This window comes from Variovorax sp. 10L421, from assembly GCF_056395365.1.
Window position 1 is genome coordinate 55,053 of the sequence record NZ_JBFTJJ010000021.1, and the last position, 43,944, is coordinate 98,996.

Consider the following 43,944-nt stretch of genomic DNA (forward strand, 5'->3'; position numbering starts at 1 on the left):
TGTAGACCACGCCGCCCTTGACCACGAAGATGTTCTCGCCCGCGCCTTCGGAGACGAAGCCGCTCGCGTCGAGCAGCAGCGCCTCGTCGTAGCCGTCGTCCAGCGCTTCCATGTTGGCGAGGATCGAGTTGGTGTAGTTGCTCACCGTCTTGGCCTGCGTCATCGTGATGTTGACGTGGTGGCGGGTATAGCTCGAAGTCTTCACGCGGATGCCGCGCTTCATGCCTTCTTCACCGAGGTAGGCGCCCCACGACCAGGCCGCGACCATGGCGTGGACGCGATTGCCCTTGGGGCTCACGCCGAGCTTCTCGGAGCCGATCCAGATCAGCGGGCGCAGGTAGCAGCTTTCGAGCTTGTTCTCGCGCACCACCTGTTTCTGGGCCTCGTTCAGCTGTTCTTGCGTGAACGGGATCTTCATGCGCAGGATCTTGGCGCTGTTGAACAGGCGCTCGGTGTGCTCGGCCAGGCGGAAGATCGCGGTGCCCTCGGGCGTCTTGTAGGCGCGCACGCCCTCGAAGGCGCCGCAGCCGTAGTGCAGCGTGTGGCTCAGCACGTGGATCTTGGCGTCGCGCCAGTCCACGAGTTCGCCGTCCATCCAGATCTTGCCGTCACGGTCGTCCAGCGAGGGGGGGATCGAGCTCATTTCCTGATTCCTTTGGAAGCGGTGTTGGGAGCGAGGTGGGAAGTCGCAAAAGCTTTCGATTTTACGGCGGCGGGATTGGCGGGGTGCCCGACAATGCCCGGTTGTGCAAACCAGTGGAAAAGGGTTTCCGTGTCCGTATTCAAGAACGTCATCGTCTATCGCATCGAACCTGCCTGGTCCCAGACACTGACCGAGGCAGAAGAAGGGCTCGGCAAGCAGCGCTTCGTGCCTTGTGGCCCCTCGCAGGAAAAGTCCGCCGGCTGGGTCGAGCCCCGCGGCGAAGCCAATGGCCCGCTGGTCGAGTCCATCGACGGCCAGTGGTTGGTCGAATACATGATCGAGAGCAAGCAGGTCCCCGGCTCGGTGGTGCGCCGCAAGCTCGACGAACGCTGCGCTCAGATCGAAGCCACCACCGGCCGCAAGCCCGGCAAGAAGGAAAAGAAGGAACTCAAGGAAGACATCACCCTGGAGCTGCTGCCGATGGCCTTCACCCGCAGTGCGCGCGTGACGGTGTGGATCGACAAGGCCGAGAACCGCCTCGTGATCAACAGCGGCAACGCATCGCGCGCCGACGAAGTGGTCACCAGCCTCGTGAAGTCGCTCGACGGTTTCGCGGTGGCCCTCATCAACACGCAGATCGAGCCCGCCGCCGCCATGGCCAACTGGCTGCTGACGCAGGAGCCGCCAGCCGGCTTCACCATCGACCGCGAGTGCGAGCTCAAGGCCTCGGACGACTCCAAGGCCGTGGTGCGCTACGCCAAGCATCCACTGGACATCGAGGAAGTGCAGAAGCACATTACGGACGGCAAGCGCCCGACGCGCCTGGCGCTCACCTGGGACGACCGCGTGTCGTTCGAGCTGACGCATGGCCTGCTGATCCGCAAGATCACCTTCCTCGAAGGCACGGGCGACGGCGCCGCGGGCGGCAAGAAGGAAGACAACTTCGACGCCGATGTGGCCATTGCCACGGGCGAACTGGGCCAGCTGGTGCCGGCGCTGCTCGATGCGCTCGGCGGCGAGGCGGCATTCTCGGCGGCCGTGCCGGACGAAGCGGCGAAGCCCGCCGCCGCAGCAGCAGCCGCTCCCACAATGACGACCCCGGCCGACGCGCCCGAGGAAGAAGACGCGCCGTTCTGACGCGTCTTCCAACAGGCGTGGCTCAGGCCGCCGGCGGGTCTTCTTCCGGGGTTTCGGGCCGCGTCATCGTCCAGCTCTGCAGCTTGCCGCCATTGAACACGGCGTCTACGTACGAGCCGCCGCCGTCGGTCCAGCGGTAGTGCTCGGGCTGCTCGTCCTTGGGCGAGCGCAGCTCGCCGAGGGCGCGCGTCATCGCGATCACGTGCATCAGCGTGACCCCAGGCTTGAGCTTGGCATTGAGCATCACGGCACTTGCCACATAGCCCACCGGCCGCTCGGCGGCTCGCTTGAGCACCTGCATCGCGCGGTTGAAGTGCAACAGCAGGAACATCACGATCGCGCCACCGGCCAGGGCCACGCCGCCCCATCCGCCGCTGCGCCACGCCAGCCCGAGGAGAAGGACGGCACCGACGGGCACCAGAAATTTCTTGAAATTCATGGCGCGCATTGTCGCCGCCCGCAGTAGCGACCATGGCTACCGCCGGGCGCGCCGGACGGTACTCCCCCCGAAAAGCGCACGGCACGCGAGCGCCACGCGGCACATTTCGCCGCACGGGCATCAGCCCGGGCCACTGAAAAGCGTATGACCATTCCGCGTTCCGTCACTTTCGTTCGTCTCACCCTCGTCGCCGCGCTCGCGGGCATCGCCCTCAGCGGCTGCTACGTGGTCCCGCTCGGACAACCCGCTCCCGCAGCACCGCCCTCGCAGGCGTACGCCGTGGCACCGGGCCCGGTCGCACAGACCTTCAACGCGCGGCTGTACCCGTCGAACGCCGAAGCCGCGCGCTACGGCGCCGTCGCCGGCACGGTCACGAACGACATGAACGGCCGCGGCCACTTCAACGCACAGATCGGCGGCGAACAGTTTCAGGGAGAGGCAACCCGGGTCGCAGGCTCGCGAGGCACCGGCGTGGCGAATGCCACCGGCAGCCGCGGCGGCAACCTGAGTTGCCAGTACACGATGAACTCGGCCACGTTGGGCAGCGGCCAATGCGTGCTCAACAGCGGACCGGCGTTCACGATGCACATCGGGGGATAGGGAGGGTGGGCCCGGCGCCACGGTGCGCCGGGCCATTTTTTCCCGGACTTCCCGGTCACTGATCAATCAATCAGTCGAGCCGGCGGACCACGTCCATCGCCTCTTCGATGCGGTCGACGGCGTGGATCGTCAGCCCTTCGATTTCCTTCGCGCCCTTGCGGGGCGCGTTGGCCTTTGGAACCACCGCCACGCTGAAGCCCAGCTTGGCAGCCTCGCGCAGGCGCTCCTGCCCGCGCGGCGCCGGCCGCACCTCGCCGGCCAGGCCCACCTCACCGAACGCGATGAAGCCCTTGGGCAGCGGTTTGCCGCGCAGGCTCGAGGTGATGGCCAGCATCACGGCGAGGTCGGCCGCGGGCTCGCTGATGCGCACGCCGCCCACCGCGTTGACGAACACGTCCTGGTCCATGCAGGCCACGCCCGCATGGCGGTGCAGCACCGCCAGCAGCATCGCGAGGCGGTCGCGGTCCAGGCCCACCGACAGGCGGCGCGGGCTCGGACCGCCGTTGTCGACCAGCGCCTGGATTTCCACCAGCATCGGCCGCGTGCCTTCGAGCGTCACCAGTACCACGCTGCCGGGCACCGGCTCGGCATGCTGGCTCAGGAAGATGGCGCTCGGATTGGTCACGCCCTTGAGGCCGCGCTCGGTCATGGCGAACACGCCGATCTCGTTGACCGCGCCGAAGCGGTTCTTGATGGCGCGCACGAGGCGGAAGCTCGAATGCGTGTCGCCCTCGAAGTACAGCACCGTGTCGACCATGTGTTCGAGCACGCGTGGGCCGGCCAGGGCGCCTTCCTTGGTGACGTGGCCCACCAGCACCACGGCCGTGCCGCTGGTCTTGGCGAAGCGCGTCAAGTGCGCCGCGCATTCGCGCACCTGCGCGACGGAACCGGGGGCTGACGTGAGCTGGTCCGAATAGACAGTCTGGATCGAATCGATCACCGCGATGGCCGGACGCGTGGCGTCGAGCGTGGCGATGATCTTCTCCAGCTGGATCTCGGCCAGCACCTGCACCTGAGAGTGATCGAGCCCGAGCCGTTTGGATCGCAGCGCCACCTGCGCCCCGCTTTCTTCACCGGTGACATACAGCGCGTTCTGCCCCGCGCGCTGCAGCGCATCGACCGCCTGCAGCAGCAGCGTCGACTTGCCGATGCCCGGGTCGCCGCCGATCAGCGTGACGCCGCCCGAGACGATGCCGCCGCCCAGCACGCGGTCGAGCTCGTCAATGCCTGTGGGCGTGCGCGCGACGTCGGTCGCTTCTATTTCCGACAGCGTGGCGAGCTCCGACGCGCCCGCGAGCGATGCGAACTGCGTACCGAAGCGGTTGTTGGCCGGGCCGCTGCCCGCGCCCGCGACTTGCTCGATCAATGTGTTCCAGGCGCCGCAGCTCGGGCATTTGCCGAGCCATTTGGGGCTGGTGCCGCCGCATTCACTGCAGACGAAAAGTGTTTTGTCCTTGGCCATGCGGCGAGTTTAGGTGTCCGCACAAACCCTGATGACTGACAGCTAGGAAAGCTCTGGCGAATCATTTAACATGTTAAGTAATTTCAAAGAGAGACGCGTCTTGAGCACGACATTCACGCACCGCAATTTGCCGCGCCTGCTGCTGCAGGCGCGCGAAGCCGTGATGGCCCACACCCGGCCCAGCCTGCGCGAGCACGCGCTGTCCGACCAGCAATGGCGCGTGCTGCGCGTGCTGGGCGAACACGGTGCGGTCGACACCGGCCGCGTGGCGCGCGAAGCTTTCATCCTCGGGCCCAGCCTCACCGGCGTGCTTGCGCGCATGGAGCGCGACAACCTCATCACCCGCGCGCGCGACCCTGCCGACCAGCGCCGCACCGTGGTCGAGGCCACGCCGCACGGCATGAAGCTGGTGAAGCGGCTGGGCACCAGCATCGAGGCGCATTACGACTGGATGGAAAAGTCGCTCGGCAAGGCCAAGCTCGCGCAGCTCTACGGGCTGCTCGACGAACTCATCGCACTGGAGCAACCTTCATGAGCAGCGCCCCCCATTTCCTGCCCACCGGCACGGTGTACGGCACCCTGCTGAACTTCCGCGCCGAAGTGGTGGCGCTCGCAGCGCAGATGACGCAGCCGCCCTACAAGGCACCGCCGAAGGCGCCCGTGCTCTATGTGAAGACGGCCAACACCTGGAGCCCGCACGGCAGCGCCATTGCAGTGCCGGCGACCGTGCCCGAGGTGGAAATCGGCGCAAGCATCGGCATGGTGATCGGCGCCGAAGGCGACGTCGAGGGCTTCGTGCTGATGAACGACCTGTCGATTCCCCATGCGAGCTTCTTCCGCCCGCCGGTGAAGTTCAAGTGCGTCGACGGCTTCCTCGGCATCGGCCCCGTGCTGCGCGACGCACAGGAGGTGGCCGACCCCGCGAACTTCCTCGTCGAGGTGCGCATCGACGGCGAGCTGAAGCAATCCATCGTCTTCTCGCAGCTCGTGCGCCCGGCGCAGCAACTGCTTGCCGATGTCGGCGAGTTCATGACGCTGGCGCACGGCGACGTCCTGATGCTCGGCTGCGACCTTGGCCGTCCGCTGGCCCGCGCGGGCCAGCGCATCGACATCTCGGCGCCGGGCTTCGAGACCCTGAGCAACACGCTGGTGAAGGAGGCCGCATGAAGCACGCACGCGTCATCTTCGAAGGCCGCGAGCATTCCGGCACGAGCCATGAGTTCAATGGGCAGCAAGACGCCGCCGTGCGCCTGGACGACGGCCGCATCGTGCCGCAGGAGCAGCTCGTCTGGCTGCCACCGCTCGCGCCCACGGCGCGGCCGCGCACCATCCTCGCGCTAGGCCTGAACTACGCCGACCACGCGAAGGAGCTCGAGTTCAAGGCACCCGAGGAACCGCTGGTGTTCGTCAAGGGCCAGAGCACGCTCATCGGCCACCGCCAGCTCACGCACCGTCCGGCCGGCGTGCAGTTCATGCACTATGAATGCGAGCTCGCCATCGTGGTCGGCAAGACCGCGAAGAACGTGAAGCGCGATGACGCGTATGACTTCATCGGCGGCTACACGGTGGCCAACGATTACGCGATCCGCGACTACCTCGAGAACTGGTACCGCCCCAACCTGCGCGTGAAGAACCGCGACACCTGCACGCCGCTGGGTCCGTGGTTCGTCGACGCGGCCGACGTGCCCGACCCCATGGCTCTTGCATTGCGCACCACGGTCAACGGCACGGTCACGCAGCAAGGCAACACGCGCGACATGATCTTCGAYGCACCCTTCCTCATCGCGTACTTCAGCCGCTTCATGACGCTGTCGCCGGGCGACCTGATCCTCACGGGCACGCCCGACGGCGTGGTCGATTGCAAGCCGGGCGATGTGGTCGTGACCGAGATCGAGCACATCGGCGCGCTGGTCAACACCATCGACGCGGCCTGAACCCTTTTTCCTGTCACACATCAACAAGCGGAGACAAACGCAATGAACGCCGGAAAGAAAACGCTCGCCCTCGCCGCCGCCCTCGTGGCCGTGAGCGCCTCGATGTTCGCGCTCGACGCGCCCGCGCAGACTGCGGCCTTCCCCACCAAGCCCGTGCGCTGGGTGGTGGGCTACCCGGCGGGCGGCGGCACCGACTTTCTCGCGCGCACGGTCGGCGCGCAGGTATCGCAGCAGCTAGGCCAGCCGGTGCTCGTCGACAACAAGCCCGGCGCGGGCGCGATCATCGCGTCGGAGAACGTGGCGCGCGCACCGGGCGACGGCTATACCGTGTTCTCGGCCGACAACGGCGTGCTGGTCTACAACCCCGCGCTCTACAAGAAGCTGCCCTACGACGCCGAAAAAGACTTCGCGCTGGTCGGCATGATGGGCCGCTCGCCGCTCATCCTCACGGCCGCGCCCAACGCCGGCATCGCCGATGCCAAGGCATTGCTCACCGCGCTCAAGGCTTCGCCCGGCAAGTACAGCATCGCCACGCCGGGCACCGGCAGCCCGCACCACCTGGCGCTCGAGTTGTTCCAGCGCGAAGCCGGCGTGTCGATGCTGCACGTGCCGTACAAGGGCGGCGCGCCCGCACTGCAGGACCTGATGGGCGGCCAGGTCGCGCTGATGATGCTCGACCTGCCCAGCGGCGTGAGCGCCGTCAAGGCCGGCAAGGTGGTGCCGCTTCTCGCCATGTCGGCCGAGCGCGTGCCGCAGCTGCCGAACATTCCCACCGCGAAGGAACTCGGCTTTGCCAACGTCGAGGCCTACACCTGGCAGGGCCTCGTCGCGCCCGCGGCCACGCCGAAGGAAGTGCAGGCGAAGCTGGGCGCCGAGCTTCAGAAGGCCATGGCCGACGGCGGCGTGCGCCAGAAGCTCTACGACGCGGGCTGGGAAGCACGCCCCGCCGACGCCACCGAAATGACGCGCTACACCGACGCCGAGCGCAAGAAATGGCATGCCCTGATCAAGGCGCGCGACATCAAACTCGATTGAACCGGACCGGACACCTCTTCATGCAACAGATCGACCATCTCATCGGCGGCAAGTCCGTCACGGGCAAGGACTACTTCGAGACCGTCAACCCGGCCACGCAGGAAGTGCTGGCCGAAGTCGCCTCGGGCGGCGAAGCCGAAGTGAACGCCGCCGTGGCCGCCGCCAAGGAAGCCTTTCCCAAATGGGCCGGCCTGCCCGCACCCGAGCGCGCCAAGCTGATCCGCAAGCTCGGCGACCTGATCGCGAAGCACGTGCCCGAGATCGCGCAGACCGAGACCGACGACTGTGGCCAGGTGATCGCGCAGACCGGCAAGCAGCTGATTCCGCGCGCGGCCGACAACTTCTACTACTTCGCCGAGATGTGCACGCGCGTGGACGGCCACACCTACCCGACGCCCACGCACCTGAACTACACGCTGTTCCATCCGGTGGGCGTTTGCGCGCTCATCAGCCCGTGGAACGTGCCCTTCATGACCGCCACCTGGAAGGTCGCGCCCTGCCTGGCCTTCGGCAACACGGCGGTGCTGAAGATGAGCGAGCTGTCGCCGCTGACGGCCGCGCGGCTGGGCGAACTGGCGCTCGAAGCGGGCATTCCGCCCGGCGTGCTGAACCTCGTGCACGGCTACGGCAAGGAGGCCGGCGAGCCGCTGGTGGGGCACCCCGACGTGCGCGCCATTTCGTTCACCGGCTCCACCGCCACGGGCAATCGCATCGTGAAGAGCGCGGGGCTGAAGAAGTTCAGCATGGAACTCGGCGGCAAGAGCCCGTTCGTGATCTTCGAAGACGCCGACCTCGACCGCGCGCTCGACGCGGCCGTGTTCATGATCTTCAGCAACAACGGCGAACGCTGCACGGCCGGCTCGCGCATCCTGGTGCAGCAGTCGATCTACGCCGACTTCGCCGCGAAGTTCGCGGAGCGCGCCAAGCGCATCACGGTCGGCGACCCGCTCGACGAGAAGACCATCGTCGGCCCGATGATCTCGCAAGCCCACCTGGCCAAGGTGCGCAGCTACATCGAGCTGGGCCCGAAGGAAGGCGCGACGATGCTGTGCGGCGGGCTCGATGCGCCGTCGAACCTGCCGGACCGCGTGAAGAAGGGCAACTACGTGATGCCCACCGTGTTCGCCGATGTCGACAACCGCATGAAGATCGCGCAGGAAGAGATCTTCGGCCCCGTGGCCTGCCTGATCCCGTTCAAGGACGAGGCCGATGCCATCCGGCTGGCCAACGACATCCAGTACGGCCTGAGCAGCTACGTATGGACCGAGAACATCGGCAAGGCCCACCGGGTGGCTGCCGCCGTGGAAGCCGGCATGTGCTTCGTCAACAGCCAGAACGTTCGCGACCTGCGCCAGCCCTTCGGCGGCACCAAGGCCTCGGGCACGGGGCGCGAAGGCGGCACCTGGAGCTATGAAGTGTTCTGCGAGCCGAAGAACGTGGCGGTATCGCTGGGTTCGCACCATATTCCACACTGGGGCGTTGCATGAACACGCGGCGCCGCACGCTGCTGCAAGGCGCGGCCGCACTCGCCGCGTTGCCCTCGCTCGCGCGTGCCCAGGCCGCCTGGCCCAACAAGCCGATCCGCGTGATCGTGCCCTTCCCGCCCGGCGGCACCACCGACTTCGTCGCGCGGCTGGTGGGCACCGAGGTGGCGAAGGCGCTGGGCCAGCCGGTGATCGTCGACAACAAGCCCGGTGCAGGCACGGTGATCGGCGTCGATGCCGCCGCCAAGGCCGCGCCCGACGGCTACACCTTCGTCTGCGTGGCCAACAGCTTCGCGGCCAATCAGAAGCTGATACGCAAGCTGCCCTACGACACGCAGAAAGACCTGCGCCCCGTCGCCCTGATGGGCATGTCGGAGCACGTGCTGGCCACGCACCCCGCGAGCGGCCTGAAGACGCTGGCCGACCTGCGCAACGCCGCCAAGGCCAAGCCCGGCACGCTGAGCTTCGCCTCCTTCGGCAACGGCACCTCGGCGCATCTCTCTGGCGAGATGCTCAAGCTGCAGATGGGCCTGGACATCGTGCACGTGCCCTACAAGGGCCAGGGCCCGGCGCTCACCGACCTGCTCGGCGGGCAGGTAACGATGATGTTCGGCAACTGGCCCGAGTTCCGCGGCCACATCCAGAGCGGCAAGCTGGTGGCGCTGGGCATGGCGACCGCGCAGCGCTCGCAGTACGCGCCCGCCATACCCACACTGGCCGAACAGGGCGTGCCCATCGAGTCCAATTCGTGGAACGGCCTGCTGGCGCCGGCCGGCACGCCCGACGCCATCGTGCAGCGCATGAACGCCGAGGTGAACCGCGCGCTCGCGGGCCCCGCGTTGACCGAGGCCTTCCAGAAGGGAGGCATCGCGTCGCTGTCGGGCACGCCGGAGCGCTTCGCGGCCTTCATCCAGAGCGAGATCGCGAAGTACGACGACGTGATCCGCAAGGCCAACATCCAGATCGAGGGCTGAACCATGAGCCTCTATGCGATGCAGAAATTCCTCTTCGCGCTCAACCGCGAGCAGGAGGTGCAGCGGCGCTATGCCGAAGGGGGCGACACGCGCACCGCGCTGCTCGCCGGCTATGACCTCGACGATGAAGAGCGCGAAGCAATCGATTCAGGCGACATCGGCAAGCTCTACGTGCTCGGCTGCAACGGCCAGCTGCTGATGCATTTCGCGCCCCTGCTCGGCATTCCGTGGGCCGATTACCTCGAAGCCATGCGCGAAGGCGTGCGCAAGTACGGACCGGTGCGCGCGGGCATCTATGCGATGACGACGGGCACAGACGAAAAGGTGGCAGGCGTATGAGTCTGGTTTTTGCAGGCGTGTGCAGCCACGCCCCCGGCATCACCGGCCGCGCGCATCTGGCGGACCCGGCCGTAAAGGACGAGTTCCATGCGCAGTTCCACCGCTTCGGCGAGGCCATGCGCGCCACCAAGCCCGACGCGGTGATCGTGATCGCCGCGGAGCACTTCGCGAACTTCTTCATGAACAACATGCCGGCCTATGCCATCGGCATGGCCGACAGCTACGAAGGTCCGATCGAAGACCCGAAGTGGCTGGGCATCGAGAAGCACACCATCCCCGGCGACGCAGCACTGTCGCAGCGCATCATCCGCGAGGTGATGCAGACAGTGGACGTGGCCTATGCGGAGGAATGGAAGTTCGACCACGGCATCATGGTGCCGCTGAACTTCCTCACGCCGAACTTCGACACCAAGGTCATCCCCGTGAACATCAACTGCCAGGGCCCGCCGCTCACGCCGCTGCACCGCGCCTGGGCCTTCGGCGAGGCCTTGCGCCGCGCCTGCGACAAGGTGCCCGAGCGCATCGCGCTGGTGGGCACGGGCGGTATCTCGCACTGGCCGGCCACGCCCGATTCTGGCAAGGTGAACGCGGAGTGGGACGCCGAGTTCATGCGCCGCTGGTGCGCCAACGATCGCGAGGGCATGCTCTCGCTGGACGACTATGGCGACGAAGCCACCTACCGCGAGGCGGGCCAGGGCGGCTTCGAGATCCGCACCTTCCTCAGCGTGGCCGCGGCCGCGCGCGGCAAAGGTGAGATCTTCCATATGAAGGCGATTCCGATCTTCGCGGTAACGTGCACGGCCGCGACCATGTCGGTGGAATGAACGGAGAACAGCAATGCCTCATCTGGTGATCCTCTACACGCCGAATATCGAGGCCGAGACCGACATGTCGGCCCTGTGCCGCACGCTGGCCGACACCATGCTGGAGCAGCGCGACGAAGCCGGCAAGCCGGTGTTCCCCATCGGCGGTACGCGCGTGCTGGCCTACCCTGCGGCGCACCACGCGGTGGCCGATGGCAAGGCCGACTACGCCTTCGTTTACCTCAACCTGCGCATGGCTGCGGGCCGCGCCGAGGCGGTGAAGAAGAAGGCCGGCGACGATCTGCTGGCCGGCGTGCGCGCGCATTTCGCGCCGATCTTCGACCAACGCCCCATCGGCATCACGCTGCAGATCGACGAAAGCCCCGGGCAGGTGTACGACGGCAAGCACAGCAACCTGCATCCCCTGTTCAACAAGAACTGAACGAAACCACATGCTCTCCAAAGCCACCATCGCCCAACTGGCCGCCGAGTTGCACGAAAGCGAGAAGTCGCGCGTGCAGGTCGAGCACTTCTCCAAGCGCTTTCCCGAGATGACCGTGGAAGACGGCTACGCCATCTCGCGCGAATGGGTGAAGGCCAAGATTGCCGAAGGCCGCACCGTGAAGGGCCACAAGATCGGCCTGACCTCGCGCGCCATGCAGCAGTCCAGCCAGATCGACGAGCCCGATTACGGCACGCTGCTGGACGACATGTTCTTCGAGCAGGGCGGCGACATCCCGTTCAAGCGCTTCATCGCGCCGCGCGTCGAGGTGGAGCTGGCCTTCGTCCTCGGCAAGAAGCTGCGGGGCCCGAACGTGACCATCTTCGACGTGCTGGCCGCCACCGACTACGTGGTGCCGGCCATCGAGATCATCGATGCGCGCATCGAGCAGTTCGACCGCCACACCAAGGCGCCGCGCAAGGTGTTCGACACCATCGCCGACAACGCGGCCAATGCCGGCATCGTGATGGGTGGCCGGCCGGTGAAGCCCGACGCGGTCGACCTGCGCTGGGTGAGCGCGCTGCTCTACAAGAACGGCGTGATCGAGGAATCGGGCGTGGCCGCGGCCGTGCTCAACCACCCGGCGACCGGTGTGGCGTGGCTTGCGAACAAGCTGGCGCCGTGGGACGAATGCCTCGAAGCCGGCGAAGTGGTGTTGGGCGGTTCGTTCACGCGGCCCACCACCGCAGTTCCCGGTGACACCTTCCACGCGGACTACGGCCCGCTCGGCTCCATCTCCTTCCGATTTGTATGAGGCTCGCCCCCAGGCTTCGCGCACTTCGTGTCGCTTCGCCAACCCCCTACCGGGGGCAACGCCAGCGGCCCGGCAAAGCCGGTTCCGCGGTGTTCCACGAATGAAGACATCACCCTTCCACCTCCCGGACTAAACATGCACACCCCCATCAACACCTTCAAGCAAGCCCTTCAATCAGGCAAGCCCCAGATCGGCCTGTGGGTCGGGCTGGCCGACGGCTACGCCGCCGAGATCCTGGCCGGCACCGGCTACGACTGGCTGCTGGTCGACGGCGAGCACGCGCCCAACGACCTGCGCTCGGTGCTCGCGCAGCTGCAGGGCATTTCGAGCGCATGGTCGGCGCAGCCCGAGTCGGAGCGCTCGCACCCCGTCGTGCGCATTCCGGTCGGCGACACCACGCTGATCAAGCAGCACCTCGACATCGGCGCGCAGACGCTGCTGGTGCCGATGGTCGACACGGCCGAGCAGGCGGCGCGGCTGGTGCAGGGCATGCGCTACCCGCCTGAAGGCATCCGCGGCATGGGCAGTGCGCTGGCGCGCGCCTCGCGCTGGCAGGCCTACCCCAACTACCTGCACGAGGCCAATGCGCAGACCTGCCTGCTGGTGCAGGCCGAGACGGTGGAGGCAATGAAGAACCTCGACGCCATCGCGGCCACGCCGGGCGTTGACGGCGTGTTCATCGGCCCGGCCGACCTGTCGGCCTCGATGGGCTTCGTGGGCCAGCCGAACCACCCCGAGGTGCAGGCCGTGATTGCCGACGCGATTGCGCGCATCCGCAAGGCCGGCAAGGCGCCGGGCATCCTGTCGACCACCGAGGAACAGGCACGCAAGTGGCTCGCGGCCGGCGCGCTGTTCGTGGCGGTGGGCGTGGACACCATCGTGCTGGCGGCGGCGGCGAAGCAGCTGCTGGCCATGTACAAGGCCGCGCCCGGCACCGCCTCGCCCAACGGCTACTGATTTTCTTCACACCGGAGCACGCTCGATGCAACGCATGACTTTGGCGGCCATCGCCACAGCAGCCACCCTCTTCCTCGCCGCGTGCGCACCCATGGGCGCCGGCAAGCAAGGCGCGACCGCCCAGCAGGAAGCCAACCGCCAGGCGGTGCTCGCCTTCTATGAAAAAGGCCTGAACCAGAAGGACGCCGACGCAGCGCTGCAGTACGTGGGCAGCCGCTACGTGCAGCACAACCCCACGGCGGCCGACGGCCCCGAGGGTTTTCGCAAGTTCATCGCGTTCCTGCGCGAGAAGTTTCCGAACTCGCGCAGCGACATCAAGCGCAGCTTCGTCGACGGCGACTACGTGATCCTGCACGTCAACGCGGTGCGGGAGCCGGGCACGCGCGGCAGCGCCATCGTCGACATCTTCAAGCTGGAGAACGGCAAGATCGTCGAGCACTGGGACGTGGTACAGCCCGTGCCGGAAACCGCTGCAAACAAGAACGGGATGTTCTGACCTCATGACCGCGCCCGCCGCCCCACCCAAGCGCTTTCGCTCCGCCACCATCCGCGAGGGCACGATCCGTGCGACCACGCGCAGCTTCCTGCATGCGCTGGGACAGGACGACGAGGACATCGCGCGCCCGCACATCGGCGTGTTCCATACAGGCGGCGAGATGAGCCCGTGCAACCTCAACCTGCGCGAGCAGGCGCAGCACGCCAAGACCGGCATCTATGCGGGCGGCGGCACGCCGCACGAATGCCCGGTGGTGTCGATCAGCGACGGGTTGACGATGGCGCACTCGGGCATGCGCTTCTCGCTGATCTCGCGCGAGCTGATCGCCGACAGCGTGGAAGCCTCCACGCGCGGCCACCAGTGGGACGGGATCTTCGCCATCGGCGCGTGCGACAAGAACCTGCCCGGCCTGATGATGGGCATGGTCCGCTGCAACGTGCCCAGCGTGTTCGTGCATGGCGGCTCGGCGCTGCCTGGCCAGATGCCGGGGCCGGACGGGCGCGACCTGAACGTGGTCGACACCTACGAGACCATCGGCAAGGTGCTGGCCGGCACCGCCACGCACGACGAACTCGACGCGATGAGCCGCGCCTGCCTGCCGACGGCCGGCGCCTGCGCAGGGCAGTTCACGGCCAACACGATGGGCATGGTGTCGGAGGCACTGGGCCTCGCGCCCATCGGCTCGAGCATGGTGCCTGCCGTGTTCAGCGAACGCGCGCCGCTGATGCGCCGCGCCGCAAAAACGCTCATGAAGGCAGTGATGGGCGACAGCCCGCTGCCGCGCGACATCGTCACGCGCAAGGCGCTCGAGAACGCCTGCGCCGTGGTATCGGCCACCGGGGGCTCGACCAACGCAGCGCTGCACCTGCCGGCCATCGCGCACGAGGCCGGCATCAAGTTCCACCTCGACGACGTGGCCGAGGTCTTCGCGCGCACGCCGCTCATCGCCGACCTGCGCCCCGGCGGCCAGTACCTTGCGCGCGACGTGTTCTACATCGGCGGCGCCGGCGTGATCCTGCGCACGCTGCTGGAGCAGGGCTTCCTGCATGGCGATGCGCTCACCTTCACCGGCCGCACGATGGCCGAGGAACTGGCCGGCGCCCTTGCGCCTGATGGCCGCGTGGTGCGCGAGGCCGGCAACCCGATCACGCGCGACGGCGGCCTCGCAGTGCTCAAGGGCAACCTTTGCCCGGACGGCGCGCTGCTCAAGACGGCGGGGCTCCAGGGGCTGGTGTTTCGCGGGCCGGCGCGCGTCTTCAACTCGGAGGAAGAAGCGCAGACCGCCGTGCAGAACCGCCTGTACGAACCCGGCGACGTGATCGTGATCCGCAACGAAGGCCCCAAGGGCAGTCCCGGCATGCGCGAGATGCTCGGCATCACCGCCCTGCTCTATGGCCAGGGCATGGGCGACAAGGTGGCACTGCTGACCGACGGGCGCTTCTCGGGCGCCACGCGCGGCCTGTGCATCGGCTACGCGGGGCCCGAAGCGGCCGACGGCGGACCGATTGCGGCGCTGCGCGACGGCGACGTGATCGCCATCGACGCGCGTGCCGAGGCACGCTCGATCACGGTCGATCTCACCACGGAGGAAATCGCCGCGCGGCTCACCCGACGTGAGGTAAACGCGGGGGCGGCCCGCGGGGGCTTGCTGGAAAAATACGCGCTCACCGTGCGCCCTGCCCATCAGGGCGCCGTGACCCACTCGGGCGCGGTCACCTGGCTGCGCGACGAGTCTTGATCGACCCTCCATAACCACCGTCCGGAGAGAGACACCATGAGCTTCACCCGCCGCCAGATCCTGCAGACCACCAGTGCATCCGCCTTGATGGCCAGCCTTGGCCAGAACGTCTTCGCGCAGGCGATGAGCATCGAGACCGCCACCATCGTCACCGGCTTCGCGGCCGGCGGCACCTCGGACACCACCTGCCGGCGCCTCGCGCAGAAGCTCAGCCCCGAGTACGCGAAGGTGGCGGTGGTCGAGAACCGCACCGGCGCGGGCGGCCAGATCGCCGTGAGCTACGTGAAGGGCCGCCCGGCCGACGGCAGCACCATCCTGCAGACGCCGACCTCGATCCTCACGATCTATCCGCACATCTACAAGAAGCTGCCGTACGACCCGATGGTCGACATCACGCCCGTCAGCCTGGCCTGCATCTTCGACTTCGGCTTTGCCGTGGGCCCGGCCGTTCCGGCCAGCGTGAAGACGGTGCCCGAGTTCCTGGCCTGGGCCAAGGCCAATCCGGCCGGCGCCAACTACGGTTCGCCCGCCGCGGGCTCCACGCCGCACTTCATCGGCGCGCTGCTGGGCAAGAAGGGCGGCGTCGAGCTCAAGCACGCGGCCTACCGCGGCACGCAGCCCGCCATGCTCGACCTGCTGGGCAGCAACATCTCGGCGGTGTCGGGGCCGATCGGCGACATCACACAGCACCTGCCCTCAGGCAAGGTGCGCATCCTGGGCGTCTCGGGCGCCAAGCGCAGCCGCTTCGCGCCCGAAGTGCCCACCTTCGGCGAACAGGGCATCAAGGACATGGCGCACAGCGAATGGTTCGCCTTCTTCCTGCCGGCCAAGGCCTCGCCCGAGCTGGTGGCGAAGCTGAACACCGCAATGAAGAACGCGCTCGCGCAGAAGGACGTGATCGACGGCCTCGGCACATTCGGCCTGGAGGCGATGTCTTCCACGCCGGCCGAGCTGGCCGATCTGCTGAAGAAAGACACCGCCAAGTGGGCGCCGATCGTCAAAGAGGTCGGCTTCACCGCAGAGGGTTGAACACATGAAGGAACTGCCATGAACACACTCGCCACCACCGCGCCGTCGGCGCTGGTCCATCCCTCGCTGCACCCCGACGAGCGCACCGCGCGCGAGCAGCTCGCGGCCTGCTACCGCGTGTTCGCGATGCTGGGCTGGACCGAGATGATCTACAACCACATCACGATGCGGCTGCCCGACAGCGTGACGGGCGGGGAGAAGCAGTTCCTCATCAACCCCTTCGGCCTGCACTACAGCGAGGTCACTGCGAGCAACCTGGTGAAGATCGACCTGCAGGGCAAGGTGCTCGACGGCTCGACCCATCCGGTGAACCCGGCCGGCTTCACGGTGCATGCCGCCATCCACGACGGCCTGCTCGGTGCGCACTGCGTGATGCACACGCACACCACGGCCGGCGTGGCCGTGGCCTGCCTGCAGGGCGGGCTGCAGCAGACCAACTTCTATACCGCCCAGCTGCACGACATGGTGGCGTACCACGACTTCGAGGGCATCACCATCCATGCCGACGAAGGCCCGCGCCTGCTCAAGAGCATCGGCAACCGCAACGCGGTGATCCTGCGCAACCACGGGCTGCTGGCCTGGGGCCAGACGCTGCCGCAGACCTTCGCGATCCTCTGGACGCTGCAGCGCGCCTGCGAGATCCAGATGGCCACCTTCTCGATGGGCGCGGCCATTCCGGTGAGCGATGAAATCGCGCAGCGCTGCACGCGCGACGCGCTGCAGTTCAGCCCCGAGCATGGCGCGGGGCAGGACGTGTTCGATGCGCTGGTGCGGCAAGTGGACCGCATCGACCCGAGCTACCGCAACTGAGGCGCCTGTTCCCATGAAGATTTGCATCTACGGCGCCGGCGCGATCGGCGGATGGATCGGCGTCGGCCTCGCACAGGCAGGCCAACGCCTCAACGTGGTGGCGCGCGGCGCCACGCTCGATGCGCTGCAACGCGACGGCCTCTCGCTCATGCGTGGCGACGTGCGCACGCGTGTGCCGGTGAACGCGGTGGCCGACCCCGAAGCGCTCGGTGTTCAAGACCTGGTGGTGATCGCCGTGAAGGCGCCCGCGCTGGCCGGCGTGGCCGAGCGCATCGGGCCGCTGATCGGCGCCGACACCATCGTGCTGGTCGCGATGAACGGCGTGCCATGGTGGTTCCTCGAAGGCGGCTTCGGCGGCGAGATCACGGGCCACCGGCTCGCGGCGGTGGACCCCGAAGGCGCTATTGCCAAGGCCATTCCCGCGCGCAACGTGATCGGCTGCGTGGTGCACGCGAGCTGCTCGCTCGACGGACCCGGCGTGGTGCGGCATCACTTCGGCAACGGGCTGATCGTGGGCGAGCCTTCGGGCGAAGCCACGCCGCGCGTGCAGAAGCTGGTCGAGCTGCTGAACGCCGCAGGCATCGACACCACGCTGTCGCCGCAGATCCAGAAGGACGTGTGGTTCAAGCTGTGGGGCAACATGACGGTGAACCCGATCAGCGCGCTGACGGGCTGCACCACCGACCTGATCATGGACGACGACTACGTGCGCGGCTTCATCTCGGCGGTGATGCTGGAGGCCAAGGAGATCGGCCGGCGCATCGGCATCGAGATCACGCAGAGCCCGGAAGACCGGCATGCGATCACGAAGAAGCTCGGCGCGTTCAAGACCTCGATGCTGCAGGACGTGGAAGCCGGCCGCTCGGTGGAGCTGGACGCGCTGGTGACCGTGGTGCGCGAGCTGGGCGAGTTGACTGCGGTGGCCACGCCCTTTACCGACGCGCTGCTGGGCCTGGCGCGATTGAGGACGCGGCAGCTCGGCCTGTATTGAGCGCGTCATGCACACCATCGCGGCGCGCAGGAAGGCGGCGCTGCTCGCGCTCGGTGCTCAGTGCTTCTTCAGCAGGACGCGCACCGCCTCGGGCAGGGAGTCGACCTGCGGCATGAAGTGGTCGAGCAGCGCGCCCAGGGCCACCGCGCAGACCACCGCGCCCAGCAGCGGCTTCCATGTGAGCCGCACGGCCGCCATGAGCCAGCCCTCGCGCGCCACGCGCACCGCGGCGCGGGCCGACACGTACGAGAACGCGACCTCGATGGCCACGGCCAGCAGCGCGTCCCAGCCGAAGTACAGCAGCACGAGCGAACCGGCGCCGAGCACGACGGCCGCGCAGATCAGGAAGATGGCGATCACCGGCACGACGATGACTGCGCCTTCGTCCGCCCCGCCCGCGATGTCGAGCGCGCCGCTCGCCACGTCGGACAGGCCGCTGCCGTCGCCGGCGCTCGCATGGCTTTGGGAACCACCGCCGAAGTCCAGATCGGGCGCATCGACGTTGGCGTCCACCTCGCGGCCCTCCACCAGGCGCCTGGCCCACCAGCGCAGCACCAGCAGATAGCCGAGGTATCCCACGCCCAGCGTGAGGAGGTAGCGCACCGCCAGCGAGTGCACATGCAGCAGGTGCATCTGCAGCGCCGACACGCCCCACATCAGCAGCATCGTGAACGTGCCGATCAGGATGCCGTGCGTGCGCAGGCTGTAGCTGCGGTGCAGGTCGCGTTCGACCTGCGTTTCCCACAGGCGCACGGAGCGCCAGTCGGAAAGGATCTTCATCGGCCTTCGGTGGGGGCCGGATCGGCGAAAGGCACGCGCTGCGCCACGGCGCACATGAGTTCGTAGCCGATGGTGCCCGCGGCCTTCGCAACCTCGTCGATGGGAAGCACCGCGCCGGTCTTCGCGGACTTGCCCCACAGCGTGACCTCGCTGCCGAACTTCGCGTCGGGCACGTTCGTGAGGTCGACAGTGATCATGTCCATGCTCACGCGGCCGACCATGTGGGTGCGCACGCCGTTCACCAGCACCGGCGTGCCGCTGTCGCAGTGGCGCGGATAGCCGTCGGCATAGCCGACCGCCGCGATGCCGATGGTGAGCGGCCCCTGCGCCGTGAACCTGGAGCCGTAGCCGATGGTGTCACCGGCCTTCAGCGTCTGCACCGAGATGATCTGGGTCGACAGCGTCATGGTGGGCTGCAGCTGCCAGTGCGCCGCATCGTGCTCGGGAAAATCGGGCGCGCTGCCGTACAGCAGGATGCCGGGGCGCACCCAGTCGCCGCGCGTCTGCTCGGCATGGCGCAGCGTGGCGGCACTGTTGGCGATGGAGCGCTCGCCCGGCAGGTCGCGCGTGGCGCGCTCGAAGGTCGCGAGCTGGTGGGCGATGCCGCGCGCGCCGTCGGCGTCGCTGAAGTGGGTCATCAGCGAGATCTCGTCGACCTGCGTCAGCGCGTTCAGGCGGGTCCAGGCGGAGCCGAAGCGCTCGGGCGTGAAGCCCAGGCGGTTCATGCCCGAATTCATCTTCAGGAACACGCGCTGCGGCTTCAGGGTCTTGTGGGCGGCGAGCATGTCGATCTGCTCGTCGCAGTGCACGGTGTGCCAGAGGTCCAGCCGCGAGCACAGCTCCAGGTCGCGGGCGTCGAACACACCTTCGAGCAGCAGCACCGGGCCGCGCCAACCGAGTGCGCGCACGCGCTCGGCCTCGGCCAGGTCGAGCAGCGCGAAGCCATCGGCGCCCCGCAAGCCTTCATAGACCCGCTCGATGCCATGGCCATAGGCATTGGCCTTGACGACGGCCCAGACGCGGGCCTCGAGGGCCGAGCGACGCGCCCGTTCGAGATTGTGACGCAGGGCGCCGGTATGGACGGTGGCGAGAATGGGACGCGGCATGGGAATTCCGGGGAAGACTCGGGGACAATGCAGACCACGTTTTAGCATCTTCGGGAATGGGGTTGAACACCGTAGGGATCCCTAATTCCGTGCCCCACCCCCATGCTATAACCGCCCATTCGCCCGCAGCGCAACACTTTTTCACTACCGCCAGCAGACCCCTCTGGCCAGCCAGCCCATCGATGAAGCGCGGTTTCTACACGATCATGTCGGCCCAGTTCTTTTCGTCGCTGGCCGACCAAGCGCTTTTCGTTGTTGCGGTCGACCTCATGCGAAGTTCGGGTGCGCCCGAATGGCAGCGCGCAGCCCTGGTGCCTATCTTCGCGGTCTTCTATGTGGTGCTGGCACCGCTGGTGGGCGCTTTTGCCGACGCCTTGCCCAAAGGCAAGGTGATGTTCATCAGCAATGCCATCAAGGTGGTGGGCTGCCTGATGATGCTGTTCGGCTCGCATCCGCTGCTGTCGTATTCGATCGTGGGGCTCGGCGCCGCGGCGTATTCGCCGGCAAAGTACGGCATCCTGACCGAGCTGCTGCCGGCATCCCAACTGGTGAAGGCCAACGGCTGGATCGAAGGACTGACCATCGCGTCGATCCTGCTGGGCATCGTGCTCGGCGGCTCGCTGGTGGGGCATGCCATTTCCAGCAAACTGCTGGCCTTCGACCTCCCGTTCATCGACACCGGCATCGACTCACCGGCCGAGGCCGCGATCTCGGTGCTGATCTTTGTCTACGTGCTGGCAGCATGGTTCAACACGCGCATCCCGCACACCGGCGTCGAGATGCGCCCGCTGCGCTCCAACCCCGAACAGGGCCTGGCGCGCAACATCGCCGCGCTGCTGCCCGACTTCTGGCACTGCAACGCCCGCCTGTGGCGCGACCGCCTTGGCCAGATCTCGCTGGCCACCACCACGCTGTTCTGGGGCGCGGGCGGCAACCTCAAGTACATCGTGCTGGCCTGGGCCTCGCTGGCCCTGGGCTACAACACCACGCAGGCCTCGGCGCTGACGGGCGTGGTGACCATCGGCACGGCCGTGGGCGCGATCGTGGCCTCGATGCGCATGCGGCTGGACATGGCCACGCGGGTGATCCCCATGGGCATCGCGATGGGACTGATGGTGATCTGCATGAACTTCATCGGCAACGTGTGGCTGGCGGTGCCGTTCCTGATCCTGCTGGGCGGCCTGGGCGGTTTCCTGGTGGTGCCGATGAATGCGCTGCTGCAGCACCGCGGCCACAACCTGATGGGCGCGGGCCGCTCCATCGCGGTGCAGAACTTCAACGAGCAGGCCTGCATTCTCCTGCTCGGCGGCTTCTACAGCGTGTGCACGGGCCTCGGCCTCTCGGCGTACGGCGCGATCAGTGCGTTCGGCCTCGTGGTGGCGGGATGCATGTGGCTCATCAAATACTGGTACGGCAGCAACCTGAAGAAATACCCGGAAGAGATCGAGCATCTGCTGGCCATCGCCCGCAGCGACAAGCATCATTGACCTCCCCCAGGCTGCGCGCACTTCGTGTCGCTGCGCCTTCCCCCTCGCCGGGGGCGACACCAGGGGCCCGGCAAAGCCGGTTCCTCGGTGCCCCACGAAAATTTCCGCTCCAATGCAAGCAGCTCTCGCGCTCGTCTTCAACGCCTTCGTCTGGGGCGTTTCGTGGTTTCCGTTTCGACAGATCGCGAGCCACGGCCTGCATCCGCTGTGGACCACCTGCCTGATCTACCTGGTCATCGCCGCCGCGATGGGGCTTTTGCGACGGCACGCGTGGAAAGGTTTCATTGCCTTTCCGATGCTGGCACTGCTGGGCCTCGCGGCCGGCTTCACCAACGTGGGATTCAACTGGGCCGTGACGCAAGGCGACGTGGTGCGCGTGGTGCTGCTGTTCTACCTGATGCCGCTGTGGAGCGTGCTGCTGGGCTGGCTGCTGCTGGGCGAGCGGCCGACCGGCGGCGCGCTGGCGCGCGTGGCGCTGGCGCTCACCGGCGTGGTGGTGGTGCTGAAGGCGCCCGGCACCGAATGGCCGGTGCCGTCGAGCCTGCCCGACTGGCTGGGCATGGCGGCGGGCTTCAGCTTTGCCGTCACCAACATCGCGCTGCGCCACCTGCGACAGGCGCCGGGCGAGTCGCGCGCGCTGTCGATGTTCTGCGGCTGCGCCTTCGTGGCCGGCGCCGCGGCGCTGGGCGGCACCGCGCTCGGCGCGTTCGATTCGCCGCTGCACGCCTCGCCGGGCTGGCTCGGCTGGGCCGTGCTGCTGGGCACCGGCTTCGTCTTCGCCAACGTGTGCCTGCAGTACGGCGCGGCCCGGCTCCCGGCCGCCGCGACCTCGGTGATCATGCTGTCGGAGGTGCTGTTCGCGAGCGTGTCGTCGGTGGCGCTCGGCGCGGCCACGATGGAGCCGCGCATCCTCGCCGGCGGCGCGCTGATCGTGCTGGGCGCCGTCTGGTCGGCGTTTGCACGAACGCCCGGGCGGAGTGATGATCGCGCCTCTTCCCCCACCTGAGGAAACAGCATGACCAGCGTCTACGACTTCGAGGCCAACCGGATCGACGGCAAGCCGGTAAAGCTCTCCGCCTTCAAGGGCAAGGTGCTGCTGATCGTCAACACCGCCAGCAAATGCGGCTTCACGCCGCAGTTCGCGGGGCTGGAGGCGCTGCACGAGAAGTACGCCGACCAGGGGCTCGCGGTGCTGGGCTTTCCGTCGAACCAGTTCGGCGCGCAGGACCCGGGCACCAACGAGGAAATCGGCGCCTTCTGCACCACGAACTACGGCGTGAGCTTCCCGATGATGGAGAAGATCGACGTGAACGGCAGCAACGCCGCGCCGCTGTACCAGTGGCTCACCAAGGAAAAGCCGGGCCTGCTGGGCAGCACGGCCATCAAGTGGAACTTCACCAAGTTCCTCATCGGGCGCGACGGCACCGTGCTCAAGCGCTACGCGCCGCTGGACACGCCGGCCTCGCTGACGCGCGATGTGGAGGCGGCGCTGGCGGCGGGCTGATTCATCAAGGCCCGACGCGCAGGAACCCGATGCCTGCGTGCCGCCCATCCCGGCCATCGCGCCGGTCCAGCGCGTTCAGCCACTCGATCAGCGCATCCTCGTCGACCGGCGAAGGCAGCAGCCGGAACGACTCCTGCGCCAGCACCTGCGCAGGCAGCCGATGCACGATCTGCAGCTCGGTGTGATGGACGACATACAGCACCGGAAGCGGCCGGCCCGCGGCATCCTCCACGTCGGACAGCTTTGAGATCGTCTTCGCGGCGTCCGCATGGATCCCGATGATGACGGCGTCGAACTGATGCCCTGCGCGGATCGCCGCTACCAGTTCGGACATCCGGCCGAAAGGCGCGCTGTCCGCGCCCAGGACCGACAGCGAATTGGAGGTGCAGATGCGCTGCAGCGCATCCGAATCCACCAGGGCAATCCGATACTCCCTGGGGATCCAGGATGCGTTCACAGGCTACTGCTCCCCGGCGACGTCGATCTCGACGCGGCGGTTCGGCTGCAGGCAGCGCAGCAGGGCCGGCGAACTGCGCGTGCCCTCGCAATCGCTGACCACCGGCTGGCGCTTGCCCATGCCCGCGGCGCGGATCAGCTTGCCGTCGATGCCCTGCTTCACCAGCAGATCGCGCACGGTGTTGGCGCGGGCGAGCGACAGCGCCTCGTTGTAGGCGTCGCTGCCGAGCCGGTCAGTGTGCCCCGTCACCACGATGTAGTGCAGCGACCTGAAGTTGCCCCGCAGCTCGGCGGCCAGCCGCTCGATGCGCACCTGTCCATCGGGGAGAAGGTCCGACAGCGAAGAGCCGTCGAAGCGGAACAGGCCGTCGGCATTCAACGTGACCTTCTGCGGCGGCGCCAGCCTGGTGCTGGCCGGAATCGGCGTAGCCGCCGGCGGCTGCGCGAGCAAGGCGCAGTCGGGGTTCTTCCACCAGCCGCCCGTCGACACGCCGTCGCCGCTGAAGCGCACCATGTACTGGCAGGTCACATAGTCGGCGCTCTTGCCCGTGCGGAAGTGGAAGATGTAGTTCCACTCGCGCACGCCCCAGAGTCCTTCGCTGAAGTGCGGCCAGCCCAGCAGTTCGCGCACCTGGTCCTTGCCCATGCCGGTGCGCATGCGTGCGAACGCGTCGGTGCCGGGAAAGGCGCCCTGCTTCCACCTGGCGCTGCCAAGGTCCGGAAAGTCCTCGGGCTTTGGCGCCTCCAACCGTTCCGATGCGACGCGCGCCTGCGCGTCCTTGTCGATGGCGGCGCCCGGCGAGGCACAGCCCTGGAGCATCAGCATTGCCGCTGCCAGTGCAGTTCCACAGATCGTTCGATTCATGATTTCTCTTCTCCCCGCGCTCAATTGAAGACCCACTCGGCGCCGACCGTGGCGGCCGCTCCCGCGCGACTCATGCCCACGCCGCCCGTCAGGCTCCATGCGTTGTTCTCCGAGGTGCGGCGGAAGCTCACGCCCACCGCGCTCTCGCCCTTGAAGACGCCATAGCCGATGCGCATCACCGTCTTGCCGGGCACGTAGGTGCCGGGCATCTGCACCGCCATGGCGGCGGCCACGCCGGCGTAGGCATTGCGCGCGACGCCCCGGATGTCGCTGCCGAGCGCGTTGACGCGCGCATCGGTGTAGGCCGTGTTGGCCGCGCTGGACTGGTTCAGCTGCTGCACGTTGACGGCATCGGTGGGCGCCACGCCCGGCGCCACGTTGTGCACCGCCACCGGCCCGGCGGCGCTGCCGTTGCCCATCGTCACGCTGTTGTAGTTGACGCTGCCATCCACGTTCGTGTCGTAGCGCACGCTGCCGGCCTGCACCGCCTGCAGCTGGCGCACGTTCACCGCATCGGTGGCCTGCGTGCCGCCCGCGACGTTGGTGATCTGGCGCTCGTTGCCTGCACTGCCCACCGACACCGCGCCCTGCGCGGACAGCACCGAGACGTTCGAGAACATCTCGCGCTGGCCGTTCATGCCGGCGCGATCGGCCGATGCACCGCTGCCAAGGGCCACGCCGCTGCTGGTGGTGGCGATGGCATTCGCGCCCAGCGCGATGCTGCTTGCGCCATTCGCCTGCGCGCCGCTGCCGCCCGCAAAGGCGCTGTTGCCCAGCGCGATCGCCTGCGGCCCGATGGCCACGCTCTCCGCGCCGGCAGCCTGCGAGTCCGCGGCCTGCGAGTTGGCGTGGAAGTACTTGATGCCTGCACCGCCGACCTGGATGTTGTTGATGGCCTGGTTGGTTGCATAGAGCTGACTGCCGTTGATCGCGTCCGTGCTGGTGGCGCTGATCTGGCCGGCCGCCACGTTCTGGATCTGGCGCTCGGCCCCTGGCGCGCCGACGCTGACCACGCCCACCGGCGCGGCGCCGGCGAAGTCGTAGGTCTGTCCCTGGATGGTGGTGCTGGCCATGGGCGTGGCCGCGGCGGTGGTCGAGCCCGCGCCGAGCGCCACGCTGTTGTCGGTGCTGGCGGTGGCGTTCGGGCCCACGGCCACGCTGTTGGCGGTGGTGGCACTGGCATTGGTGCCCACGGCCAGCGAATTGACCGCGCCGGAGCCGACGCTCGCCCCCGCGCCGACAGCAATGCTGTTGGCCGCGCTCGCGCCGCTGTTGTCGTAGTTGCCCTGCCTGGTGCCGCCGTCGTTCACGCTGTAGTAGTGCGTCTGCGCGTTGTTGACGATGGTGGTGATGCTGCCGCCCAGCGCATTGACGGTGCTGGCGACCGCGTACAGCTGGCTGCCGTTGATGGCATCCGTGCTGGTGCTGCTGATCTCGCCCGGCGCGACGTTGACGATCTGCCGCTCGGCGCCGGGGGCGCCCACACTCACCACGCCCGCGGCGGTGCCGGCAAAGTTGCCGTAGGTGATGGACGGCCCCGGCGCATAGCTGACCGAGCCGTCCGGATTGAGCGTGGCGATCACGCCCGGCACCGTGGCGCTGCTGACCTGCACGGCCGCCTTGTCGGCGCTGTCGTTGCCGAGCACCACGTTGTTGGCGTTGGCCACCGTGACGTTGTTGCCGAGCACGAAGCTCTGGTTGGCGCCGACCGCGATGGTGTTGTTGTTGCCGATGGCGTAGCTGTCGTCGGCGTCGATATAGCTGGGGTCGCCGATGGCGCCGGAATGCGCGCCATTGACCTGGTTGCCGGTGCCGATGCTGATCGACTGGAGGCCGTTCGCACGGGCGCCGTTGCCGATGGCGATAGCGCTGTTCTGAGAGGCCCGCGCTTGCGAGCCAATGGCCACGGTGTCATTGGCGGTGATGCCCGTACCGGCCATGAAACCGCTGGCGATGTTGTAGTCGCCGGTCACGTTGATGCCCGTCAGGAAGCCGCTCGCGACATTGTTGCTGCCGGTCACGTTGTTGCCGGCGACGTAGCCGCTCGCGACGTTGCCGCTGCCTTCGACGGAAGCCCCGGCGCTATTGCCGCTGGCTACATTGTTGCTGCCGATCGTGCCCGCCCCCGCTGAGGCGCCCAGGTAGGCATTTCCGCTGCCTTGCAGGCTGACCCCGGCCCCGGAACCGATGCCCGTATTGCTGGACCCCGACGCCGGATTGAGACCCGAAGCATTGGCCGATGCCAGCGCATTGCTGCCCAGCGCCGTGTTGGCGCTGCCGTCCATGAAACGCATCGCGTTCTGGCCGACAGCGGTGTTGTGGACACCGTTGGTATTGCGCCCGGCCTCCTGGCCGATGAAGGTCGCATACTGGTACTTCGAGTTGGTGCCCGCCTGCGCCCCGACCATCACGCTGTCGGACAGGTAGCCCGGCTGCGCCAGCATGGTGGCGTTCAAACCTGCATTGGTGCCGATGACCACTTCCTGCGCGTCATGCGACTTCGCGTTGTTGCCGATGGCGATCGACGAGTAGAACGTCGAAGGCGTGGTCGCACCCGTGGAAACGGTCCCCGACACCGACGCGCCCGTGCCGATGGCGATGCCGCCGGTGGCGATAGCTCCCACGCTCGCGCCGTTGCCCATGGAAACCGAATTGGCGGCCTCCGCCGTCGCATTCACGCCCGCCGCCAGGCTGTTCAGTCCGGTGGCGCCGCCATTGCTGTAGTTGCCCTGCTGCGTGCCCCCGTCGTTCACGCTGTAGTAGTGCACCGCGCCCGCCGCCGCCGCGCTGGACACCGCCTTGAGCTGGCTCACGTTGACCGCATCGCTGTCGGCGGCGCCGGCGGCCACGCCGGTGATCTGGCGGAACTTGCCGTTGGCCGCGTCGCCCACGCTGACGGCCGCCAGTGTGCCGGTGGTTGAGGTGATGGCGCTGGCCTGTGCCGCGGCGGCGCTCGGTGGAACGTAGGGCGCGATGCCCGCTGCCGTGCTTGCCACCGACCCCTGCCCCAGTGCCACGCCGCCAGGCTGCGTCACGCTGGTGTCGCTGCCCAGCGCCACGGCCCCGCTGACGCTGGCGGTCGTGGCGCCGGCCGCATCGGCGCCCAGGTGGACGTTGTTGCCCAGCACGAAAGCATCGCTGGTGGTGGCGCCAATGGTGTTGTTGTTGCCGACGCTGTAGCTGTTGGCGCCGTTGATGATGCTGGGGTCGCCGATGGCGCCCGAATGATCGCCGCCGACCACGTTGCCGGTGCCGATGCTGATGGACTGCAGGCCTGTGGCTTTTGCGCTGGTGCCGATCGCTATGGCGCTGTCCTTGCCGGCCAATGCTCTGGATCCGATGGCGACAACATCGTTGGCCGTGACACCAGCAGCAGTCGCTTCATCGACGTTCGCGAAATAGCCGATTGCGACGTTGCGACTGCCGGTGCTTCCGTAGCCTGACGCATAGCCTCCTGCAAAGTTGTAGTCGCCCTTCACGCCACCGCCCGAGGAGTCTCCAATCGCAACATTGGAGTTCCCCGTGACGGACGTGCCTGCGCCGCTACCAAAGGACGAATTGCTGGATCCGGTCGAAGAACTGCCCGCCGAATAGCCGAAGCCTGCATTTGAATCCCCCTGGCTTCCTTCCAACGCGAAGGTCCCAAAACCGGCCAGTCCGTAGCCCGAGGAGTCGCTGCCCGCGTTCGCACCAAAAAAGGAGCTGGTGGTCGCTGTCGATCGCGAAGCTGCTTGGTACCCAACCGCGATCGATCCGTTCGTGCTGGATCCCTGGCCCGCCGATTCACCGATGAAGTAGCTGTTGCTTGAGGTGGAAGATTCGCCCGCCCTTTGTCCGATGGCGATATTCGAACCCATTGCCGTCGCGGATTCCCCGATCGCGATACCGCCGACAGAAGCAGGAGACAGGATCGTCTTGGCGCCGTGTCCGATCGCAACGGAACCCTGCGTCGCTGCTGTTGCCCCCACGCCGGCAGCCATTGAATTGACGCCCGTGGCGCCGTCGTTGGCATAGTTGCTGCCGGCACTCTGGTCGGTCGATTTGACGCTGTAGTAGTGCACGGCCCCTGCCGCCGCCGCGCTGGACACCGCCTTGAGCTGGCTCACGTTGACCGCGTCGCTGTCGGCCGCACCGGCCGCCACGTTGGTGATCTGGCGGTATCGCCCATTGCCGCCAATGCTCACTGCGCCCGACGTTCCGGTGGTCGCACCAATGGCTGCCGTCTGGGTAGCACCGGCGCCTGCCGGCACGTAGCCCGCCACACCCTTGTCCACGCTGGCCACCGAGCCGCTGCCCAGCGCCACGCCGTCGGCCACCGTCACGCTCGTCGCGTTGCCCAGCGCCGTGGCGTTCGCGACCTGAATGTTGACGCCGTTGCCCAGCACGAAGGTGTTGGTGGCGCCTGCGCCCAGCGTGTTGTTGTTGCCCACGCTGTAGCTGTTGGCGCCATCGATGACGCTGGGGTCGCCGATGGCGCCGCTGTTGGCGCCCGACACCACGTTGGCAAAGCCGATGCTGATTGACTTTTGGCCCAGAGCCTGCGCGCCGACACCGATGCCAATCGCGTAGGTTCCTGCCTGCGCGCCACTGCCAATGCCGATTGCCATTTGGCCCGTCGTCTTCGCGTTGGAACCGATACCGACTGAATCAGTACCCTCGGCCCGCGCATTGACGCCCAAAGCGACCGCCCTTCGCTGGGCGAACCCATTGGCGCCAATCGCTACACCATCGTCGCCCCACAGAATGGTGTTATAGCCAATGGCAACCGTGTTGTTACCGGCAGACGTACCAATGGCTGCAGCCGCCGCAAGCCGTCCTATGGAAACATTGTTGTTGCCGGTTCGGCCGCCGCCGGCATCGACCCCCACGCCGACGTTTCCTACGCCGCTACTGAGTTCCAGCGCACCGACGCCCAGTGCCGCCATGAACGTTCCGGTGGATTTATACCCTGCCTCATAGCCAACCGCGGTGTTGGCAATGCCAGACGCATTGTTCGCGCCAGCATTGACTCCCACATAGGTGTGTCGGCCCTCGCCGCTCGTCCCACCGGCCGAGAGACCCGCGTTGTTCCCCACGAAGACGCTGCCTGCCGCGACACTGCTCAAGCCCGCGTTGGAACCAACGGCCGTCGAGGTGTAAGAGGCCGTCGCGCGCGAACCAAGTGCAGTTGCGCCGATACCGTCGGCCTTGGCGCCAGTGCCAACGGCCAGAGCTTGGTCCTTGCTGGCCGTGGCGCTGTTGCCGACGGCAATGCTGTCGATGCCGAGCGCCTTGGTCTCCGTATTCCCGATCACGATCGCCCCTGCGCCGACGTTCGCGGAAACAATACCCGCGAGACTTGCCAGATCCGGCCCCCCTGTCGTCGCACTGGTCGCAATGCCCGATATCGTGGCAAAGCCACCGCTGCCGTTGGACACCTGGCAGGTCCATGCAGGAGTTCCGACAGCGGGGGCGCCGACTGCGCTGCACACGGCCCCCGAGGCGTTGTCGATCTTGACGTCGGCCCAGGCGGCGCCCTGCACACCCGCCGCCAACAGAACGGCGGCCATCACCTTGCCGCCGGCGCGCTTGCCGCACGCCCTGGTCACTTCGGATGCCGCCACCCAGGCACTCAGCGCCTCGTTCCACACAGACCGATAGGTCTTGTTCATTTCAGTCTTCCTCGATCAATCAGGTTGCATGCACAACCTCGTCCATGACCGGGCACGGGAGACTGTGGCTTTTGCGAGATCGCAGCACCGGCCGGCACTGCACAGGGCGCGGATGATGTCGAGGGAGGTTCCGCGGCGCGGACACGCCACGAGGTTTCGTCAGAATTGCCGGCACTTTTCGTGTCGGTTTGTGAATTTTTTTTACACTGTTCGCATCCTTCGAGTAACTGCGGCGGTTTGTGTGAAATCGTCAGATTTGGTCCTTCGATTCGCTGTCAGAATCCCGCCGCCAAACGAACGGACCCCATGCGCATCGCCATCCTCGAAGACGACCCCGACCAGCTGTCCCACCTCGTGCGGACGATGGAGCAGCTGTTCACGGTGGGAGAAACGACGGTGGCGTGCACGGCCTTCACCGACGGCGCCGCGCTGCAGCAGGTGCTGCGGCGGGAAAGCTTCGACCTGCTGGTGCTCGACTGGAACGTGCCGGGGCTGGAAGGGCTCGAGTTGCTGAAATGGCTGCGCACCTGGCAGCACGACCTGGTGCCCGTGCTCATGCTCAGTTCCCGCACCTCGGAGCAGGACGTGGTGCAGGCGCTGAACTTCGGCGCCGACGACTACATCGTCAAGCCGTTCCGCCCGCTGGAGTTGCGTGCGCGCGTGCAGCGCCTGATGGCCAGGCGCTCGCCGGTGGCGCAATCGGACCAGGAGCGCTTCGGCCGATGGGAGTTCGACAGGCTCACGCAGAACGTGCTGATCCATCCGGTTCCGCCGGACAGCGCACCGCCCGAGCGGCATGCGCTCACCGATCGCGAGTTCAAGCTGGTGCTGGTCTTGTTCCAGCACATGGGCGGCGTGGTGTCGCGCGCCCATCTGCTGGAAAGCGCCGGCTACAGCGGCGAAGAGCTGCCGTCGCGCACGCTGGACAGCCACATCTACCGCTTGCGCAGCAAGCTCGGGCTGGAGGCGGAGCGCGGGCTAAGTCTGCGCACGGTCTATGGACGCGGCTATCGGCTCGAAGCCACCCGGCAGGAGGAACCCTGATGGTGCCGCAGGGGGCAAGGACTATGCTCCCGCCAACCAGAACGATTCCGACATGACAAAGAGCGATCACGGAACGAGGGGAGATTCTCAAGCGATGCAGTGCAGGCAGCTGGTGGCATGCGCATGGTTCATTGCATTCGCGGTGTCCGCACAGTCGCAGCCGACGCCGCACGTCGTGCAGCCCGGCGAAACACTCTGGGGCATCACGGGGCAGCGCCTGCAGGCACCGCAGCGCTGGCCCGAGGTGCAGCAGCGCAACCAGGTCGGCGAGCCTCGCCTGCTGCAACCCGGCACGGTGCTGCATTTCGCGGACGGCCGCATCGTGCCCGAGGGCGCAGCCGTGGTGACGGCAGTCGAAGGAGCGGCCTCGCGCCGCCGCGGCGGCAGCGGGGGCGAACAGGCGCTCTCCCCCGGCATGCCGATCCAGCCGGGCGACATCCTCACCACCGGCGGCGAGGCCTTCGTTACCCTGGGCCTGCCTGGCGGCAGCCGCGTCGTGCTGCCCTCCCGCAGCGCGCTCGAAGTGCTGGCGATCGATGCCGCGACGGTCAGGCTGCGGCTCATCGAAGGGCGCGTGGAGTCGCAAGTCCAGAAGCAGCGGCCCAGCCAGCAGTTCGAGATCCGTGCGCGGTCGCTGGGCCTGGGCGTGCGCGGCACCCATTTCCGCGTGCGCGACGAAGGCGGCTTGCTGGCCAGCGAGGTCATCGAAGGCGAAGTGTCGGTCGGCAAGAGCGCCGCGGCAGGACGACAAGACCCGCAGCGGCCCGCAGCGCCTGCAGCTCCTGCCCTCGTACTGCGCGCGGGCCACGGCGCCGTCCTGCTGGAAGACGGCAGCGCCGAGGCGCGCACCCTGCTGACGGCGCCCCAGCTCCTGCCTGCCACCGGGCCCCGAAGCGGCGACCGGACGCTCGAACTCGTGCCGGTCGCGAACGCCAAGGGCTACCGGTTGCAGCTCGCGCGCGACGAGCGCGTCCTGCTGCCGGTGCACGAGCAGCGCGGCACCGGCCCCGCATTCACCGTGCCGCCCGAAATCGAGCCCGGCTTCTACCAGCTTCGCCTCACCGCCTTCGATGCCGCACAGCTCGAGGGATTGCCGGGCGACAGCACGGTCTACCTGCCGCCATCCAGTGCAAGTGGACAGGGCAGCAGCGCAGGAACGGCCACGCCGATAGCCGACGGCCGCGTCGAGATCCGGTGGCCCGGGGTTTCCGGTCGGCGCTACGCCTTCGAGCTTTCGCGCAGCGCCGACTTCTCGCTGCTGCTGCTCAGCGAGCCGGCTGTCTACGCCACGGGCATGACGGTGGGCCCCTTCGCGGTCGGCGGCCGCTACCACTGGCGCGTGCGCGAGCAGCAGCCGGGCAGCACTGAACCCGCGAGCCCCCGGCAGGGCTTCGGCGGAAGCTTCGACATTCCCGCGCGTTGAGCCGGGCCTTCACAATGCGCACGCGGCTCGTCATCGAACGGCTGTTGATGGCGCTGCTGTTACCCATTGCCATGCTGGGACTGGCGCAGCGCCCCATCGTGACGCAGATCGATGCCTCGATCCATGACCGGATGCTGCGCCTTGCATCGCACACCGCGACGCCCGACATCATGATCATCGCGATCGACGAACGCAGCCTGGGCGAACTCGGCCGCTGGCCTTGGTCCAGGGAAACCCACGCCCGGCTGCTGGAGCGACTGGCGCCCCATGCACCGCGCGCGGTGCTGCTGGATCTTTTCCTGACCGAGCCCAGCATCAACCCGCGGGATGACGAGCGGCTGGCGCAAGCCATGGGCAAGCTGCCGGTCTACCTGCCGCTGCTGCATGCCCCGCCGTTGGCGTCGATGAGCGAGAACTGGCCGGGCTTCCTGCCGCCGCTCGCGGCATTCGCCGAACGCGCCAGGGGCGTCGGCCATGCGGGCCTGACGCCGGATTCCGACGGGGTGGCGCGCACGCTGTACCTGCGCGAGGGATACGCCGGGCACCTGCAGCCCTATGTGGGGGCGCTCATGACGGGCCGCGTCCCGCCGCAAGATCCCCCAGCGGCATCGTCCGGCACCTGGGTGCGCGAGGACCCGCTGCGCCTGCTGTTCGCCGGCCCGCGCGGCAGCTACCGCACGGTGTCGTATGTGAGCGCACTGCGTGGGGAAGTGCCCGATGCGCTGCTGCAGGGCAAGCTGCTGCTCATCGGCGCCACGGCCCCGGGCCTCGGCGACCAGACGCTGGCACCCCATGCGGGCGTCCGGGGCGTGCTGTCCGGCGTCGAGGTGCACGCCAATGCGATCGACAACCTGCTTCATGCGCGCAACATCAGCGTGCTGCCGCCACTCGCCTATGCGGCATGGACGGTGGTGCCGATCTGGATCGCGCTGTGGCTGCTGATCCGCATGGCGCACCACGCCTTGCCGGTCGCCTTCAGCCTGGCCGCGACCTGCCTGCTGCTCAGCATCGCCGCCATGCTCGCGCGGCACTGGTGGCTGCCCCCGGCGGCCCCCATATCGGGGCTCGCCATCCTCTACCTGCTGTGGAGCTGGCGGCGGCTGGAGTCTCAGTTCGCCTTTCTCCGCGAGCGCGCCCAGGTGCTGGACATGCTTCCGGCCGGCGCCTTCGAGATGCTCCCGGCCCTCGCGCCTGCGGCGGCCGATTCCGCGCAGCAACCCAAGCAGGCCCTGGACCGGGCCATTGCCCGTGTCCAGCGCATGCAGAAGCTGATGGACGAAGCCATGCACACCGTGCCCGTCGCCATGCTGATCTGCGACGAAGACGGGCGCATCGGATCGAGCAACGCCGCGGCCTTTCGCCTGTTGCGCGCCGGTGCGCCGCCTTCGCGCGACGGCGAGGCAGCGGCACTCAGGGGTGTGTCGCTGCCCAGGTTGCTCGCGACCCTGGCGACCACGGTGCAAGCCGATGCAGCGATGGCGGCGGAACACCCCCACTGGACCGTGCGCCTGCGCGGCGAATACCAGACCACCGAGGCGCACGTGTTCCAGTTCGAGGCCGCGCCCTTCGGCGCCGCGGCGCGTGACGAGCGGGGCTGGGTGGTGGCACTGCCCGAACTCACCGCCGAGCGCGAAGCCCAGCGCCAGCGCGATGAATGGCGGCGCTTTCTGTCCCACGACCTGCGCAGCCCGCAGATCACCATCCTCAGCCTGTTGTCGATGCATGACGCCGAGACGGACGCGGCACCGGCGCCGGCGGATCTGCTGCGGGCGATCCGCCGGGAAGCGGAATGCACACTCGCGCTGGCCGAGGGTTTCATGGACTACACCGAGGCCGGGTCGAACGACTACCGCTTTGCGGAAACGCATGTCGGCACGGTGCTGCTCGACGCGCGGGATCAGGTGTGGCCCTACGCCCGGACCCACGGCGTGCGCGTGGAGACAGGGCTCGACGAAACCGATGAAACAACGATCCGGGCCGACGGCGCGCTGCTGACGCGCGCCATCGTGAACCTGCTGAACAACGCCATCCGCCACAGCAGCCAGGGCGGCTGCGTGAGCCTGCGCATGGAGGCCATGCCCGATCTCCAGAGCCCCGGTGGAGGCGTTGTTCGCATCACCGTCAGCGACGAAGGCTCGGGCATGACACCTTCGCAACTGCAGGCCCTGCTGACCACGCCGCGCGGCCAGCGCCTTGCCATGCACAAGGAAGATCAGGCTGCCGCCGCGCCTGCCCCGATGCCCGCCGCACGCGGCATGGGCCTTGGGTTTTCAGTGGTGCGCGCGGTCGTGCAGCAGCATGGCGGGCACATCGAGGCGCAGAGTGCACCGGGCGTGGGCACCACGTTCTGGCTGAGCTTGCCGCTGCGCTGCGGCGCGCCCTGAGCGCACCGGGAGTTCAGAACCTGAAATCGACGGTCTTCGAACCGCCGCCCACCGTCACCGTCTGGCTCTTGGCACTGCCGGCCATGGCAGCGTCGATGGTGTAGCGGCCCGCCGGCAGGTCGATCAGGCAGACCGGCCCGCTGGCGCGCAGGCCCAGCGAAGGCGCGCCGTCGGCGCCCTTGATGTCGACCTGGACATCCGTCAGGTAGGCACCGTCGGAGCGCGCGAAGAGCAGCGCCAGCGGATGCTCCTTCATGGCCGCGCGCATCGCGGTCGATTCGTCCGAGCCGATGCCGCCGCAGACATAGCGCACCGCGCCCTCGCCCTTCCATTGCGGCATGGCCGACTGGGCTTGCACGCCAACGGCAGCGGCCGCGCAAGCCAGCGCCAGCAGGGCGTGCCGCAGGTGCTTCTTCGGAACGATGGAAGCTGCTTGAACAGAAGACATGAGGCTTGCTCCTTGGAAAAATCGGTGCTGCCATGATGCGGCGCGAATTGCCATGGCGCGAGTCGGACCAGAGCGCTCTTCGGTGTGCGATCAGGCCGCCGCCAGCGCCGCGTCCAGCAGTTCCACCCAGTGCCGCACGGGCGTCTCCCGGCTGCCGCTTTGCAGGTGCGTGATGCAGCCGATGTTGGCCGAGGCGATGACACTCGGCTGCAGCTGCTCCAGGTGGCCGAGCTTGCGGTCGCGCAGCGGATAGGCCAGCTCGGGCTGCAGCACCGAGTAGGTGCCGGCCGAGCCGCAGCACAAGTGCGATTCATTCATTGCCACGCGGATGTCGAAGCCCAGCGCGCGCAGATGCGTCTCGACGCCGCCGCGCAGCTTCTGGCCGTGCTGCAGCGTGCACGGCGGGTGGTAGGCCACCACGCCCTGCGGCGCGCGCACGCGGGCCTTCAGAGCAGGCACGAGGTCCGGCAGCAATTCGCTCAGGTCGCGCGTGAGCTCGCCGATGCGTGCTGCCTTCAGCGCGTAGGCCGCGTCGTGCTGCAGGATGTGGCCGTACTCGCGCACGGTGACACCACAGCCCGAAGCGTTCATCACGATGGCCTCCACCTCGTTGCGCTCCACGAAAGGCCACCACGCATCGATGTTGGCGCGCATCTGCGCCTTGCCTCCGTCCTGGTCGTTGAGGTGGAACTTCACCGCGCCGCAGCAGCCGGCCTCGGGTGCGATCACCGCCTGTATGCCGGCCGCGTCGAGCACGCGTGCGGTGGCACTGTTGATGTTCGGCATCATCGACGGCTGCACGCAGCCCGCGAGCATCAGCACCTTGCGCGCGTGCGTGGCGGTGGGCCAGGCGCCGGCATCCTGCCTGGCGGGCACCTTGGCTTTCAACGCCTCGGGCAAGACGCCGCGCACCGACTGGCCGAGCTTCATCGCCGGGCCGAACAGCGGCGACGGTAGGCCCTCTTTCAGCAGCCAGCGCTGCGCCGACTCCATCGCGGGGCGCGGCACCTTCTCGTCGACGATCCTGCGGCCGATGTCGACGAGGTTGCCGTACTGCACGCCGCTCGGGCAGGTGCTCTCGCAGTTGCGGCAGGTCAGGCAGCGGTCGAGGTGCAGCTGCGTGCTGCGCGTCGGCGCCTTGCCTTCGAGCACCTGCTTGATGAGGTAGATGCGCCCGCGCGGGCCGTCGAGCTCGTCGCCGAGCAGCTGGTAGGTGGGGCAGGTGGCGGTGCAGAAGCCGCAGTGCACGCACTTGCGCAGGATGGCTTCGGCTTCGCGGCCTTCGTCGGTGCCGCGGAATTCGGGGGCGAGCTCGGTTTGCATGTCGGTTCTTGTTCTACGTGGAGGCGAGCAGGCGGCCGCGGTTGAAGAGGCCGTGCGGATCGAACTCGCGCATCAGCGCGCGCTGGATGCGTTCGACGGGCGCGCTCAACGCGTCGAAGCGCGGGACCTTGCCTTGGGTGTCCGACCGGGGCAGGCGGAACAGCGTGGCGTGACCGCCCGCGGCGCGCGCGATCTCGCGGATGCGCGCGGCCTGATCGGGCCGCGCCTTGTACCAGCGCTGGCCGCCGTGCCATTCGATCAAGGGCGCGGCGCCGTCGAGCGAGAGCACCGGCGCGGTCTGCGGCACCGACAGGCGCCAGAGCGCGTCCGTGCCTTCGCCGGTGGCGAACCACGGCAGTTGCTGGTCGCGCAGCGATTGCCATTCGGCGGCGGCACGCGCGTTGTTCTTGCGCTCGCCGCCGAGGTGTGTGCATGCGGCTTCCACGGCGGCCGCGGCGCCGCGCAGGCGCAGGTAAAGCGCACCCGCGCCTTCGTATTCAAACCAGCAGCTCGCATTCAGCGGCAGCGGCCGCCCGCCCCATTCGTTGAGCAGGCGCAGCGCATCGGCCTGGCCGCAGGCGAATGCTAGCGTGGCCTCGGCAGGCGCGACAGGCAGTACCTTGAGGCTCACTTCGGCGATCACGCCCAGCGTGCCGAGCGAACCGGCCAGCACGCGCGAAACGTCGTAGCCCGCGACGTTCTTCATCACCTGCCCGCCGAAGGTCAGCAGCTCGCCGCGGCCGTTGACCAGCGTGGCGCCGAGCACGTAGTCGCGCACCGCGCCGACGCTCGCGCGCGCGGGTCCGCTGAGGCCGGCCGCGACCATGCCGCAGACGGTGCCGTTGCTGCCGAAGCGTGGTGGCTCGAACGGCAGGCATTGGCCTTTTTCTGCAAGCGCCGCTTCCAGTTCCGCGAGCGGCATGCCGGCGCGCGCGGTGACGACCAGCTCGCTTGGTTCGTAGCTCGTGATGCCGGTGAGGTCGGCTGTGCTCAAGACCTCGCCATGCGGCGCCTCGCCGTAGAAATCCTTGGTGCCGCCGCCGCGAATGCACAGCGGTGTGCTGGCTGCGGCTGCAGTACGAATGCGCTCGATGATCTGGTGGAGTGCTGTGTCGGTACTCATCTGGCGGTCCATCGTGAGTGCTGTTGTTCGGGGTGCGTGCACAGGCCACCGGGTACTCCCCTCCGCGAATGTCCCCCGCCTTCGGCTCCTCCTTTATTTCGCTGCGGGGAGCACCCGGCGCCCTGTGCACAACGAGCGCTGCTCTTGTGCTGGCCGATCAACAAGTGCTCTGATCGATCACGCCGGCGGGGTGCCTTGCGCAGCGAAATAAAGGAGGAGGCCGAAGGCCGGGGGACATTCGCGGAGCAAGGTATCCCGTCGGCGTGATCGCGCCCCGAATGAACCCACGGGTTAAAACCGGTCGCCATGTCAGAACCTCGGCAGATCCGGATGCTGCAACTTCCCCCCGCGCACCACCTGCTTGCCGTACTCGGCGCAGCGCTGCAGTGTGGGAATCACTTTGCCGGGATTCAACATACCCTCGGGATCGAAGGCGCGCTTCACGCCGAACATCTGCTCGTTCTCGGCCGCTGTGAACTGAACGCACATGCTGTTGAGCTTCTCCACGCCTACGCCGTGCTCGCCCGATACCGTGCCGCCCATCGCGACACTGGTCTCGAGGATGTCGGCGCCGAACAGTTCGCAACGGTGCAGCTCGTCGGGGTCGTTGGCATCGAACAGCACCAGCGGATGCAGGTTGCCGTCGCCCGCGTGGAACACGTTGCAGCAGCGCAGGTTGTATTTCTTCTCCATCTGCTGGATGGCCAGCAGGATGTCCGCGAGCCGCTTGCGCGGAATGGTCGAGTCGAGGCACATGTAGTCGGGGCTGATGCGGCCCGAGGCGGGGAACGCGTTCTTGCGCCCGCTCCAGAACTTCATGCGCTCTTCCTCGCTGTTGCTGCACGCGATGGCGGTAGCGCCGCAGCCGCGCAGCACGGCGGTCATGCGGCCGATTTCTTCCTCGACCTCTTCGGGTGTGCCGTCGGATTCGCACAGCAGGATGGCCGCCGCGTCGAGGTCGTAGCCCGCGCGCACGAAGTCTTCGACGGCGGCGGTCATGGGCTTGTCCATCATCTCCAGGCCCGCCGGGATGATGCCGGCCGCGATCACCGCAGCCACCGCGTCGCCGGCCTTTCGCACGTCGTCGAAGCTGGCCATGATGCAGCGCGCGAGCTGCGGTTTCGGTACGAGCTTGACGGTGACCTCGGTGGTCACGGCCAGCATGCCTTCGCTGCCGATGACCAGCGCGAGCAGGTCGAGCCCCGGCGCGTCGAGCGCCTCGCTACCGAACTCGATGGACTCGCCCTCGGCCGTGAAGCCGCGCACGCGCAGCACGTTGTGCAGCGTCAGGCCGTACTTCAGGCAGTGCACGCCGCCCGAGTTCTCGGCGACGTTACCGCCGATGGTGCAAGCGATCTGGCTCGACGGGTCGGGTGCGTAGTACAGGTTGAAAGGCGCGGCCGCCTCGCTGATGGCGAGGTTGCGCACGCCGCACTGCACGACGGCCGTGCGGCTCACCGGATCGATCTTCAGGATGCGGTTGAACTTGGCCAGCGACATGGTCACGCCCATGGTGTGCGGCATGGCGCCGCCCGAGAGCCCGGTGCCCGCGCCGCGCGCCACCACGGGCACGCCGAGTTGGTGGCAGGCCTTGAGCACGGCGGCCACCTGCGCCTCGGTCTCGGGCAGGGCCACCACCAGCGGGCGGGCGCGGTAGGCGGTGAGGCCGTCGCACTCGTAGGGCGTGGTGTCTTCGGCCTGCCAGATCAGCGCGTGGGCGGGCAGATGCGCCTGCAGCGCGCGCACCACTTCGGACTGGCGCTGCGTTTTCTGCAGCGAATCGTGCTGCGTGGGGGTGAGCGGCGCATTCATGCGGCGACCTCTTTCTGCTTTCTTCTGCTCGCGGGATGTCTCGGGGTTTATTTCACGCACTCTACGGAATTGCGGCGGCCCTGGGTTGACGGATTTTTGCCGGGCGCTTGAAAGAACTTCGCGAACGTGGTGATTGGTTCTTCAGCGCAGGCTCTGTTCCAGCCAATCGGTGAAGGCCGCGCACTCCCAGCGCTCCAGCGTGCCCGGCTGCCAGCAGATGTAGTGGCGGTGCGGCGACGGCACGGCCTGCTCGGACAGCGCGACCAGCCGGCCCGATTCGAACCACGCGGCGCCCATCTTCTGCCGCACCAGCGCAATGCCGAAGCCGCTGGCGGCGGCGTCGTACACGAGTCCCAGGTCGTTGAACTGCGCGCCGATGTTCGGCTCGGGCTGGTCGAGCCCGCAGCTCGCGAACCAGGTGCCCCAGGGTTCGAGCGGGCTGCGGATCAGCCGCGCGCTGGCGATCTCGGCCGCGGTGCGAAAACCCGTGAACGGCCCGAACTCGTTGAGATAGCTGGGGCTGCACGCGGGCACCACCTGCTCCTCGAGCAACAGCCGGTGCTCGCAGTCGGCATACCCGCCGGGGCCGTAGCGCACTTCGAGGTCGGCCTGCTCGGCCGTCACGTCGAGCAGCGGGATCGACACCTGCAGCACCAGCTCGATGTCGGGGTAGATGTTGCGGAACAGCTCCAGTCGGGGCATGAGGAACTGCCGGCTGAAGGTGGGCGTGACGGCAATGCGCAGGCGGGTGGCGCGCTGCGCGGCGTTGGCGCCGAGCGGCATGGCCTGCAGCGCGGCGAGCCCCGTGCGCACGTTGGCGAGGTAGGCCGCGCCGTCTGCCGTGAGGCTGAAGTCGCTGCGGCCGAAGAGCTTGAAGCCGACGTGCGATTCGAGCTGGCGGATGCGGTGGCTCACCGCGCTGGGCGTGACGCACAGCTCGTCGGCCGCGCGGCCCGCGTGCCGCAACCTTGCGACGGCCTCGAAGGTCAGCAGGCATTGGATCGGGGGGATGTGCTGCGCAGCCATGGCGTCTTAGCTTCTTTGCGGGACGATCGCGTTCTGGGCGCGTGCACAGGACACCGGGTACTCCCCTCCGCGAATGTCCCCCGTCGGCGTGATCGCACCCGAACAACGCGCTTCACGCCAATCAGTCCTCGAAGAAGTTCACAGGCAACCCTCGCGTCTCGACCTGCATCGAGATCACCGTGCCCGAGGCCGGCCGCTGCTCGATCTCGGCGGCGGGCCGACCCTTGCGGCCGCTGGTGACGAACAGCGTCTTCAGGTCGTCGCCGCCGAAGCAGGGCATGGTCGGGCACTGGACGGGCACCGGCACGGCCGCCACTTGCTGGCCCGAGGGCGAGAAACGCAGCAGCTGCGCGCCTTCGAACATCGCCACCCAGTAGTGGCCTTCGGCGTCGATGGTGGCACCGTCGGGGCGCCCCCCGTAGCGCAGCAGCGAGTCTGGCGACCAGCCCTCGGGCTTGGCGTCGAACTGCTGGAACACGCGGGCGTGCGAGAGCGAGTTGCCCTCGGCGTCCCAGTCCCACGCGCGCACCACGTGTGCGGGGGTGTCGGCCCAATAGAGCGTGCGGGCGTCGGGCGAGAACGCGAGGCCGTTGGCGGTGGTGGCCTGGTTGGCCATCTGCGTGATGGTCGGCGAGATGCCGGTGTTGCTGCGTGCGTCGAGGCAATAGAGCGCGGCATTGGCACGGTCCTTGGCCTCGTTGATCGAGCCGGCCCAGAAGCGGCCCAGCGCATCGCACTTGCCGTCGTTGAAGCGCATGGTGCTCACGTCATGCTCCACGCGCGCCATCGCGACCAATTCGCCACCCCATTGGCGCGCGCGGTAGATGCCGTCGCGCAATGCGATCACGAGGCCGCCGCTGCGCGCCGGCGCCATGCAGCCGGGCTCGGTGGACAAGGGCCATCGCTCTACCTTCGCCTCCGGCGAGCCGATGTCGCCGCGCGTGCGCAGCACGGCACGCCCGGGAATGTCGAGCCAGTAGAGCGAGCGTTCTTCCGGGTGCCAGAACGGCGACTCGCCGAGCTCGCAGAGGCTGTCTTCGATGGAGGTCCACATGGTGTCGCGATTGTGCCCCCGGCCATCGCGGCGGCGGGCAAAAAAAAGCCCGCTGGCGCCGGAGCGCTCGCGGGCTGAACATCCAAAGGAGACCTCGCTTGAAAACTTTTTCTTCAATCGGCGAACACCGCGGAACCGGCTTTGCCGGGCCGCTGGTGTTGCCCCCCGCAAGGGGGTTGGCGTAGCGACACGAAGTGCGCGTAGCCTGGGGGTTTACCTGTTATATGCGGTCTCGCCGTGCGAGGAGATGTCGAGGCCTTCGCGCTCTTCTTCTTCCGACACACGCAGGCCGAGGGTCAGGTCGGCGATCTTGTAGGCGATGAAGGCCACCACGCCGGACCACACGACCGTGAGCGCCACGCTCTTGATCTGGATCCAGACCTGTGCGCCCATCGCGAAGGTGTCGGGCGTTGCGCCGCCGGTGCCGCCGAGGCCCTTGGCCGCGAACACGCCGGTCAGGATGGCACCCAGGATGCCGCCCACGCCGTGCACGCCGAACACGTCGAACGCGTCGTCCGCGCCGAGCATGCGCTTCAGGCCGCCCACGCCCCACAGGCAGACCAGGCCGGCCAGCAGGCCGAGCACGATCGAACCCATCGGGCCGACGAAGCCGGCTGCCGGCGTGACGGCCACGAGGCCGGCCACGGCGCCGGACGCGGCACCCAGCATCGAGGCCTTGCCCTTGTGCAGGCTCTCACCCAGGATCCACGACAGCGCCGCGGCAGCGGTGGCGAGCACCGTGTTGATGAAGGCCAGGCCGGCGACGGCGTTGGCAGCACCGGCCGAGCCGGCGTTGAAGCCGAACCAGCCGACCCACAGCAGCGAAGCGCCGACCATGGTGAGCGTGAGCGAGTGAGGCGTGAACGCTTCCTTGCCGTAGCCGACGCGCTTGCCGACCATGTAGGCACCGACCAGGCCGGCCACACCGGCGTTGATGTGCACCACGGTGCCGCCGGCGAAGTCCAGCGCTCCGTCCTTGCCCAGCAGGCCGCCGCCCCACACGATGTGGGCGATCGGCACGTAGCTGAAGGTGAACCACAGCACCGAGAACAGCAGCACGGCCGAGAACTTGGCACGCTCTGCGAAGGCGCCGACGATCAGCGCCACGGTGATGGCTGCGAAGGTGCCCTGGAAGGCGACGAACACGTATTCGGGGATCGTGGTCAGCGCGCCGAAGGTCTCCTGCGTGATGCCCTTCATGAAGATCTTGTCGAAGGTCCCCAGGAAGTTGCCGTCGCCCGAGAAGGCCAGGCTGTAGCCGTAGACGGCCCACAGGATGCTGATCAGCGAGAAGATCACGAAGACCTGCATCAGCACCGACAGCATGTTTTTCGAGCGGCCCAGGCCGCCATAGAACAGCGCGAGGCCGGGGATGGTCATCAGGATCACGAGAAGCGTCGAAGTCAGCATCCAGGCGGTGTCGCCGGAGTCGATCTTCGGAGCCGGTGCGGCTGCGGGCGCCGCGGGGGCGGCGGCGGCCGCAGCAGCGGCGGGCGCTGCCGCAGGGGCAGCCGCCGCGGGTGCGGATGCCGAAGCAGCGGGCGCCTCGGCCGTGGCCGCGGGCGTTTGTGCAAGGGCGGTGGTGCCGGCAGCCAGCACACTCAAACCGAACGCAAGAGAGACAAGCAGTTTTTTCATAATCGTTGTTCTTTCGGGCCTGGACTCGATCAGAGGGCTTCGCGGCCCGTTTCGCCGGTGCGGATGCGAACGACTTGTTCGAGGTTGTAGACAAAGATCTTGCCGTCGCCGATCTTGCCGGTGCGTGCCGCGCCTTCGACGGCCTCGATCACGCGGTCGACGAGGTCGTCCGAGACGGCCGCCTCGATCTTGACCTTGGGCAGGAAATCGACCACGTACTCCGCGCCGCGGTAGAGCTCGGTGTGGCCCTTCTGGCGGCCGAAGCCCTTCACCTCGGTGACGGTGATCCCCTGCACGCCGATGGCCGACAGTGCTTCGCGCACCTCGTCGAGCTTGAACGGTTTGATGATGGCTGTGACCAGCTTCATGAGTTTTCTCCTTCGGATGGAAATGAAATGGTGCGGCAGCTTGGGCCGCACCTCGTTGTTTTATTTACAGCGTCTTCGTCAGCGTCAGGATGAAGCGCGCCTTGTTGGGCGAGTAGGTCGTCTGGCCGAAGGGGCCGAAGCCCAGGTCGATGCCCGGGTTCGCGACCGCGACATAGGAGCTCTTCTTGTTGGCGCCTTGCACCGAACCGGTCAGCGACAGGCCGTTGCCGAAGTCGTAGCTCGCGCCCACGTTGTAGTCGACGTAGCTCTTGTAGCCCAGGCTGCGGATGTCGCTGGACATGTTCGTGTAGCCGACGGCCGCCTT

The 43,944-nt window shown here is 67.8% G+C and carries 40 protein-coding genes and 1 pseudogene (1 of these 41 cut by a window edge); 24 read left to right on the forward strand and 17 right to left on the reverse strand.

The annotated features are described in order from the left end of the window. Positions 1 to 643 carry the 5' portion of a branched-chain amino acid transaminase gene (locus AC1DFC_RS22780; RefSeq protein ID WP_007836800.1) on the reverse strand. Its footprint begins 308 nt before the window's first position, so 643 of the gene's 951 nt are visible here — the first part of the coding sequence; its start codon is at positions 641 to 643; its stop codon lies beyond the left edge, outside the window. A 129-nt stretch (positions 644 to 772) separates the two neighbouring features. Between AC1DFC_RS22780 and AC1DFC_RS22785 the strand changes: the two genes are divergently transcribed. Then, positions 773 to 1,780 (forward strand): recombination-associated protein RdgC, encoded by a 1,008-nt coding sequence (locus AC1DFC_RS22785; RefSeq protein WP_413312227.1) that lies wholly within the window; start codon positions 773 to 775, stop codon positions 1,778 to 1,780. A gap of 22 nt (positions 1,781 to 1,802) precedes the next feature. Here the strand turns inward: AC1DFC_RS22785 and AC1DFC_RS22790 are convergent, their stop codons facing one another. Next, positions 1,803 to 2,228: a hypothetical protein gene (locus AC1DFC_RS22790; protein ID WP_007836797.1), complete on the reverse strand. Its 426-nt coding sequence runs from the start codon at positions 2,226 to 2,228 to the stop codon at positions 1,803 to 1,805. Positions 2,229 to 2,363: 135 nt separating this feature from the next. Here AC1DFC_RS22790 and AC1DFC_RS22795 point away from each other — a divergent pair, with 135 nt between their 5' ends. Next, entirely contained in the window at positions 2,364 to 2,819 is a 456-nt protein-coding gene (locus tag AC1DFC_RS22795; protein WP_007836795.1) for a hypothetical protein, read from the forward strand. Positions 2,820 to 2,889: 70 nt separating this feature from the next. Here the strand turns inward: AC1DFC_RS22795 and radA are convergent, their stop codons facing one another. Continuing rightward, a complete protein-coding gene (gene radA / locus AC1DFC_RS22800) occupies positions 2,890 to 4,281 on the reverse strand; it encodes a DNA repair protein RadA (protein ID WP_007836793.1) in 1,392 nt (463 codons plus the stop codon). A gap of 100 nt (positions 4,282 to 4,381) precedes the next feature. Between radA and hpaR the strand changes: the two genes are divergently transcribed. The 16 genes from hpaR (at position 4,382) to AC1DFC_RS22880 (ending at position 18,127) form a co-directional block, all read left to right on the forward strand. Beyond that, entirely contained in the window at positions 4,382 to 4,816 is a 435-nt protein-coding gene (gene hpaR, locus AC1DFC_RS22805) for a homoprotocatechuate degradation operon regulator HpaR (RefSeq protein WP_007836792.1), read from the forward strand. Continuing rightward, complete coding sequence (locus tag AC1DFC_RS22810) at positions 4,813 to 5,448, forward strand: fumarylacetoacetate hydrolase family protein (protein ID WP_007836790.1); 636 nt, start codon at positions 4,813 to 4,815, stop codon at positions 5,446 to 5,448. The genes hpaR and AC1DFC_RS22810 overlap by 4 nt, the downstream gene beginning before the upstream one ends. Next, positions 5,445 to 6,215: a fumarylacetoacetate hydrolase family protein gene (locus AC1DFC_RS22815; RefSeq protein WP_413315954.1), complete on the forward strand. Its 771-nt coding sequence runs from the start codon at positions 5,445 to 5,447 to the stop codon at positions 6,213 to 6,215. The genes AC1DFC_RS22810 and AC1DFC_RS22815 overlap by 4 nt, the downstream gene beginning before the upstream one ends. Before the next feature lie 42 nt (positions 6,216 to 6,257). Further along, on the forward strand, positions 6,258 to 7,250 hold the full coding sequence (locus AC1DFC_RS22820; protein ID WP_413333030.1) for a Bug family tripartite tricarboxylate transporter substrate binding protein: 993 nt from the start codon (positions 6,258 to 6,260) through the stop codon (positions 7,248 to 7,250). A gap of 20 nt (positions 7,251 to 7,270) precedes the next feature. Next, entirely contained in the window at positions 7,271 to 8,737 is a 1,467-nt protein-coding gene (gene hpaE, locus AC1DFC_RS22825) for a 5-carboxymethyl-2-hydroxymuconate semialdehyde dehydrogenase (RefSeq protein WP_007836784.1), read from the forward strand. Beyond that, positions 8,734 to 9,708 (forward strand): tripartite tricarboxylate transporter substrate binding protein, encoded by a 975-nt coding sequence (locus AC1DFC_RS22830; protein ID WP_478180044.1) that lies wholly within the window; start codon positions 8,734 to 8,736, stop codon positions 9,706 to 9,708. The genes hpaE and AC1DFC_RS22830 overlap by 4 nt, the downstream gene beginning before the upstream one ends. Before the next feature lie 3 nt (positions 9,709 to 9,711). Further along, positions 9,712 to 10,047, forward strand: coding sequence for an aromatic ring-opening dioxygenase subunit LigA (locus tag AC1DFC_RS22835; protein WP_478180045.1), 336 nt, complete (start codon positions 9,712 to 9,714; stop codon positions 10,045 to 10,047). Further along, the gene (locus tag AC1DFC_RS22840) at positions 10,044 to 10,871 is read left to right on the forward strand and encodes a DODA-type extradiol aromatic ring-opening family dioxygenase (RefSeq protein ID WP_007836781.1); all 828 of its coding nucleotides are present in this window, start codon (positions 10,044 to 10,046) and stop codon (positions 10,869 to 10,871) included. Before AC1DFC_RS22835 ends, AC1DFC_RS22840 begins: the two co-directional genes overlap by 4 nt. A gap of 13 nt (positions 10,872 to 10,884) precedes the next feature. Further along, on the forward strand, positions 10,885 to 11,292 hold the full coding sequence (locus AC1DFC_RS22845) for a 5-carboxymethyl-2-hydroxymuconate Delta-isomerase (RefSeq protein WP_413333036.1): 408 nt from the start codon (positions 10,885 to 10,887) through the stop codon (positions 11,290 to 11,292). Between the two features lie 10 nt (positions 11,293 to 11,302). Further along, positions 11,303 to 12,106, forward strand: coding sequence for a 2-oxo-hept-4-ene-1,7-dioate hydratase (gene hpaH / locus AC1DFC_RS22850; RefSeq protein ID WP_413315948.1), 804 nt, complete (start codon positions 11,303 to 11,305; stop codon positions 12,104 to 12,106). Positions 12,107 to 12,241: 135 nt separating this feature from the next. Beyond that, positions 12,242 to 13,063, forward strand: a complete 822-nt coding sequence (gene hpaI, locus AC1DFC_RS22855) for a 4-hydroxy-2-oxoheptanedioate aldolase (protein WP_413333039.1) — start codon at positions 12,242 to 12,244, stop codon at positions 13,061 to 13,063. Positions 13,064 to 13,088: 25 nt separating this feature from the next. After that, positions 13,089 to 13,559 carry a nuclear transport factor 2 family protein gene (locus tag AC1DFC_RS22860; RefSeq protein ID WP_413315946.1) on the forward strand — a complete coding sequence of 157 codons (471 nt, stop codon included), beginning with the start codon at positions 13,089 to 13,091 and terminating at the stop codon, positions 13,557 to 13,559. A 4-nt stretch (positions 13,560 to 13,563) separates the two neighbouring features. Next, complete coding sequence (gene ilvD, locus AC1DFC_RS22865; protein ID WP_478180046.1) at positions 13,564 to 15,297, forward strand: dihydroxy-acid dehydratase; 1,734 nt, start codon at positions 13,564 to 13,566, stop codon at positions 15,295 to 15,297. Positions 15,298 to 15,333: 36 nt separating this feature from the next. Next, positions 15,334 to 16,326 (forward strand): Bug family tripartite tricarboxylate transporter substrate binding protein, encoded by a 993-nt coding sequence (locus AC1DFC_RS22870; protein WP_007831660.1) that lies wholly within the window; start codon positions 15,334 to 15,336, stop codon positions 16,324 to 16,326. An 18-nt stretch (positions 16,327 to 16,344) separates the two neighbouring features. Next, positions 16,345 to 17,136 carry a class II aldolase/adducin family protein gene (locus tag AC1DFC_RS22875; protein ID WP_478180047.1) on the forward strand — a complete coding sequence of 264 codons (792 nt, stop codon included), beginning with the start codon at positions 16,345 to 16,347 and terminating at the stop codon, positions 17,134 to 17,136. A gap of 13 nt (positions 17,137 to 17,149) precedes the next feature. After that, on the forward strand, positions 17,150 to 18,127 hold the full coding sequence (locus AC1DFC_RS22880) for a 2-dehydropantoate 2-reductase (protein WP_007831665.1): 978 nt from the start codon (positions 17,150 to 17,152) through the stop codon (positions 18,125 to 18,127). A 57-nt stretch (positions 18,128 to 18,184) separates the two neighbouring features. On the opposite strand, the gene AC1DFC_RS22885 is transcribed toward AC1DFC_RS22880, so the two are convergent. Continuing rightward, positions 18,185 to 18,907, reverse strand: coding sequence for a hypothetical protein (locus AC1DFC_RS22885; protein ID WP_478180048.1), 723 nt, complete (start codon positions 18,905 to 18,907; stop codon positions 18,185 to 18,187). Beyond that, positions 18,904 to 20,013: an alanine racemase gene (gene alr / locus AC1DFC_RS22890; protein ID WP_007831670.1), complete on the reverse strand. Its 1,110-nt coding sequence runs from the start codon at positions 20,011 to 20,013 to the stop codon at positions 18,904 to 18,906. The genes AC1DFC_RS22885 and alr overlap by 4 nt, the downstream gene beginning before the upstream one ends. A gap of 182 nt (positions 20,014 to 20,195) precedes the next feature. On the opposite strand from alr, the gene lplT reads away from it, so the two are divergent. From lplT to AC1DFC_RS22905, 3 genes are all read left to right on the forward strand, one after another. After that, entirely contained in the window at positions 20,196 to 21,500 is a 1,305-nt protein-coding gene (lplT, locus tag AC1DFC_RS22895; RefSeq protein ID WP_478180049.1) for a lysophospholipid transporter LplT, read from the forward strand. Between the two features lie 112 nt (positions 21,501 to 21,612). Continuing rightward, positions 21,613 to 22,506 (forward strand): DMT family transporter, encoded by an 894-nt coding sequence (locus tag AC1DFC_RS22900; RefSeq protein WP_413315940.1) that lies wholly within the window; start codon positions 21,613 to 21,615, stop codon positions 22,504 to 22,506. A 9-nt stretch (positions 22,507 to 22,515) separates the two neighbouring features. Then, a complete protein-coding gene (locus tag AC1DFC_RS22905) occupies positions 22,516 to 23,004 on the forward strand; it encodes a glutathione peroxidase (protein ID WP_007831681.1) in 489 nt (162 codons plus the stop codon). A gap of 4 nt (positions 23,005 to 23,008) precedes the next feature. Here the strand turns inward: AC1DFC_RS22905 and AC1DFC_RS22910 are convergent, their stop codons facing one another. Genes AC1DFC_RS22910 through AC1DFC_RS22920 form a run of 3 tightly spaced genes read right to left on the reverse strand, consistent with a single transcriptional unit; the run spans position 23,009 to position 29,976 of the window. Continuing rightward, a complete protein-coding gene (locus AC1DFC_RS22910; protein WP_413333047.1) occupies positions 23,009 to 23,461 on the reverse strand; it encodes a hypothetical protein in 453 nt (150 codons plus the stop codon). 3 nt (positions 23,462 to 23,464) lie between these two features. Next, complete coding sequence (locus tag AC1DFC_RS22915) at positions 23,465 to 24,325, reverse strand: OmpA family protein (protein ID WP_478180050.1); 861 nt, start codon at positions 24,323 to 24,325, stop codon at positions 23,465 to 23,467. A 20-nt stretch (positions 24,326 to 24,345) separates the two neighbouring features. Next, on the reverse strand, positions 24,346 to 29,976 hold the full coding sequence (locus AC1DFC_RS22920; protein ID WP_478180051.1) for an ESPR-type extended signal peptide-containing protein: 5,631 nt from the start codon (positions 29,974 to 29,976) through the stop codon (positions 24,346 to 24,348). A gap of 306 nt (positions 29,977 to 30,282) precedes the next feature. Between AC1DFC_RS22920 and AC1DFC_RS22925 the strand changes: the two genes are divergently transcribed. The 3 genes from AC1DFC_RS22925 (at position 30,283) to AC1DFC_RS22935 (ending at position 34,827) form a co-directional block, all read left to right on the forward strand. Further along, positions 30,283 to 31,020, forward strand: a complete 738-nt coding sequence (locus AC1DFC_RS22925) for a response regulator transcription factor (RefSeq protein ID WP_007831689.1) — start codon at positions 30,283 to 30,285, stop codon at positions 31,018 to 31,020. Positions 31,021 to 31,162: 142 nt separating this feature from the next. Continuing rightward, the gene (locus AC1DFC_RS22930; RefSeq protein WP_478180052.1) at positions 31,163 to 32,443 is read left to right on the forward strand and encodes a FecR family protein; all 1,281 of its coding nucleotides are present in this window, start codon (positions 31,163 to 31,165) and stop codon (positions 32,441 to 32,443) included. A 14-nt stretch (positions 32,444 to 32,457) separates the two neighbouring features. Further along, positions 32,458 to 34,827 (forward strand): CHASE2 domain-containing protein, encoded by a 2,370-nt coding sequence (locus tag AC1DFC_RS22935; RefSeq protein ID WP_478180053.1) that lies wholly within the window; start codon positions 32,458 to 32,460, stop codon positions 34,825 to 34,827. Positions 34,828 to 34,840: 13 nt separating this feature from the next. Here AC1DFC_RS22935 and AC1DFC_RS22940 read toward each other — a convergent pair whose 3' ends face one another. The 9 genes and pseudogenes from AC1DFC_RS22940 to AC1DFC_RS22980 all read right to left on the reverse strand — a co-directional run. Continuing rightward, on the reverse strand, positions 34,841 to 35,275 hold the full coding sequence (locus AC1DFC_RS22940; RefSeq protein WP_007831692.1) for a hypothetical protein: 435 nt from the start codon (positions 35,273 to 35,275) through the stop codon (positions 34,841 to 34,843). A gap of 90 nt (positions 35,276 to 35,365) precedes the next feature. Beyond that, complete coding sequence (glcF, locus tag AC1DFC_RS22945) at positions 35,366 to 36,598, reverse strand: glycolate oxidase subunit GlcF (protein WP_007831693.1); 1,233 nt, start codon at positions 36,596 to 36,598, stop codon at positions 35,366 to 35,368. Positions 36,599 to 36,611: 13 nt separating this feature from the next. Continuing rightward, on the reverse strand, positions 36,612 to 37,721 hold the full coding sequence (glcE, locus tag AC1DFC_RS22950; protein WP_478180054.1) for a glycolate oxidase subunit GlcE: 1,110 nt from the start codon (positions 37,719 to 37,721) through the stop codon (positions 36,612 to 36,614). 309 nt (positions 37,722 to 38,030) lie between these two features. Further along, entirely contained in the window at positions 38,031 to 39,533 is a 1,503-nt protein-coding gene (locus AC1DFC_RS22955) for an FAD-linked oxidase C-terminal domain-containing protein (RefSeq protein ID WP_478180055.1), read from the reverse strand. A 141-nt stretch (positions 39,534 to 39,674) separates the two neighbouring features. After that, positions 39,675 to 40,559 carry a LysR substrate-binding domain-containing protein gene (locus tag AC1DFC_RS22960; protein WP_478180056.1) on the reverse strand — a complete coding sequence of 295 codons (885 nt, stop codon included), beginning with the start codon at positions 40,557 to 40,559 and terminating at the stop codon, positions 39,675 to 39,677. Between the two features lie 121 nt (positions 40,560 to 40,680). Continuing rightward, positions 40,681 to 41,613 (reverse strand): SMP-30/gluconolactonase/LRE family protein, encoded by a 933-nt coding sequence (locus AC1DFC_RS22965; RefSeq protein ID WP_007833394.1) that lies wholly within the window; start codon positions 41,611 to 41,613, stop codon positions 40,681 to 40,683. A gap of 213 nt (positions 41,614 to 41,826) precedes the next feature. Further along, the gene (locus tag AC1DFC_RS22970; RefSeq protein ID WP_007833397.1) at positions 41,827 to 43,251 is read right to left on the reverse strand and encodes an ammonium transporter; all 1,425 of its coding nucleotides are present in this window, start codon (positions 43,249 to 43,251) and stop codon (positions 41,827 to 41,829) included. A 29-nt stretch (positions 43,252 to 43,280) separates the two neighbouring features. Continuing rightward, a complete protein-coding gene (gene glnK / locus AC1DFC_RS22975; protein ID WP_007833403.1) occupies positions 43,281 to 43,619 on the reverse strand; it encodes a P-II family nitrogen regulator in 339 nt (112 codons plus the stop codon). A gap of 64 nt (positions 43,620 to 43,683) precedes the next feature. Next, positions 43,684 to 43,944, reverse strand: a pseudogene (locus AC1DFC_RS22980) (TorF family putative porin); the annotation flags it as partial.

What these genes read in the sequence shown, in the direction of transcription:
- AC1DFC_RS22905 (WP_007831681.1), top strand. Translation starts at nt 22,516, where the DNA reads ATGACCAGCGTCTACGACTTCGAGGCCAACCGGATCGACGGCAAGCCG.
- hpaH (WP_413315948.1), top strand. Translation starts at nt 11,303, where the DNA reads ATGCTCTCCAAAGCCACCATCGCCCAACTGGCCGCCGAGTTGCACGAA.
- glcE (WP_478180054.1), bottom strand. Translation starts at nt 37,721, where the DNA reads ATGAGTACCGACACAGCACTCCACCAGATCATCGAGCGCATTCGTACT.
- alr (WP_007831670.1), bottom strand. Translation starts at nt 20,013, where the DNA reads ATGCCGCGTCCCATTCTCGCCACCGTCCATACCGGCGCCCTGCGTCAC.
- AC1DFC_RS22845 (WP_413333036.1), top strand. Translation starts at nt 10,885, where the DNA reads ATGCCTCATCTGGTGATCCTCTACACGCCGAATATCGAGGCCGAGACC.
- AC1DFC_RS22790 (WP_007836797.1), bottom strand. Translation starts at nt 2,228, where the DNA reads ATGCGCGCCATGAATTTCAAGAAATTTCTGGTGCCCGTCGGTGCCGTC.
- AC1DFC_RS22955 (WP_478180055.1), bottom strand. Translation starts at nt 39,533, where the DNA reads ATGAATGCGCCGCTCACCCCCACGCAGCACGATTCGCTGCAGAAAACG.
- AC1DFC_RS22965 (WP_007833394.1), bottom strand. Translation starts at nt 41,613, where the DNA reads ATGTGGACCTCCATCGAAGACAGCCTCTGCGAGCTCGGCGAGTCGCCG.
- radA (WP_007836793.1), bottom strand. Translation starts at nt 4,281, where the DNA reads ATGGCCAAGGACAAAACACTTTTCGTCTGCAGTGAATGCGGCGGCACC.
- AC1DFC_RS22795 (WP_007836795.1), top strand. Translation starts at nt 2,364, where the DNA reads ATGACCATTCCGCGTTCCGTCACTTTCGTTCGTCTCACCCTCGTCGCC.
- AC1DFC_RS22835 (WP_478180045.1), top strand. Translation starts at nt 9,712, where the DNA reads ATGAGCCTCTATGCGATGCAGAAATTCCTCTTCGCGCTCAACCGCGAG.
- AC1DFC_RS22935 (WP_478180053.1), top strand. Translation starts at nt 32,458, where the DNA reads ATGCGCACGCGGCTCGTCATCGAACGGCTGTTGATGGCGCTGCTGTTA.
- AC1DFC_RS22860 (WP_413315946.1), top strand. Translation starts at nt 13,089, where the DNA reads ATGCAACGCATGACTTTGGCGGCCATCGCCACAGCAGCCACCCTCTTC.
- AC1DFC_RS22875 (WP_478180047.1), top strand. Translation starts at nt 16,345, where the DNA reads ATGAACACACTCGCCACCACCGCGCCGTCGGCGCTGGTCCATCCCTCG.
- AC1DFC_RS22920 (WP_478180051.1), bottom strand. Translation starts at nt 29,976, where the DNA reads ATGAACAAGACCTATCGGTCTGTGTGGAACGAGGCGCTGAGTGCCTGG.
- AC1DFC_RS22970 (WP_007833397.1), bottom strand. Translation starts at nt 43,251, where the DNA reads ATGAAAAAACTGCTTGTCTCTCTTGCGTTCGGTTTGAGTGTGCTGGCT.
- glnK (WP_007833403.1), bottom strand. Translation starts at nt 43,619, where the DNA reads ATGAAGCTGGTCACAGCCATCATCAAACCGTTCAAGCTCGACGAGGTG.
- AC1DFC_RS22880 (WP_007831665.1), top strand. Translation starts at nt 17,150, where the DNA reads ATGAAGATTTGCATCTACGGCGCCGGCGCGATCGGCGGATGGATCGGC.
- ilvD (WP_478180046.1), top strand. Translation starts at nt 13,564, where the DNA reads ATGACCGCGCCCGCCGCCCCACCCAAGCGCTTTCGCTCCGCCACCATC.
- AC1DFC_RS22885 (WP_478180048.1), bottom strand. Translation starts at nt 18,907, where the DNA reads ATGAAGATCCTTTCCGACTGGCGCTCCGTGCGCCTGTGGGAAACGCAG.
- AC1DFC_RS22810 (WP_007836790.1), top strand. Translation starts at nt 4,813, where the DNA reads ATGAGCAGCGCCCCCCATTTCCTGCCCACCGGCACGGTGTACGGCACC.
- AC1DFC_RS22870 (WP_007831660.1), top strand. Translation starts at nt 15,334, where the DNA reads ATGAGCTTCACCCGCCGCCAGATCCTGCAGACCACCAGTGCATCCGCC.
- AC1DFC_RS22840 (WP_007836781.1), top strand. Translation starts at nt 10,044, where the DNA reads ATGAGTCTGGTTTTTGCAGGCGTGTGCAGCCACGCCCCCGGCATCACC.
- lplT (WP_478180049.1), top strand. Translation starts at nt 20,196, where the DNA reads ATGAAGCGCGGTTTCTACACGATCATGTCGGCCCAGTTCTTTTCGTCG.
- hpaI (WP_413333039.1), top strand. Translation starts at nt 12,242, where the DNA reads ATGCACACCCCCATCAACACCTTCAAGCAAGCCCTTCAATCAGGCAAG.
- AC1DFC_RS22940 (WP_007831692.1), bottom strand. Translation starts at nt 35,275, where the DNA reads ATGTCTTCTGTTCAAGCAGCTTCCATCGTTCCGAAGAAGCACCTGCGG.
- AC1DFC_RS22820 (WP_413333030.1), top strand. Translation starts at nt 6,258, where the DNA reads ATGAACGCCGGAAAGAAAACGCTCGCCCTCGCCGCCGCCCTCGTGGCC.
- glcF (WP_007831693.1), bottom strand. Translation starts at nt 36,598, where the DNA reads ATGCAAACCGAGCTCGCCCCCGAATTCCGCGGCACCGACGAAGGCCGC.
- AC1DFC_RS22925 (WP_007831689.1), top strand. Translation starts at nt 30,283, where the DNA reads ATGCGCATCGCCATCCTCGAAGACGACCCCGACCAGCTGTCCCACCTC.
- AC1DFC_RS22900 (WP_413315940.1), top strand. Translation starts at nt 21,613, where the DNA reads ATGCAAGCAGCTCTCGCGCTCGTCTTCAACGCCTTCGTCTGGGGCGTT.
- AC1DFC_RS22915 (WP_478180050.1), bottom strand. Translation starts at nt 24,325, where the DNA reads ATGAATCGAACGATCTGTGGAACTGCACTGGCAGCGGCAATGCTGATG.
- AC1DFC_RS22830 (WP_478180044.1), top strand. Translation starts at nt 8,734, where the DNA reads ATGAACACGCGGCGCCGCACGCTGCTGCAAGGCGCGGCCGCACTCGCC.
- hpaE (WP_007836784.1), top strand. Translation starts at nt 7,271, where the DNA reads ATGCAACAGATCGACCATCTCATCGGCGGCAAGTCCGTCACGGGCAAG.
- AC1DFC_RS22960 (WP_478180056.1), bottom strand. Translation starts at nt 40,559, where the DNA reads ATGGCTGCGCAGCACATCCCCCCGATCCAATGCCTGCTGACCTTCGAG.